The following is a 57,671-nucleotide window of genomic DNA, read 5'->3' as shown; positions in this document are numbered from 1 at the left end:
CTTTTCGGCGGATGAGAAAAATAAGTACGACATGGAGTTCGTTATTCTAGATCGAGCTGACTAAAGCAAGTAACGTCTGACAGAGCATCAATGATCTCTGTCAGATTTACTTTATTGAAGACGGTTATGCATGAACAGGGCAATGAACGGAGAATACTTTCTGATCTTCCCATCTCATCATGGTGAGACTTCCGCCCCAGACACACCCAGTGTCTAATCCGATAAGATTATTATCGATTACTCCACCTAATGCCGCCCAATGTCCGAAAACCAGTGCCTCTTTGATCTTCTTTTTCCGTTTAACGCTGAACCATGGTGTCAGCTTCAGCTCACGGACGCCATCATGCGAAGGCGGATATTTGCAAGCCATGTCCAGAGCGCCATCTGAATGGCAATAGCGCATTCGGGTAAAGGCGTTGATGATAAAGCGGTAGCGATCAATGCCCTCGAGTTTATCACTCCACAAATCGGGCTGATTCGAGTACATGTTTTTCAGCAGCCACGGCAACTTTTTACTTTGAAGAACGGCTTCAACTTCTGCCGCGCATTTTTTGGCGGTTGATAAATCCCACTGTGGAGCAATACCTGCATGAGTCATAACAAAGCCGGGAAATTGCCCTGAAGACTGTTGGTGATGGATAAGCAAGGGTTGCTGACTGAGCCAAGTTAACAGGCTATCACCGTCAGGCGCATCAAAGATTGGTGATGTTCTGTCTTGTTGCTTGACCTTGGAAAAACCTTGAGCGACGGCGAGCAAATGCAGATCGTGATTGCCCAAAACACAACGAGCACTGTCACCCATCTCTTTTACCATGCGTAGGACCTCTAATGACTCTGGTCCCCTTGCCACCAGATCGCCTGCTAGAAAAAGAGTGTCATGCTTGAGGTTAAATTTGGCGTCAGAAAGTAAATTACAAAGATCACCGTAACAGCCCTGTACATCGCCGACTAGGTAGGTTGCCATTGAACGCGTCCTATGTGTTCTAGTGAAGTATGTTGGGCAGCGCCAGCCTAAATGGTGAGATCTCCACATCGAAGTCTTCTTCATCGATGCTCTGCATCGAATAAAAGCCCTGCATCACACCGACCGGCGTTTCCAATACTGTCCCGCTGGTATAGGTATACTGGTCACCAGCAGCAATAAGGGGCTGCTCTCCAACAACACCTTCGCCTTCAATGACTAACTTTTTACCATTAGAGTCGGTTATCAGCCATTTCCTGTGGCGTAACTGAGCATCGATATCACCATTATTTTCAATGGTGATGGTATATGAAAAAACATACCTGTTCTTATCCGGTTCAGATTGCTCCTCAACATAGTGAGTGACAACCCGAACCGAAAAGTTAGCTTTTACCAATCCTTGCAAGCGCTGAATCCTTATTGACTGTTATGGTTTTCGTCCAGCCAGTTAGCCATAGCAACAAACTGTGCCAGAGTCAGGTTTTCTGGACGCATGGTAGGGTTAATACCTAATGATTCCAGTGTATCGCTGTCCATCAGAGCTTTATAACAGTTTCTTACGGTTTTGCGTCTTTGGTTGAACCCTTCCCGACAAACGCGATCCAGCCACTTTAAGCTGGTTGCAGGGTGCGGCAACGTCTTGTGTGGGACAAGGCGGACAACGGCAGAATCGACCTTAGGTGCGGGTTTGAACGCACTTGGCGGCACTTCGAGTACAGGCACGACTTTGCAATAATATTGCGCCATAACGGTCAGTCGGCCATAGGCTTTTGTTCCCGGACCTGCTGCAAGGCGATTCACCACCTCCTTTTGCAACATGAAGTGCATATCCAAAACTGCACCCGTAAACGTAAACAGGTGGAACATGAGAGGGGTGGATACGTTATAGGCAGATTACCGAAAATACGCAGTGGGTTAGTTTCTGACGCCAGTGCCGCGAAATCGAATTTCATCGCGTCACCTTCGTAAATGTTGAGCTTGTCTGCGAGTTGAGGATGATGACGAAGACGCTCAGCAAGATCGCGGTCCAGTTCGACAACATTCAGTTTATCGGTTTCACGCGCGACAGGTTCGGTTAATGCGCCGAGGCCTGGGCCGATTTCAACCAGATTCTCACCCGGTCTTGGGTTAATGGCAGACACGATTCCATCAATGATGTAAGGATCGTTCAGGAAGTTCTGACCAAAGCGTTTTCTGGCGCGGTGGCCTAAATGGACGTTATCGCTCATGCTTTATTATCTACTAACTCTATGGCGTGGGATAGCGCAGTCCGCAAGCTACCTGTATCCGCCGTTCCAGTACCTGCTAAATCCAGTGCGGTACCATGGTCTACTGAAGTTCGGATGAAAGGTAAGCCAAGTGTGATGTTGACTGATTTTCCGAATCCTTTGAATTTTAACACGGGTAAGCCCTGATCATGATACATGGCCAGTACGGCATCAGCATCATCAAGGTATTTATCTTGAAACAGAGTGTCTGCAGGCAATGGACCAACCAAGCTGATTCCCTGTTCTCTGAGCTCATCCATGGTTGGGATCATGATGTCGAGCTCTTCACGTCCGAGGCAACCATCTTCGCCGGCATGCGGGTTTAGTCCACAGACATAGATTTTGGGCTGTTTGATACCAAACTTGGTTTTTAAATCGTCATTCAGGATTTCAATGACTTGGATCAGACGTTCACGCGTTATCGCTTTAGCCACATAAGCCAGCGGTATGTGCGTGGTGACCAAGCTACCCTCAGGCCCTCTGTGGCCAGCATCATCACGACATGTTGCACGTTTGCCTGATGGGCAAAAAACTCAGTGTGTCCGCTGAAAGAAACACCGGCACGATTGATAACGCCTTTGTGAACAGGCCCTGTCACAACAGCAGCAAACTCACCCTTCATATTGCCTTCAGCCGCATGTGTCAGGGTATCAAGAACATAGCGGCTGTTAAGCTCGTTCAGTTCACCGGCAATGACTTCTTCTTCCAACTCTGCATTCGCCACCAATAAGGTGCCGGGCTTGTGAGGTGTTGGTGCAGTACTGGGATCGTAGTCGTCAAATGCCACAGACAGGCCGAGCTTTTTTGCCCGGTCAGCCAGCATGTCTTTGTTTGCGCAGACAACAACTTGATGTGGAAAGCTTTCCTTGGCTAATGCCAACACCAAATCAGGACCAATGCCTGCTGGTTCGCCCGGCGTGATTGCAATTCGCTGGACTTTTTTCTTATTAGCGTTCATCTGATTGCTCATTAATATTTTCTACATACGCGGCTGCGCGTAGCTCTTGCAGCCAAGTCTGAGCCTCATCATTAAATTTGCGGCGGAACAGCATACTATACGCACGATTTTTCGCTACATCTTCTGTACGGTCAGCAATGCGTTTATCCAAAAGCTTAATGACATGCCAACCATAAACAGATTTAAATGGCTGGCTGATTTCACCCACGTTCAGCTCTTCCAGCTGTTCTTTGAAATCAGGGGTGTAGGTATCAGACGTATTCCATTCGAGCAGACCACCGTTTGACGATGAGCCTGATCTTCGCTGTATTCCTGCGCTATGTCGGCAAAAGAACGTCTTCCATTGCGAACTTCTTCCATCAGTGACAGAAGCTGCTTTTTCGCTGCCATATCACTCAGTATGATTGATGGTTTGATAAGAATGTGTCTCGCTTTGTATTCTGTGACCGCAACAGTTTCCTGACCTTTGACATCATCGATTTTCAGTAAGTGGAAACCGACACCGCTTCTGAACGGTCCGATGATTGCACCCGATTTATTGTCAGCGATTTGATCAGCAAAGATGGTTGGCATTTCTTCAAGACGCAGCCAGCCCCAGTCTCCACGTTCAAGCGCGCGTCTGCCTTTTGAGTAGGCCATCGCCATGGCGCCGAAGTCAGCACCTTCAAGCAGCTTTTGCTTGATAGCTTGAGCCAATGACGCAACACGATTTTTTTTGTTCCTGGGTTGCTCCCTCTTCGAGAGGTAACTGGATATGCGAAATGCGGTACTGAGTATTTTGTTGCTGTTCGGCGCTCAAGGCTTTGCTGAGGGCGTCGACTTCCTGAGGCAAAATACTGACTCTGCGTCTTACCTGCGCATTACGCGCTTCGCTTGCTGCGATTTCTTGACGAATTTCTTCGCGATACGCCGCCCAACTGAGACGATAATCAATCAGTTTCTTGCGAAGTTGCTGAACTGTCATGCCTTTTTGTTTGGCAATACTGGCAATGGCTTGATCGAGCCTTATGTCACCGACTCGTATCCCAAGTCTCTCAGCCTGTTGCAGCTGAAGCTTTTCATCGATAAGGCCATTCAGGAGCTGGGCGTTAAGCTGTTCTTCAGGAGGAAGCTTGTCTGTTTGTCCATCAGCGTTGAATATCACCATCTTGCGCATGGTATCGATATCACTGCGGAGTATCACGTCAGAGTTCACTACGGTGATCACACGGTCTAACTCATTAGGGACGGCGAAGGCCGGTACAGCACTGAGCGTGAGCAAAAATCCTGCTGCAATTTTGGTCCATTTATTCATTGAGGGTTCCAGTTTCTCGTTGTAATCAGTTTTTCAGGCCGTATGGGTTGTAATAACCCAATGCACTTTTGCTGTTATCGCTGTAGCCAAAGCCAGCATTGGCTCCCAGCCCGATCAATTTGAATGACACAGATACACCACTGTCATACTCGGGGTTGTCTTTGATATTGTCTCTGCTGAGCAAATATTGGCTGTAGGTCAGCCCAAGCTGCCAGCAGGCGTCGGTATACACTAAGCCGACTTGGTTTTCCAAACGTATGTCTTGCGTGAGGTCATAGAAATATTGCCCTCTTAGGCTGACATTGTCAGTGATGGGGAAGCCAGTGACTAAACCAACCTGTGAGATGCCGTCATCGGTGATTTGGTCAATATAGGTGCTTCCTGAGGGGAGCGTCGACGAAATATAGTCTTTACTGACAAACCGATAGCTTGATTGGGCAAAGAAAGCCTCGGTTCTGTACTCGACAAGCGCATTACCGAATTGAATATCACTGACATTATTGTCGTACTCCATAGCGCCTTTAAAGAACCAGTGATCGGCAATGTTTATTTCACTCTCCAGTGCCCATGCCGAATAGTTGATACCCGCATCTTCAGAACCAAAAGGGCGATCAACATAGAATATCTGACCGACAGCAACGTTAAACCTTTCTTTGAAGCTGTCATCATAAAATCGCATAGAGGCACCCAGCGTAAACTGGTTCGCTGGGTTGATGTAATCGACGCTGCTGTATTGGTTTGGACGGAAAAGCCCGTAGTAATCTGTTTGTAACCTAACGGTATCGTAGCCGCCGCCGTTGTAGTCAAAGGGGTTATAAATATTACTCTGGTCTACGTCTTTGATATACAGATACTGAACCTGTGGCTCTAAGGTTTGTAGGTAATCGTAACCAAGCAGATTTAAGTTATTTTCCAGAATCACTGTCGTGTTGAGCTTGAGCGACGGGATTGTTCTTTCTGCATGAGACGCCAAAGTATGTTCGCTGTTTTCATTGAACCCGTCGGCGAAGTCTTGATCGTAATAGGTATACATCAGCTTGGCTTCAGCTGACGCCCGTAACCAAGGTTTGTTGTAAGGTACAGTGAGTGTGGGCTCGATATGAAAACGGGTGGCATCGGGCTTATTCACCGTGTCCGTTTCAAAGCGGCTGACGGAGAGGGGAAGGGTAAAACGGGTATTTCCAATAAGGTTGGGGCCGTAATAATTAAATCCGACCTGCGGCATCAGTCGGTAGACGGTGGACAACGTGGTTAAAGGTTGAAAATCTCTTACCCGCATAGAGACGTCCCAAAGGTTTTCACGATAAGAGATATCGGCAGTCTGGAGTAAGCTACTGTCCTCACGTTTACCGACTTCTGAATCGGTATGGCGGTCGAAGTAATCAATATCACTGACTCTGCTGTAATCAAGGTTGTAGGCCCAATGGTTTTGGACACCGCCGTGCGTCCAATTCACACCCCAGCTATTTTCAATTGTCGGATAGAGGCGATCGTCGGGCATGTATTCGGCAATGATTGCTCCCTGGCCTGGACTGACAAGGTAGCTGAATTCCGTCGTTAGCTGCGTGCCACGGTTGCTCATGTATTTCGGGGTCAACACCATGTCAGCCTGCGGATGAATATTCCAATAGAAGGGTGTCTGAACTGAAACCCCGTCTTTTTCATCCAAAAAACCAATCGTTGGGAATAAAAAGCCAGTCAATCGGCCTTCTTCAACAGGCACACGAAGGTAAGGCAAGTAAAAGATAGGTGTATTCAGAACCTGAAAACTGGTTCCATAAAGGTCAGCAAAAATGTCGCTATCTTTTTTCTCTATGCGCTCTGCACCGAATCGCCAACTCTTGTTTTCTTCCGGGCAAGTGGTGAATGTGCCATCATCGAGTTGGTAAAAGGTGGTGCCGTTTTTGAAAACTTTCTTCGCTTCGCCACGTCCTGATTGACAAAGCATTTTATACTTCGCATTTTCGACATAGGTGTCCTGATTTGTCAGATTTGACTGGATCCGGTCACTTTCAATGACCATTTCACCGTCATTGAAGATAACATTACCTTCTGCTGTAACTTGCCTGTCGCCGGGAGTCGTCAAGATCATGGAGTCAGACTGCAGGGTTCTGTGTCCTTGTTTGACAATAACATCGCCCTGATAAGTGACTTTTTCATTATTACCCGTCGTACTGTTAGCATTGATAGTGATGGGTAACTGATTCACATCATCCGCACTTTGGCTGCTGCTTGGTACGCAAGGGTATGACTGCATCTGACACTTTTCATCAGATGTGAGCAGACTCACATCTACAGTCGACGCATCGCTTGCTGCGAATGCCTGACTCTGAAGCATCACCAAAGACAGAGCAGAAAGAAAAATACGGGTGGTATGTGGCATTGAAAAGTACAATCCTGTGTTTATTCTACAGCGTTGGTATACTTTGAAGGCGCTGCTTTTGGCACGTTTGCGCTAAAAATGTTAGCTATGATAATGCAATTTACACTCAACGGCACCCGTAACCTACGATAACTCATGGTGTAACGGGTAAAACATTACAGGTAGAGAAAGATTTGATGTCAGTATGGGGAAAATTAGTTGGAGCGTCATTCGGTTTCCTTCTGGGTCATCTTCCTGGTCTGATTTTAGGCAGCTTTTTAGGGCATAAGTTCGATCAAAAAAGGCAAAATGAGTCAATGGGTGACGCCCGTTGGGGTTTTCAGAGTGCACAGCAGCGAGAGCACGGCTATTTTTATGCCACATTCGCTGTTATGGGACATATTGCCAAGGCCAAAGGACAGGTTACTCAAGACGAAATCCGTGTCGCCACACAATTGATGGATAAAATGGAGTTGCACGGCGAAGCAAGACGTCAGGCGCAGGATGCATTCCGTGAAGGCAAGGACAGTCAATTTCCTCTTGAGGAAGTATTGTGGAAAGTCAGGCGCGAACAATCTGGCCGTTTCGACCTCCTTCAGTTCTTTCTTGAAGTTCAGATTCAGGCTGCCTGCGCAGACAGCAATATTCACCCTAATGAGCTGCAAGTCTTGAACATAGTCGCAAGTCGGCTTGGTTTTTCGCGCAAACAATTAGAACAACGATTGGCAATGCAGCATGCCAGTTACCGTTTTCATGAGCACAGTTCGAAGTACGAAAAGCATGGTGCCCGCTGGCGTACTAAAGATTTGCGTGACAGGATTTCCGGCGCCTGTGAACTTCTTGGGGTCTCGCCGGATACGTCCGCGAAAGAGCTGAAAAAAGCGTATCGCAAGCTGATGAATGAACATCACCCGGACAAGCTGGTAGCTAAGGGGTTACCTGCATCTATGATGGAAATTGCTAAGCAAAAAGCGCAAGACATTCAGGCTGCGTACGATCTGATACGGAAGGAAAAAGGGTTCACCTAATTCTATTAAGCAGCTTTAATGCTGCTTGATGTCGTTTTTCTCAACCCATCACAAATCATGCAGACATGGCAGAGCCTCACGCTCTGCCTCTACTTCATACACGATTCCACGGAACCAATACATCAAGGTTTGTTGCTGAAGATGTTCTGGTGGTGCCTCACGTTAAGTTCATGAATACCTTATGCTTCAAATCGCATTAAGCCAGCAAGGTAAATGGTCTTTCTGAGTTGCCTAGTGAGTTAGAGTAAAGCGTTAGCTAAAGTAGATTGTTGGGCTTGCCCGCGAAGAATGCCTGAATATTGTCACTTACCTGATTCGCCAAAGTCTGAAGTGATGAATCCGACCCCCATGCAACATGCGGGGTGAGGATAAGATTGGGCATCCCCGCATTCGCGACAAGTGGGTTGCTATAGTCCGCGGGTTCTTCGGTAAACACATCCATACCAGCGCCCGCTATTTCACCTTTCTTCAATGCAAGAATCAGTGCCTTTTCATCCACCAATCCGCCGCGTCCGGCATTGATCAGAATGGATTCTGGCTTCATTAGTTTCAGCTCGTTGTCACTGATAAGGTTTTCCGTCTCGTCGGTGAGGGGACAGTGAAGGGTGACAGCATCGGCTTGAGATAACACAGTCTCAAACGGGGTGTAGCCTTCCCGACAAACCTTACTACCTTTGCGTTCCGCAAACAGTACTTTCATACCTATCGCTTTGGCGAGAGTCGCTACACCTTGCCCTAAGCTTCCGCTTCCAATAATGCCTATGGTTGAACCAGCAATATCACCAATAGGGTGTGTGAAGAAGCAAAATTGGTTCTTCTCCCGCCAGATATCGTTTTGAATGTCCCTTTGATAAGCGACAAGGTTTCTCCGCAGGCTAAACAGCATCGCGATAACGTGCTCCGGTACTGAGCGTGTGGCGTAGCCGCGAATATTACAGACAGGCAGCTGGTTTTCGTGGCACCAGTCGATATCGACATTGTTGTACCCGGTGGCTGCAACAACAATCAGCTTTAGCTCGGGTAATTGGGCAAGTATGTGTGCATTAAGCACGACTTTGTTGGTGATAACTACAGTTGCTTCTCTCAGTCTCTCGACGACTTCAGACGGCTCGGTCGCAGGATAACTTTGCCATTGGTGAGCGACATCCGGTGAAGGGATCGTGATGTGTGCAGGTATGGTATCGCGGTCGAGAAAAACAATATGTTCCATGGCAGGCCTGTCCTTTTTCCTGCCACTTTACTGTCATATTGCGTGGGATTACAACTCAAGGGGTTTGGCTTCAATCCCGCGTGTGATCAGCGTATCTTTTGGTGCACCCGCATAGAAGTCACAGGGCGCTGACAGGTGCATCGGTGTGTTTGTTGCCGGGTGAAGAAAGCAAAGCTCTGCCGCGTGTAATTGCAACCTCGGTGAGTATCGTAATGCCTGAGGGTGTGCGTAAAACTCATCGCCGACAATGGGGTGTTCGAGTGCCAGCATATGGACACGCAACTGGTGAGAGCGTCCCGTAATTGGCAATAAGCGCATCAGGCTGGTTTTCTTCTCACGCTTGATGACTTCAAAACCTGTTTGGGACGGTTTGCCTGTCTCGAAGCACACTTTTTGCCGTGGGCGGTTAGGCCAATCGCAGATCAGAGGTAAATCGACTTCACCGATATCTTGCTCTGGGTGGCCCCATACTCTGGCGTAATAGAGCTTGTGAGTGACTCGCTCGCGAAACTGTGCTTTGAGGTGGCGCTCTGCTTCTTTGTGCTTACCGAAGACAATTAGGCCTGAGGTCGACATGTCCAGTCGGTGGACCAGCTCGGCATCCGGAAAATCTGCTTTGATGCGAGACCAAGCGCTGTCGTAATGTGCGGGATCTCGACCGGGATTGGTCAGAAGGCCACTTGGCTTATTGATGGCGATTATATCGTCATCCTGATAAACCACGTCTAGCCATGGAGTTGTGGGGGGGTGGTAGATAAATTCGTTCTTCATAATGTTGCTCAGAAAACAGTCGGCGCAAGTGTAGCATGGCCAATACAACAAGGCACCGCTTTGAAGACGATTCAAAGCGGTGCCAGTTTCGTTAATCTTAAAGGTTACTGGTGGCTGACAATCACCACGCGAAGTGCGTCGAGACGAAGCTGAGCCTTAGCGATATAGTCACGCAGCTCTGCCATCTGGCTCTCAATGGCCTCCAGCTCTTCATCACGAATATTCGGGTTCACCGCTTTCAGGGCTTGCAGCCTGTCTAGCTCCGCACGAAGACTCTGCGTCATCTCTTCTGTGGCCGCTGATTTCACCACATCGAGTTCTTTCTCTGCTTGCGGACCCGCCACTTCAATCAGACCGTGGATTTGCGTCTGTACTGACGTTACCAGTTTGCTGCCGAGGTGGCGATTCACTGGCTCAATTGACGGTGGAAGCCTTCAAAGGCCACGTTTTCTGCCAAATTATTACCTTTGGCATCCAGCAGCACACGAACTGGTGTCGCTGGCAGGAAGCGATGAATACCCGATGACTTAGGCGCCTGTGCATCAATCACGTACAAAAGCTCAAGGAACAGCGTCCCGACAGGCATGGCTTTACTCTTGAGCAGAGAGACGGCGGTGGTACCGACATCCTCACTCAGCAGCAGGTCAATACCGCCCTGAATCATTGGGTGTTCCCAGCTTAGCAGGCTCAGATCTTCTCGAGAGAGTGCAGTGTCACGGTCAAAGGTGATTGTGCAGCCTTCCGCAGGCAGGCCCGGGTAGCTCGGCACCATCATGTGGTCAGAAGGCGTGACAACAATGGCATTTTCACCTTTGTCATCTTGATTCAGGCCAATAGTATCAAACAGCCCCAGCGCAAAGGTCACTAGGTTGGTGTCGCCGTCTTTACCCGAAATTTGTTCCACCAGATCTTGCGCATCGCTGCCGCCGTTAGAGTGCATTTCGAGCAGGCGGTCACGGCCTTGTTCCAGCGCAGTTTTCAACTCATGGTGCATCGCTGAACTGGTATCAATAAGGGTATCCAATGCATCGTTATCAACGGTACCGCTTGCCAGCATCTCAATCAGATCGCCACGCACATGTTCGAATACCGCACGGCCCGTCGGGCAGGTCTCTTCGAATGCATTCAGGCCGCTATTGTACCAGCGAGCAAGAAGGGCCTGCGAGGTGCCTTCCATGTATGGAACATGAATTTCGATATCGCGTTTCTGACCGATGCGGTCTAGGCGACCAATGCGCTGCTCTAGAAGGTCAGGTTGATTGGCAAATCAAACATGACCAGTTGGTTACTGAACTGGAAGTTACGGCCTTCAGAGCCTATTTCAGAACAAATCAGCACCTGTGCGCCACCTTCTTCCTGCGCGAAATACGCAGCGGCTTTGTCTCGCTCAAGAATTGACATGCTTCATGGAAGACAGTACCGCGAATGCCTTCACGTTCTCGCAGTGCCTGCTCAAGACTCAGGGCAGTCTGAGCGCGGGAACAAATGACCAGCACTTTCTCGCTACGGTGAGATTTGAGTAAATTCAGCAACCAGTCGATACGCGGGTCGAAGCCCCACCATGAGGCATCTTCACCTTCAAATTGCTGGTAAATATCTTCAGGGTAGAGCCACTGCAGTGCTTTCTCTTCTGAGGTTTTACCTCGGCTCATCATGCCCGCGACACGCATCGCCGTGGTGTATTGGCTCGGGATTGTTAATGGATAAAGATTTAGGTGGCGGCTTGGAAAACCCTGAATCGCAGAGCGCGTATTACGGAAAAGCACCCGCCCTGTACCGTGTCGGTCCATCAGGTTATCAATCAGTTCAAGCCGAGCTTCATGGCGTGGCTCTTCATCAAGGTCACGCGCTTCAATGATTCGAAGCAAAGGCTCAACATCCTGCTCAGACAGCAGTTCAGTAATACTGTTTTTGGCGTCATTGGTCAGCGGCGCATCGGCTAACAACTGGCTGACGGCTTCTGCGACAGGGGCATACTGGCGCTCTTCTTCAACAAAGGCATCGTAATCGTAGAAACGATCTGGGTCGAGCAAACGAAGACGGGCGAAGTGGCTCTCGTGGCCAAGCTGTTCAGGCGTTGCTGTCAGAAGCAAAACGGCAGGTGTATTTTCTGCAATAGCTTCAACCACCTGATACTCGCGGCTGGGGTTCTCCTGATTCCATTCAAGGTGGTGCGCTTCATCGACGACCACCAGATCCCAGTCACCTTCTGCTGCTTGTTCAGAGCGTTTCTTGCTTTTTCGTAAGAAATCGAGTGAACACAGCACGAGTTGTGCCGTTTCGAAAGGGTTATCTGAATCGGCGAATGCTTCAACGCAACGTTCTTCGTCGAAAATAGAAAAGTGGAGATTAAAGCGGCGCAGCATTTCAACCAGCCACTGGTGTTGGAGCGTTTCAGGCACGACGATCAATACCCGTTCAGCACGGCCAGATAAGACTTGCTGGTGGATGATCATCCCGGCTTCGATGGTTTTACCGAGGCCGACTTCATCGGCAAGCAACACTCGTGGAGCATGGCGTCGACCCACTTCGTGCGCCACAAACAGCTGGTGTGGAATAAGGCCAGCGCGCATACCGCAAAGCCCACGAAGCGGGCTGCGTAGCTGTTCGTACTGATTTTTCAGAGCACGGTAACGGAGTGCAAACCGATCCATGCGGTCGATTTGTCCGGCAAATAATTTGTCTTGTGGTTTGCTGAACCTAAGGTGGTGATTCAACATAATTTCGCGCAGGGTGGCGTTCTCTTCACCTGTATCCTGACGTTTACCCGTGTAGGTCAGGACGCCTTGCTCTTCGCTGACGTCTTCAACGGTCAGAGACCAGCCTTCATGGCTTTCAATCACGTCCCCTTTGTTGAACATTACCCGTGTAATCGGTGCATCACTGCGTGCGTAGAGACGGTTCTCTTCACACGCGGGGAACATCAGGGTAACAGTGCGTGCATCAAGTGCGACGACGGTACCCAATCCCAGGTCGCTTTCAGTATCACTGATCCAACGTTGTCCTAGAGCGTAAGGCATAATGTGGCGAAACCTCTGTTTAAAGCTGGCACTGACAATACATGGTGCCATGAATGCGTAGAAAAAAGTGCATGCCTGACTGCGTTATACAGTGTAGGTCATGACGGACACTCAGAAAAAGGTGGGTTATGGTACTTGAACTTGTGAATAGGGTCACGGTTAAAGTACGGAATCAACAAGTTGTCACAGGAGAGTAACAAAATTTGATGTGATTCATGTGTAAGCCGATAAATATGTCTTAGGATTAAGATAAGTGGCGTTAAGCCACTAGCCTTAGTAACCAAGGAGGTGCCTATGGGCGATGGTGACCGAAAATTCTTTGTGCTGGATACTAATATCCTGCTTCATGAACCCTTCGCAATTTATTCCTTTCAAGAACACGACGTGGTCATACCCATGACCGTACTAGAAGAACTGGACCGCATCAAAGACAGCAAGCGTGATATTGCACGTGATGCCCGTGTTGCGATCCGTGCTTTGGAGGACATATTTAAAGACGCGACGCCTGATCAGATCACCAAAGGGATCAAGGTCGGGAAAGAGGGCGGCACAGGAACGTTATCGATTCTGGCTGACTTCGAAATCAAAGAAACGGTACAGGCTTTCGCCGATAAGGCCGGTGATAACCGGATCCTCAATGCAGTGCTCTATCTGCAAACCAAGCGCTCTCCACGTAAAGTGGTGCTGGTGACCAAAGACATTAACATGCGTCTTCGGGCCAAGGGTGCGGGTGTGCGATATGTTGAGGACTATAGAACCGACCAGCTGATCGATGATGTCAGTCTGCTGACCAAAGGTTTTCAGGTGTTTAAAGGTGGTTTTTGGGAAACGGTGGGTGAATGTGAGACCGAAAACAGTGGTCGCACGACACTTCATTCGTTGCCACGGGAGCAAATCGACAATACCTACATCAACCAGTATATCCTTGACGAAACCGAGGACTTTGCTGGCAGGGTTGTGGCGATTGACGAAGCGCGACTGCAACTGAAAGACATCAGCCGTGAACGTTTGCTGCACCGGGAAGCGTGGGGGATCCGACCGAAAAACATTTATCAGGGAATGGCGTTGGATGCACTGCTCGATCCGGCGATTGATTTAGTGATCCTAACTGGCCCTGCGGGGTGTGGTAAAACAATCCTTGCGATGGCGGCAGCACTGGAGCAGGCGGTGGAAAAAGGGATGTATGACAAGATCATTGTCACCCGGAATACGCCTGAGATTGCTGAATCCATTGGTTTCCTGCCGGGTACGGAAGAAGAGAAGATGATGCCGTGGCTGGGAGCGGTAACTGATACGCTGGAAGCGTTACACAAAAATGATGAGTGTGCAGATGGCTCAATGCGCTACATCATGGAAAAAGCCAACATACAATTTAAATCAATCAACTTTATGCGTGGCCGCTCGATTCAAAATGCGTTCGTCATTTTGGATGAGTGCCAGAACCTCACAGCTTCACAACTTAAAACCATAATTACCCGCTGCGGAGAAGGGACTAAATTGGTCTGCTCCGGGAACCTTGCGCAAATTGATAGTCCGTACCTGACGCCCGTAACGTCTGGCCTCACGTACATCGTAGAAAGATTCAAGAACTTTGAAGGCAGCGCCAGCATCTACCTGAATGGCGTCGTTCGAAGTCGTCTGGCGGAGTTTGCAGAAGAAAACCTCTGACAGAACAGCGTCCACCGTGACATAACATAGGATTAATACAAAGGGCTGGAATACCAGCCCTTTTTCTTTCTCTCGTTGGCACTGTATTTATGTGCAAATACAGATTTACCAATGCAGCTCCGCATCTGAAGATGCCATGCGACTTTGCTCTGCAGAGGCGAACTCTTGTTTCGCTTTCTCGGCTTTCAACTGTCGCATCTTTTTCAGCGCACATGTCACCAACGCACTGCCCTCATCGCCGTCTACGGGATAATGGGCGAAACTGTAACAAAAACTCAATCGAATGATCTGTTGGTTTAGATGCAGCGGCGTTGAGGGCAAGGAGCGTCTCAACTTATCAATACGCTTTATCGCGAGCTCTTTGTCACAGTAATCAAACAGCACCGCGAACTCACCACCACTTAGGCGGGCGATCACAGCTTTGCTTGAGAGCTGACCACGAAGCAAAGAGATTAGGTGCTTGATCGCCATATCACCCGCTTGGTGTCCGCACTCTGCATTGAGGTCGCCAAGGTTATCCAGATCCAGCACGGCTACTGAATACGGTGAAGAGCTGAAGCGCTTGTCATTCAGGGCATTATAAAAGGCGTCTCGGTTGAGTGTGCCTGTCAGCCTATCTATCTGATTAACTTGTTCAAGCCTTTCCGAAGAGTTGGCTAACGCTTTGAGTGCTGACTTTAAATCTTCAGATTTACGTCTCAAAACAATAGGTACCGCAATAAAGGTAAGTACCAGCATTAGGCTCGTGATATAGGTTGACCAGTGCGGCCACATACTTGGTTTCTGGCTCTCTATACCTGGTATATCACTGAACCACTTGTCATAAATGGCATCAACTTCTTCTTGGCTTATTTTCTCAAGCCCTTTTTCAATTTCTGCCATTCTCTGGGTGTTCTGACGGCTCATCGCGAAATGAAGCGAAAAGCTGTACAGCTTTCTTCTTGGGACAAATGTTCCCTGCTGGTTATTTTTGTACAGGCTGTATTTGGTGGTATTGAGATCATCTATAAATACATCAATATCGCCACGATAAGCCGCCTGATTCATCGCACCAAAGGTGTCATAACGCCGAATAAACTCAGATGGTAGACGTGTGGTCAGAAATTCATCTTTTACACTCGCGGTGACTGACCCAACATTCAGATCGCTGATATGTGCAAGGTTAACATCTTTAATTTCACGCTTGGTAAACAGGTACACGTCGTACTCTTGTAAAGGCAGTTCTCGTGAAAAATAGAGATATTTTGCCCGGTTACTGGTGTAGCCAAGTCCACCGTGAATGACGCTTGTGTCGGTAGAAGCAAGTGCAATAGAAGCAGGCCAGTCCATTAACTGAAACTGGATATCAACATTATTTTTTTTGCCATACAGTCGCCAGAAATCCACCATGATTCCGTCTGGCTCACCGTTACTGTTGATAAACGAGAAAGGTTCCCATGTTGATGCTCCGGTTACAGTCAATTGCTTTGGGGCGGCGACAGATAACGTTGAGAACGTGAGAAGAGTCGCTGAAATCAGCGACAACAGGATTTTTCTATTAAGGCACATACATCGCAGTCAGTAATGAGGTAAAAAATGAGAACAAAGTCACATTATTATACTTGGCGTTTCACCCATCTGAAAAGCGAAATATGGATAAATTTTGTGCCGAAGCGATAAACTGTTGATTGGGTCAATCTAAAACAACTCTACGTCGTCTTCTGGGACCAATTCAACAATATCACCTGAAGCAAGCAGCTCGTCATAGAAGCAGATTTGGTTGCGGCCAAACTCTTTTGCTTTGTATAACGCCTGATCAGCAAAGCCTAGAACAGTAATAGCATTGAGCTCGCTCTCATTGATGGATGCCGCACCCATCGAAACAGTGACGTCTTTGACTGCGCCATAATCTCGCGCATTAACCAGCGAAAGGAATTCGCCGAGGAGTTTTCGGACGTCTTCTCTGGGTCTGGCGTGGAGAATAATGACGAATTCATCGCCGCCGTATCGGAACAGGATATCGTCATCACTAAAGTGACCTTTCATGATGGCGGTAATTAGCAGAATAACTTCATCACCGAACACGTGTCCGTACGAATCATTGATCGTTTTGAAGTGGTCTATGTCAAAAATACAGACCCAGTGGTCTCCATTGTTTGCCACGTCATCGCTTTGTATCAAGTATCTATCTAATAAGAGGTCGATCTTGCTGGTGAGCACCTTACGGTTATACAAGCCCGTTAAACCGTCTCGCTCACTGGCTGAAATGATTTTCTGATAGTTCTCATAAACTTTGGCCAATCCCTCTACCAGGTGGGTATCATCACCCTGAAGTTTGGCGCATTTACAGAAAATGACTGCCGAAATGGAATCTTCAGTTTCGCCTGCATGAATGGGGATTGCCACCATAGCGTGCATGTCTTTGGGGCTGTATTCAATGACGTTGTCGTTGCATTTAATGCAGTTGTGAAGCACTCGCTCGATGACATCTTTCTCATCTTCATAGAGAAAGATGTCCGAACTGGCGAGAACCATGAACTCGGGATTGGAGTCCTGATTGTAATCAAGAACCAACACTTGTTCAGCGGGAGTAAGCTGAAGAACCGTGGTGATAAGACTTTCGGTGATCGTATCAGTCTCTGTTTGAGCGGTTATGTCTACTACCGAATCAAGCACATCGATGTTGGTTACACTCACAATCGCATCTCTCTTTTGGGAAAAGTCCTAGCTCAAGTATAGATGCGACTATTCGATGTGCAACGTTGGTATTTGCATCAATTATTTGTGATTTAAGTAGAATTTCAGTTCTGGCGTAGGAGAATCCAACACAGATAAGTCACCCTTATAAATAACCTGGCCGTCATCAACGAAAAGTAAACGATCAGCAATCAATCTGGCGTCCTCCGGATGATGGGTGACCATCAGAACGGTAATATTCTGTTCCTCAGCCATGTTCTTTACCAATAGCAACATCTCTTTTCTCAAGGCCGGGTCTAGTGCAGAAAAAGGCTCATCAAGTAGCAGCAAAGGCTTCCTTCTGACAATGCACCGCGCCAATGCTACGCGTTGCTTCTGTCCACCGGAGAGTTCGTCAGGTAATCGGCCAAGGTATTCAGCCAGTCCCACAGACTTAGCTGCATCAAACACGCCCATCTTTTGGGTGTCGTTGAGTTTCAGTGACGGTGAAATACCAATCGCAATATTCTGCTCAACCTTTAAATGCGAGAACAGATTGTGCTCCTGAAAAAGAATCGATAGCGGACGTTCATGCGCAGCTTTGTTCGTGAAATCGACACCATCCATCTCGGCTTTGCCATCATCAGGATCCAATAGGCCACATAACAAGGTGAGCAGAGTGCTTTTACCTGCGCCACTGGCACCGAGTATCGCCGTGATAGAGCCCTGATCTGCTGAAAACGAAAAAGACAGGGTCGTTGAGTGATAGTGATGAGTGAGATTATTGACGTGTAACATGACCTGCCTTTCTGACAACAGTTTCAATGATTGTGTAGCAACCAAGACACAGTATAAAGAGTACAAGAGATGCAGCGGCGGCGGCATCCATTTGATAGCTGCCCATGAGTCGATACAGATACAGTGGCAAGGTTTCAAAATGCTGGCTTCCAACCAGTGCGATTGCGCCTAAATCACCTGTCGATAAGGCAAAACCGATAGCCAGCGCACGTGCAATGGGTGCTCTCAGTACTTGCCATTCAAGCAGCTTCAAGCGGTTTAGCCCCTTGATGCCGAGTGAGCTACAAAGCGCATTGTATTGCTGTGAGAGTTGCAAGGCAGGCTGACTGAGCACTTTGACGACATAGGGCAATGCCATCAGTGTATTCGCGATGATCACTAGCCAGATGGCCATCCCAAACACATCGGTGACTGAGCGCAAAAGCAAAAAGAGCCCGGTGCTGAGAACAACGCTGGGGACCACTAGAATCATAGCGGCAACAATTTCTATCGAATCAGCTTTCTTCTCCATGCTATGGAGTCGCCAGAATCGACTGGCAAGCACGATGCGCAGCCAAGCACAAACGCTAACAGGCACGATGTGGTCGCTATCTGGATAGTGTTAAAGGTCGCTTTCCACAGAGAAGGCGACGAGAAAACGTGGAGCGAGGAAGGATTAATACCTTGTATCAAAACCATCGCTAAGGGGGATAAAACGAAGAGTGACGCCATGCCAATCCAAAGGCTGTCCCAAGCCAAAGCCAATCCTGACTCTTTTTGCTTGTGTAGAGTCAGGTTGTCTCCGCCTGTGGCGACAGGAAGGGGGCGGTTGGCTTTTTGCACGCACCAATGAAAGATACCACACAGAAACAATTGCCAAAGCGCCAGCAGGGCACCTGTTTGCAAGTCAAAATCGAAACGAATGGCCTGATAGATGGCTAACTCTATGGTGGTTGCACTGGGCCCGCCACCCAACGCCATCACGGTGGCAAAGCTCGTGAAGCAGAGCATAAACACCAAGCCCGCAATATGAGGTATCTGCTGGCGGATAAAGGGCCACTCTAAATGGCGAAAGCGTTGCCAGCGTGTAAACCCAAGCTGAAGTGCCAGTCTTTGCTCGGGGTTAGGGATCCGTTCCAGCGTCTGAACCAGTAACTGCGCGGCAAACGGCAGATTGAAAAAAACATGCGCAAGCAAGATGCCATTTAAGCCATAAATATTGGTTTCTGTTTCGATGCCGATTTCAGTGAGCCATACCTTAATGACACCGTGGTTGCCGTACACCGCCAGAATACCAAATACTCCGACCAATACAGGGAGCACCAGCGTCATCGAGAACAATCGCAGTAATAGCGCTTTACCGGGAAAATCACGCCGCGAAAGCGCATGGGCAACAGGTATGGCAAGCCCGACGCTGAGCACAGTGGATAGCGTGGCTTGTTTGATGCTGAACCAAGTGACGTGACGCAGATAAGCATCGTTTATTAGCTGGCTGATTTCAATCGATGGTGCCTGCATGAGAAGTGACAGCAGGGCGGCGAAAATAATGACAGAAATAAAACTGGCCGCGGCGACGCCGGGCCAGGTTCTTGATGGGTTTAGCACAGAGTTATTTCACCAGAGCTGATTGCCATTCGCGAATCCAATTACGGCGCTCACTAGCAACTTCTGATGGGGTAAACAGCAGGCTTTGTGATGGAACGGCCAGCGTATTAAAGCCTTCTGGCAGATTGACCGCCGTGACCGGATACATCCAGTTACCCGTCGGGATCACTTCTTGGAACTTATCACTCAGCACAAATTGAAGGAACTTGTCTGCAAGCTCAGGCTGGGCGGCGCTTTTCACTTTTGCAGCCACTTCTACCTGCATGTAGTGCCCCTCAGAAAAGTCAGCCGTTGCATAGTTGGCATTTTCTTCTGCAATCAGGTGGTAGGCAGGAGAGGTGGTGTAAGAGAGCACCATGTCTGCTTCGCCTTTCAGGAACATGCTGTAGGCTTCTGACCAGCCTTTGGTGACAGTGACGGTTTTCTTCGCTAGCTGTTGCCACGCATCAGCGGCTTTTTCACCGTACACCGATTTGATCCACAGCATCAGGCCCTGACCGGGAGTCGATGTGCGTGGATCTTGATAAAGCACTTTGATGTCATCGCGGCTTTCCACCAATTCTTTTAAGCTCTTTGGCGGATTTTTCAGTTTGGTTTTGTCGTAGACAAAGGCGAAATAGCCATAGTCAAAAGGCACAAACGTTTGGTTGTCCCAACCCTGAGGAAGCGTCACTTTACTGATGTCGGTGCTGTGCTTGGCCAGCAGACCTGTTTTTTCGGCTTCTTCAATCAGGTTGGTATCAAGACCCAGAATAACATCTGCTTTGCTGTTTTTTCCTTCCAGACGCAGGCGGTTTAGGATGCTGACACCATCGTCCAGCGCCACAAAATCCAGCGTACAGTTACATTCTGCCTCAAAGGCTTTTTTCACCGCAGGGCCCGGGCCCCAGTCAGAGGAAAAAGAATCATAGGTATAAACAGTCAGGGTGTCTTGTGCGTATGCATTGCCAGCCATGGCTGCAGCGAAGACGAGTGGATAAAGGGTTTTCTTCATGTGTGCCTCACGTCACTGTTAGGCGGCACAGGTTTGAGGAGCCTCAAATGCAGGATCTGGGATGTCTCATTCCTACGCCAGTATTATCTGGATCAGGTGGTATGGGTTCAGCTGTTGCTATCTCAACCTGCATCATGCTGTGCGTTTTACAGCATCAGGCTCCCCATGAGAGTCATCACATTGTATACAAAGCTTCGACGAACACCAAGAATGTCACTGCGAAATCACAGGTGTTACCGTCGTTCGTTGAGTGACCAGTCGTAATCGTATTTTATTTTTCCTGACCAATCAGTAAGTTGTCCGCCTGTACGATATTTCTGAATATGACGCAGAATCTCTTGCTCGGATTGTCCGAAATCAACGGCAAACCAGTCATAAATCGACGACAGTTGAAGTTTTTTTCCTTTAAGAGATACGCCTTTCTCACTGTTTATAAAGGCTTTTGCTGCTGACTCAAGCGAAACTTCTGTGTTTGCACTGGTCAGTGCTTGCGGTAACAGATTGGGGCAACCAAGACTCGCGCAATTGACCACATAGTGTGTGCGAGGGTCTTGCCAGATAGGGCGCAGGATCCGGTGTTCAATGTCGTTCAGGGTTAACTTTTTGCCTGCTATGGACACCACATCCTGATCCCAAGGCCCGAAACTGAATAAGCCACCGAGCTTAGTGATCGATTTCACTGGGTAGTCTTCGAGAATGATCTCGACAGTGGCTGCGTTATAAAGGTTCACCCAGTAGGCATACTGCTCGGCTTTACTGTAGGTACGCGGATCCAGCTTGCTAAGGGTGTCGATGTAGTTTTGCAGTTTTTTCCTGCTGGCGTCACTGACGTTACGGTATTGGAAGAGGGTATACTCACCGTCTTGCACCAGATAAGTATCGAGCAGCGTCTGCCAATTCGTATGACTGATTTGTGATGTATTCGCTTCATCACTGCTGTTCCAAAAAGGCCATAGGTCGCTTTTTGGCGCTGCGTGTGCAACTGAAGCAAAGACTAAAATCAGCAGGCCACCAAAATAGCGTAGCGTTCTTGAGTTTTTCATACTTAACGTGTTCAAAATCGTGTCCATTGTTTATTGATTTTTTTTATAAGACCTGAAAATCCACAAGCTATTTCATGGTTTGCGAAGTTTTCTTGCTGTCTCTGTGGCGCGCTCCCAGTTGCGGCTTTTCGATTCATATTCGTATTGGCAATGTCCTTCTCTGTCATTTTCTTTTTGTTGCTCACCCATTAAATATTCATATTTATCAGGATCACTGCCGTAAACTAGGCAAACAACGCTGGTAGCTCGTTGCGCATCCAAGCTGTGTTCGCCCCAGAAGTGCGCTTCACTAAATTCCTCTACCTCTAGGTCAAATAATGCGAAAAGCTCTGCGGAGGCCAGCGTTTCTTCAGCGCCTTGGTGCCAGAGCATTACTAAGGTCGCAAAGTTATCAACTGCATCTTCCTCTTTGCCCAATATTGGAATGTCATGGTCGTAAACCAGAGCATGGCCTAATTCGTGCAGTAATACATGCATCACAGCGTGTCGTGTCGCCTCCTTTGCTGTCATGTATCCTTCAATTTCTGCGTCAGGAGACCGAAAACGTTGTAAGACCTGAGTCACGAAGGTAAATGGAACCGCGATTTCCATTTTTTCTGGGTCGAAGTGTGGTCCCTCTCCACCACCGAGGCGAACTATCATCGGTTTGTAGAGCGGAAATTCTTTGTTAATAAGCGCAATAAATTCGTCTGCAATGGGTTTAGTAAATTTCAGTACAGCTTTTTCTTCTGCCGATTTAGCTGGGGTTACCTCGAGTTTAGTAGCTGCATTAACCGTTGAACTGATAAGCAGCAAGGTGGCTGAAATCACTGTTATGAACGCACGCATCCTAGGCTCTCCTTGAAGTGTTAAGCATAAAAAATGGAAACCTGATGGTTTCCATTTTGTTCTGTTTCGTTGTTTTTATCAGAGACTATTTACAACTTTAGCCTCATGCGAGAAAAGAAGGGATCTTCTGTTCGTACTCGCTGATCTTGTCGCTGTGTTGCAACGTCAGGCCAATAGAGTCCAGACCTTCCAGCAAGCAGTGGCGACGGAAATCGTCAATCTCGAAGGTGTAAGTCTTCTCGCCTGCTGAGACCGTCTTTGCCTCAAGATCCAGTGTGATTTCAGCGCCTTCATTTTGCTCGACGTATTTGAACAGTTCGTCCACTTCTTTATCTGACAACACCACTGGCACCATCTGATTGTTGATGGAGTTACCGTAGAAGATGTCGGCAAAGCTTGGCGCAATCATCACGCTGAAGCCATAATCGGCCAGCGCCCAAGGGGCGTGTTCGCGTGATGAACCACAACCAAAGTTTTCCCGCGCCAATAATACACTTGCGCCTTTAAAGCGTGGCTGGTTAAGCACAAATTCAGGGTTGTCTTCTTTTCCTGCATCATCAAGAAAACGCCAGTCATGAAAAAGGTGCTGACCAAAGCCGAGCCGTGTCACCTTCTGTAAAAATTGCTTTGGAATGATGGCATCGGTATCGACGTTTGCTGCATCTAACGGCGCCACTAATCCGGTATGTTGTTTGATTCCTGACATGGTGACTCCTTACAACTGGTTAACGTCAACGAAGTGGCCTGCAATAGCGGCAGCCGCTGCCATCGCTGGGCTGACAAGGTGTGTGCGACCCTCGCGTCCCTGACGACCTTCAAAGTTACGGTTACTGGTCGAAGCGCAACGCTCCTTGGGACCGAGACGGTCGTTGTTCATCGCCAGACACATCGAGCAGCCGGGTAAACGCCATTCAAAACCCGCGTCAATGAATACCTGATCCAAGCCTTCTTGCTCGGCTTGTGCTTTCACCTGCTCAGAGCCGGGTACGACCAGCGCCTGAACACCTGAGGCCACTTTTCTGCCTTTGGCAATCGCTGCTGCGGCACGCATATCTTCAATGCGTGAGTTGGTACAAGAGCCGATAAAGACTTTATCGATAGTGATGTCAGTAATTTTCTGACCTGCTTCAATACCCATGTAGCGAAGCGCACGCTCGGCAGAGTGACGCTCAATAGGATCAGCAAAGCTCTCAGGTGCAGGAACCACATCGTTCACGCCCACAACCTGACCCGGGTTAGTACCCCAAGTGACCTGATTAGAAATATCTTTGGCTTCAAGGGTAACCACGGTATCGAAGTGAGCACCTGAATCTGTTCTTAGGGCTTGCCAATATTCTACTGCGGCATCCCAGTCTTCACCGGTTGGTGAGAACTTACGGCCTTGAAGGTATTCAAAAGTCGTTTGATCAGGGGCAACGAGACCTGCTTTTGCACCCAGTTCTATTGCCATGTTACAGACCGTCATACGGCCTTCCATGGTCAAATCTTCAATGGCTTCACCGCAGAACTCAACAACATGACCTGTACCGCCAGCGTGACCAACTTTGCCGATGATCGCCAACACGATGTCTTTGGCGGTAACGCCCTCAGCGACTTTGCCTTTGACCTCAATCTTCATGGTCTTGGCGCTGCCTTGCTTCAGTGTCTGTGTTGCCAGCACGTGCTCAACTTCTGACGTTCCGATACCGAATGCCAGCGCACCGAATGCACCGTGTGTTGCGGTATGTGAATCGCCACAAACAATCGTGGTACCGGGCAGCGTAATACCCAATTCAGGACCCATTACGTGCACAATGCCCTGATATGGGTGATTGAGGTCGTAGAGGGTGACGCCAAATTCCTCACAGTTCTTGGCCAGAGTCTCCATCTGGATACGGGCCATTTCGCCGGATGCTTTTATGTCCTTGGTTTCCGTGGATACGTTATGATCCATGGTTGCGAAGGTTTTACTTACCTGACGAACTGGACGCCCTTTTTCACGCAGGCCATCAAATGCCTGCGGTGAGGTAACTTCATGCACCAAGTGGCGGTCTATGTACAGCAACGGGGTTTCCCCTTCTGCTGCGACCACCACGTGGGCATCGTAGATTTTCTCGTATAACGTTTTAGCTGACATGCTTACTTCCTTGATTTCTTATAATCCCGCTTATGCTTCGCGGATATATCCAGCGATAACGTCACCCATTTCAGAGGTGGACAGCGGTGGTTGATCTCCGGCCAGATCGGCAGTCAGTTGACCGGCTTCCAGTGCTTGAGACACAGCGACTTCTATAGCTTGAGCGGCTGCTTCTTCACCCAAGCTGTAACGCAGCATCAGTGCAGCAGACAGGATCTGCGCAACCGGGTTGGCGATGTTCTTGCCTGCGATATCAGGTGCAGACCCACCCGCAGGCTCATAAAGACCAAACTTGCTGTCGTTGAGACTGGCTGATGGCAGCATGCCCATTGATCCGGTGATCATCGCGCATTCGTCAGAGATAATGTCGCCAAAGATGTTAGAGCACAGCATCACGTCAAACTGCGATGGGTCTTTAATCAGCTGCATGGTCGCATTGTCGATGTACATATGTGACAGCTCAACATCGGTATAGTCTTTTGCAATTTCTTCGACCACTTCGCGCCACAGAATGGAGCTTTGCAGAACGTTCGCTTTGTCGATTGAGCACACTTTTTTACGGCGTAATCTCGCTGATTCAAAGGCGATACGCGCAATACGTTCAATTTCGTACCTGTGGTAAACCTCAGTATCAAAGGCTTTCTCTTCAGGGCCAGAGCCTTCACGGCCTTTAGGCTGACCGAAGTAGATACCGCCAGTCAGCTCACGTACCACAACAATATCGAAGCCGCGCTCTGAAATATCAGCTCGTAGTGGCGAGAACGCCTCCAGACCATTGTGAATCTGCGCTGGACGCAGGTTACAGAAAAGCTGGAAGTGCTTACGCAGTGGCAACAGTGCGCCACGCTCAGGCTGCTCGTTGGGTGGCAGGTTTTCCCACTTAGGACCGCCAACAGAGCCGAAAAGAACGGCGTCAGCGTCTTCACAGCCTTTCAATGTGTGGTCAGGAAGTGGAGAACCATGGTTATCTATGGCAATGCCGCCGACATCATATTCCTTTTTGTCGAACATCAATCCGAACTTGTCCTGTACTGCATCAAGCACCTTGTGCGCTTGCTGCATGACTTCTGGTCCAATGCCGTCGCCGGGTAACACTGCGATTTTATACTGTCCTGCCATGGTTAAACTGTCTCCGTCTTTAACGTTGCCTGTTCTTTAATTTCTGCAATTTTGTCTGCGCGATAAATGCTGTTGATAACATGCAAAAGCGCTTGTCCTGATGCTTCAATGATGTCGGTCGATGCACCGGTACCGTGATACTTGCGGCCTTTATAATTGGCAATAATGTCTGCCTGTCCAAGGCCATCCTCACCTTCGCCTTTGGCGGTAAGGTCAAATTTATCGAGTACGATATCGTAGCCGGTTACGCGGTAGATCACCTGATACAGAGCATCTACTGGACCATTACCGATAGCCGCTTCTGATACTTCTTCTTCGCCGCATTGAAGCGTCACGGTTGTTGTCGCCATTACACTGCCAGATTGCACGCTTAGGTACTTCAGTTTGTAATAATCGTCTTCAGCCTGAACATTGTTGAAGAACATCAGGGCTTCGAGGTCATAATCGAAAACCTGTCCTTTTCTGTCAGCCAATTTCAGAAAAGATTCATAAAGAGTGTCGAGGTTGTAGTCCGCTTCGGTGTAACCCAACGTGTCCATGTGGCTTTTCACTGCGGCACGGCCAGAGCGGCTGGTCAGATTCAGCGCTTTGTTATTCAGGCCTATCGACTCAGGGGTCATAATTTCATAGGTTTTCTTGTTCTTCAGTACACCGTCCTGGTGAATCCCTGAGCTGTGACTGAAGGCATTGGCACCAACGACAGCTTTGTTTGACTGAATCGGCATGTTACACAGTTGGCTCACCACTTTACTGGTGCGGCTGATTTCGGTGTGATTGATGCCAGTATTCACGCCAAGCAGGTCACCTCGGGTCTTGATGATCATCGCGATTTCTTCCAGCGCACAGTTACCAGCGCGCTCGCCGATGCCGTTGATTGTCCCCTCTACCTGCCTTGCACCAGCCTGAACGGCTGCGATTGAGTTGGCGACAGACATGCCCAAATCGTCATGGCAGTGTACTGAGATAATCGCTTTGTCTATGTTAGGTACGCGGTTGAAAAGGGTTTCAATGATGCCACCAAATTCTCCCGGCACCGTATAGCCGACTGTGTCAGGAATGTTGACCGTGGTCGCTCCTGCTTTGATGGCTTCTTCAACCATGCGGCAAAGGTTATCGATTGGGGTACGGCCTGCATCTTCACACGAAAACTCCACGTCATCTGTATAGCGGCGTGCACGCTTGACAGCAGCGACACCCATATCGACCACCTGATCGTAGCTACGGCGCAGCTTGTCTTGAACGTGAATAGTCGAAGTAGAGAGGAACGTATGAATACGGAATGCGTCAGCGACTTTCAATGATTCAGCCGCGACATCGATATCTTTATCGACCGCACGTGACAGCGCACAGATACGGCTGTTTTTGACCTCTTTGGCAATCGTTTTGACTGACTCAAAATCACCAGGCTTGAGATAGGGAAACCTGCCTCGATAACATCAACACCCAGTCGTTCTAGTGCCAGTGCGATCTGAAGTTTCTCTTTTACAGTCAAACTTGCCGACAGCGCCTGTTCACCATCACGTAATGTGGTGTCGAAAATTATCACTCGGTCATTCATGGTCGTTCCCTCTCACTACTCCGGCAGTTTTCCGGAGTGCCATACAAAAAAACCCGCGCTGTTTGCGCGGGTTTTAGACATTCTTTCGTTTCCGTCTGTTGTCCATTACCTACCCGCGCGGTGGATTCGCGATAAGGAGAAGTAGGTCTAGGAGCAGAACTGGAAACGTCATCGTTGCATCACTCTTAATAAGTATGCACAAACAAATATCAAACCGCTTACCCAGCCGTCAACACGAAAAGAAAAAATAATGAGAAAGCGTTATCCAAAGTCTCAAAACTGGTTCATTTCGTTATCAACTGATTATCTGACAGAATAATTATCTGCGCGAGCTTTTGGGGTTTCACAAGCCACTTAAATAGAAATTCGCGATAAGTGTCAGTTCAAGAGTCAGTATTTTGTCAGTGGCACGCTCCCTGTGTTCTTGCTTCGATGGGACAGAGTGAAGTTTTTACGTCTAGGCCCGAGGGGAAAACACAAAGCATTCTCTGATTTTCATGGTGTTACGTGATACTTGCCAGTTTTTTACTATAGAAAAGGCACCCGGAGCGGACACTAAGCCCAATAAACTGGTGGAACATTGGCTAATTTCACTTATTAGCAAGGTACTACTCCCAAAAAAAAGTAGAAAAACAGACCTAAAATGCCTTTTCCGTATCGCAAATACGCATATTCATAAGTTTGTCGAAAAACCGTCACCTGACCGTCATGAGTGATTACTAGTCTTCTTTTTATGTAAAGAAAGGAGATATTCACTATGAGGGGTCTGGTAGCAATAAAGCGGGTTGATACTGCTGTGTCCACCCTTTGCTTGTGTAATCGGTTCAGCCCAGTTATTGCAAGGTTTAGCCGCTGGGTATCAAAAACGGGTGATGGCCCTTTATATTTGATTTTGGGCGTTCTGGTGGCGTTAACTGATGGTGTACGCGGGCAATCATTCCTGATTGCAGGTTTAATGGCGTTTGCTCTGGAGCTACCGATTTATGTGGCGCTAAAACGCTCATTCAGACGTGCAAGGCCGCAGGATCTCCCTTCATTTATCACACCGTCTGACCTCTACAGTATGCCTTCCGGGCATACGGCGGCGGCATTTCTTATGGCTTCCTTGCTCAGTCACTTTTATCCCGCTTGGGAACCCCTTTACTGGAGCTGGGCAGCATGATTGGCATTTCACGTGTTTTGCTGGGCGTGCATTTTATCACCGATATTCTTGCAGGCATGGTTCTTGGGCTGACGTGTGCTGGCATCGTGTTGTCACTGTTACTGTGACGTAGAGAGCAGAGGAACAAAATGAAAATACTTTATGGTGTACAGGGCACAGGCAACGGCCATATATCAAGAGCCAGAGCAATGGCAAAGGCCTTCAAGGACATGCCAGAAGTCGATGTCGATTTTCTGTTTTCTGGCCGCCCTCCTGAAAAGTATTTTGATATGGACGTTTTCGGTGATTACCAGACCCGAACCGGACTGAGCTTTGTCAGTCATGCGGGCAAAGTAAGTATCGCCAGAACGGCTATTTACAACAAACCGTGGAAACTGTTGAAAGAAATCCGCGAGCTGGATGTCAGTAGCTACGATTTGGTCATTTCGGACTTTGAACCTGTCACTGCATGGGCGGCAAAAAAACAAAATGTCCCGTCTCTGGCTGTCAGTCATCAGGCCGCATTTTCGTTTGATGTGCCCAAGCGCGGTGAAGGCTTCCTAGATACTCAAATCATGCGATTTTTTGCGCCGACAGAACATAAAATCGGCCTGCATTGGTACCACTTCGATCATCCTATTTTACCGCCGATCGTTGACCTCTCTCACGACGCCATACCTCAGGAAGAAGACTTCATTCTGGTTTATCTTCCGTTTGAGGATTTGAATGAGGTGGTTAAGCTACTGAAGCAGTTCGATACCGAGTTCATCTGTTTCCACCCTGACGCTAAAACGCAGGCAGTGCATAATAACGTGACGGTTCGACCTCAGTGTAAAGAGGGTTTCCACGATGCTCTGCTTCGTTGTAAAGGTGTGATGGCTAACGGCGGTTTTGAACTGCCTTCTGAGGCGCTGACAATTGGTAAGAAACTATTGCTTAAGCCGCTGACAGGACAATTTGAACAACAGAGTAATGTTGCGACGCTCGAAATGCTGGGCATGGCTACCTGCATGGAAGAACTCAACGCAAACACCATTCATCAATGGTTGGATGCACCCAAGGCGCAAGCTATTGATTACCCTGACGTCGCGCCCGCGATTGCCAAGTGGCTGGTGAGTGGCGATCTTAATGAATTGCCTGCGTTGCAAAAGGAGCTTTGGCAACAAGTGGTTTTCCCTGAACATGTCACTGATTTACTGTCAGACTTTCGTGATTGGTCTCAGGTGCGTTCATCGTCGTTTCTGACGTCTCGTCGTGAGAGAAAATCAACGTCAGACGCTCAGCCAGATAAAGCAACGCAATAAGCTGCGATCAAGACTTCAAGTCAGCGTCTGGCTCAGGCAACTGAGCCAGACGCTGTTTCTCTTAGCTTGGCAGGTATTCTTGTCCCCAGGCTTCCTTAACCACACCATTGTTGATGAGCGTCCGTATTTCCTCCCTTGTCATGCCAAGCTCGCTAAGAATTTGCTGACTTGAATGGCCGAATGCCTCTGTGGGAGAAAGCGCCCAAATCTTGCTATTCGAAGGTCTGATTGAGTAATGGTCGACAATAGTAATAGGGTGACCACTTGGGTGATCCGGGTAGTGTGAAAACGCATAGCTGCCCAAATGTATACCCACTTTTCCATCCGCATCGCGGGTGTATTGTTCTCGGAGCCACTCAATACTTTTGGGTTCAGCGGCCGCAATGCCGACTTCTGCCATTAGATGAAGCCAGTAAGCGGTTTCAGCGCTTTTAAGCCGCTCAGCAATATATTCTTGCTGCAGGTTACTGGGCAGGCGTGACAGCAAAGAAAAGTCTGACAGGCTTGCCAGCAAATCAAATTGCTCATCCTCTGCATCGAGAAATAACCACCCATCCTCGGTTTTATAGAAATGCGACAGCGGGTGATAACCTAAGGCTTCTCGGCCAGACGGCTCAGCAAAGGGCGCTCTGTTAGGATAATCGTAAGCATATTTTATTTGCGCGAGATTGGTGATGGCAGACAGTGATGTTCTGCAACGTGCAGCCTGACCCGTCCGCTCTCTGTGGTAGAGCGCCAATGCCATACTCAGACCCGCAGCAAAGCCACAGTTAACGTCTAACGTGCCAAGGTGGGCATGCTCTTCCGGTGTATCAGGGCCTCCGAACCGACTCATGATCCCGCTGTTTGCCTGAATAATATCGTCATAGCCAATGAAGTCGGCTTTCTCTGCGGGCTTGGGCCCACCGAAACAATCGAGTCGACAAAAAATCACATCAGGGTTTATGGCCTTGAGCGTTTCATCATCCAAACCAAGAGGTTTAACCTGTCTTTCCGGCGCGTTGATCACCACGATGTCGCAGCTTTTCACTAGCTCTGAAAAAATACGTTTCCCTTCATGCGTGAGCATGTCCATTAACAGGCTTTTTTTGCAATATTGGACTGAATGCTGAACAACACACCAATCAAGGGATCATACATCGGCTTGGTCGGGTCTAGCTTAATCACCTCGGCGCCGAATCGGGCAAGGAACGCGGCGGAGTGAGGACCTGCAATGACGTTAGTCAGGTCGAGAATTCTCACCCCAGATAACCAGCCAAGGTTTGGGTCTCTGGCCGCTGGTATAGAGACGTCAGATTGCGGTCTGTTTTTTTGCTGATTGTTGAGACAAAAAGAGGCAATGGCATCTGTATAAGAGACGTGTTGTCTCGCTCTCACCTCAGTGGTTTTTTCTGCCTGATGTTCGAACCATACCAGCGGTCCGGGCACACGCATTTCGCCAAACTCTGGATCATTGATACCAACAACCAACCCACTGTCATTGCAATGCTCGCTGTTTACCCATTCTTTCGTTGTTCTGTGTGGTGCGCCGGGTATCCCGTTGATGCCAAAAAGTTGCCCCCATTCATCAGAGGTTCTTTTTACAAACTCTCGTTTCATTTTTTCAGAAATGACCCCTGCCCACTTCTCGGGCAATGGATAAACACCGATAGAGGTTTCGCCGTTCCACTCTTGGATAGGCAAATACAGATCATCAACGTCTGGCAAACCTTCAGCCAACAGCTCATCATAAATACCCATGAGGCGAAGGCACCGTTTTGCATGATTGCGGTGCGACGGACAGACGACATAAAAGTAGCGTCCGTCTTTACATTGATAAGTGCGATAAAAAGGATCGAGATACTCCTGAAGTGCATCGTAGCTAACATCCATTGGCTGATTAGTGCTACGGCGGTGGATAATCTCTTTTTCACGCATGGTCAGGTAGCGTTCAGGCAACCCCTCAACAACGACCGAGTTGTAAGAAAGCCCCTCCATCAGTGCCGCAGCAACAGGTACCTCGATATGATCCCCCAGTCCGGTTTTCTCGCGTGAAAACATTGCTAACGCCACCGAACTTGCCGCTAGTGTCGTCGCGTAGGCGGAACCCAGTGAGAGAGGTGAAAAGCTGGGGTTGAGTCCCATCAAAACACGGTTGAAGCCCATATCGGTGAACGCACCGGATGTTGCCGCAATGATGGATTCCGTCGCTTTCCACTCCCTACGGAGTGTATCGTTGGAGGCAAAGCCCGGGATTGAGAGGGTGATCAGGCGCGGATCGTTTTTCCTGAGTGAAGCGAAATCTATTCCTAGACTTTGAAGCTTACCGGGACGAAAATTTTCGATAATGATATCCGCTTCGGCACACAGCAAGAGAGCTCTTTCTCTGCCAGTATCACTTTTCAAATCCAAGGTAAGGCAGAGTTTGTTCCGATTGAGCGTGGCATTCGCCGGATCTTTCCAAAGAGGCCCGGAGGGCGGGTCGATATGAACGACAGTTGCACCCATATCAGCCAGAATCATGGCAACAGCAGGGCCAGCAATATATTGACCAAAGTCAACGACATTGACTCCGGCGAGCGGCAGTTCGTTGTTCATCAATTCTTATTCCTTTATCCGTGTCTAAATAAAGACTAAAAATGCGTAGGTTCAGCAATGTTTGCTCAGCAATAGTTGCCGTGTCATTTAACGGTTAAAGAGTAATTTCAATTTATTTCCACGACTATTAATAAAAATTAACTCAAAGGAATAAGAATTTTTATATCTTGGTTTAATAATTAAATATAGAGAGGTTTATTTAAGATATTGTTATTATCGTTTTCTACTTCGTTCATGATCCAATCAATAAATAAAGATGCCTGAGGGTGAAGTATCTTCGTTTTAGAATTAACTAAATAAAAAGCTTCACAGGTAATTACATTTTCATCAAATAGCCGTATTAATCTTTTTTCATTGATATACCGTTCAGCGAGGCTACTGCGCCCAAGTGCGATGCCACCGTGGTTCGCAGCAACTTCCAGAGCATTCACTAAGGTATCGAACTGACATCCTTGATCAAATTCGGCGTTGATGACTTGCATCCGGTTGAACCAATGTCCCCATCCATCTTCATAGCCAATCACGTGCAAAAGCCGCTGTTTGAGCATTTTTTCTGGTGTGAGCTCATCGGGCAGAGAGCCGTAAATATCTGGACTACAGACGGGGAAAAGGGTATCCCAGGTTAATCGCCTGGCCTCAAGGTCACTCCAACGCCCGTTACCATAAACAACCTCTAAGTCGGCCTCGTGTTTCCTGTCTGCTCCGTCAAACCAGATGTTACTGGTTATCTTGAGATTGACGTCTGGGTGAAGATCTCTGAATAACTGCAATCTTGGTGATAACCAGTTGATAAAAAACACTAAATTCACCCTGATGGTCAGGAGTTTATTGCGCCCCTGGCCAAACAATTCTTCGGTGATTTCAGACAGTTTAGAGATAGCTTCATGCACTACTGGGAGATACGCGCTGCCGGCTTCTGTAAGCCTCAGGCCCCGTGGCAGGCGGATGAAAAGCGTGGTACCTAGTTGACTTTCCAAGCCTTTTATTTGCTGGCTAATAGCAGCTTGAGTAATGTGTAATTCTTCGGATGCGTGAGTAAAACTCAAATGACGAGCAGCGGCTTCAAAGGAGCGAAGCCAGTTCAAAGGCGGTAATCTTTTCTTCATGTTGAGACGTCCTATCCACGATGAATCATGCTTTCCCTTTCAAAGTAGTTCAAAAACTTCGCGGATCAATACCGAGCCCCTAATCCATCTATAAAATAACTTATATCTATGGGGCAAATTTTCTTGATTGTCTGACCGATATAAATTGTGACTAACTATCTCCATGCTTCGTATTACCGTTTTTGTTCGATTGAAACGGTTTATCAGTACAAGCTTATCAATTTCAGATTTTATTCTGAGGCTTTACTTCGTCTGGAAATATTTAGGAATTAAATAAAGGGAGAGATGAATGAGTAATACAGATATTCAATCGGACAATAAAGAAGGGATCTTTGCCGGAGTCAATCCGGTAATGGCAATTGGTTCATCAATACTGGTTATATTATTCGTCTTATATACCGTTATCGATCCTGAAAATGCTAATAAGGTTTATTCAGCGGCAAAAAAATATATTGCCTCTGACTTAAGTTGGTATTACGTGGGGTTGATGAGTGCGTTCCTCTTTATTGCTTTCTATTTTGTCTTCAGTCGCTACGGCAGTATTCGGCTGGGTAAAGATGATGAAAAGCCGCAGTTTGGTTTTTTCTCATGGTTTTCAATGCTATTCGGTGCAGGGATAGGTATCGGGATACTGTTCTGGAGTATCGCTGAGCCGATGTATCACATGCAGAGTAACCCTTTCATTACAGAAGATAAGGCGCTGTCACTTGAAGCTGCGCAGGTTGCAATGCGGATCAGTATTTTTCACTGGGGTCTTCATGGCTGGGGGCTTTTCGCGATTTGCGGCATGTCGCTGGCTTACTTTGCCTACCGGAAAGGGCTTCCACTCTCTGTTCGTTCAGGTCTTCACCCTGTTTTTGGCGACAAAATCTATGGACCGCTTGGGCATGCTGCTGATCTGCTGGCAGTGTTTGGTACGGTTTTCGGCATCGCAACGTCTCTCGGCTTGGTGCTCAGCAAATGAATGCGGGTCTCGAATACCTGTTTGGTATTCCTATCAGCACACAAACCCAGATTGGCCTGATCGTCGTGATCTCAATGATCGCCACATTCTCTGTCCTGACGGGCGTAGATAAAGGGATCCGGATCCTGAGCGAGCTCAATATGCGTTTGACGGTCGTCATGCTGTTGTTCTTCATCATCCTTGGCCCGACGGCCTACGTTATTGGCTCATTCTTCACCAACCTTGGCGACTACATGTTGAATGCGACCACGCTGGGTTTGTGGGTCGATCCGAATCCTGAAAATACCTGGCAAGGTGCGTGGACAATCTTCTACTGGGGCTGGTGGATTGCCTGGGCACCGTTTTGCGGCATGTTCATTGCGCGAATCTCTCGCGGTCGCACAATCCGTGAGTTTATTCTCGGCGTCTTGATCGCACCCACCACGCTGGCGGCTTTCTGGATCACCATCTTTGGTAATACAGCAGTCTACATTGAGCTGTTTGGGCAAGGTGGTGTGGTAGAAGCGGTGAACAACGATCTCACTCTTGCATTGTTCAAAACCATTGAGTTAATGGACATTGGCACCGTACTGACAACCATCGGCGCATCAATCTGTACCATTATGCTGGTGACCTATTTCGTGACATCGGCTGATTCCGCCACCTTGGTGATTTGTACGCTACTGTCGATGGGTAACGAAAATCCCCCTGCGCGCTACAGAATTTTCTGGGGCATGTCGATTGGTTTCGTTGCTGCCGTTCTGTTGCTGGCTGGCGGGCTCTCCGCACTACAAACCGCATCCATTGTCGCCGCATTGCCTTTCTCCGTTGTCATTGTGCTTACCACCTTCGGCCTCTATAAATCGCTGCGTCGGGAACCGCTACCCGGCAAGCCTGATCAAAATATGGCAGGAGTGACAAAATGATTGCATCAGTAACCTTACCAAGAACCATTGAAATGGGGGGCGGCGCAGTTAAGCAGCTTCCTCAAATGGTCAATAACCTCTCAGCATCAAGGGTACTGGTTGTGACCGACCCGACCATGGCGCAACTGGGATATGTCGATACCGTTCAATCGATTCTGCATAGCGCAGACATTCACTCGGATGTGTATGCCGACACCATTCCCGAGCCCACGGCTTCATCGGTTGATGCCCTGGTCGCGATGGCGAAGAGCAATGACTTCGACTGTCTTGTCGCGCTTGGCGGCGGCAGCGCCATCGACAGCGCCAAGGCGGCGAGTATTTTGCTGGCCTTTGGCGGCAAGATGCGTGATTACAAAGTGCCGAGGATCGTCAATGAAGCAGGGATCCCTTTAATTGCGATCCCGACGACGGCAGGTACAGGATCGGAAGTCACCCGGTTCACTGTGATCACCGATGATGACAGCGACGAAAAGATGCTCTGTGTGGGGCTGGGCTTTGCGCCGATTGCAGCTGTTGTTGATTACGAGCTGACATTGTCAGTGCCTGCAAGGATCACCGCCGACACAGGTATTGATGCGCTGACGCATGCGATCGAATCGTATGTCAGCAAAAAAGCCTCGCCGTTTAGTGACTATCAAGCACTCGAAGCCATGCGTTTGATTGCGCCCAACTTACGGCGTGTGTATCACGATGGCGGCGATTTACAGGCACGAGAAGCATGATGCAGGGCGCAACGCTGGCGGGTCTGGCTTTCTCCAATGCGTCGGTTGCTTTGGTGCATGGCATGAGTCGCCCGATCGGCGCTTTCTTTCACGTTCCCCACGGATTGTCCAACGCCATGTTGTTACCGAGCGTGACCGCGTTTTCTATCGAAGCCGCGGAAGGTCGATACGCTGAGTGCGCGCGCGCAATGGGAGTCGCAGGACGAAATGACCCTGACAGCCTCGCATGTCAAAAACTGGTGGACGAACTGACGAATATTAATCAGGAGTTGAAAGTGCCGTCATTGGCTGAGTTTGGTGTGTCTGCGGATCAATTTGATGAAGTGCTGAATACCATGATTGAACAGGCAATCGCGTCGGGCTCACCAGCCAATAATCCAAAAGTGCCGTCACCCGATGAGATGGCAGCGCTTTATCAACAACTTTGGACTTAAGGAAGGACAAGCAGGAATGGAAAAAGTCGGACACCTGATAAACGGCGACGTTTTGTTTGATCAATCAGGCACACAACCTATTTATAATCCGGCAACGGGAGACGTGATCCGTGAGCTGATGCTTGCACCGCGCGATACTGTGAATGAGGCGGTTTCCGTTGCAAAAGCGGCGTTTCCACAATGGAGAAATCAGCCAGCAATCAAGCGGGCGAGAGTCATGTTTGAATATAAACGCTTGCTAGAGGCCAACAGAGAGACGATTTGTCAGCTGATTGGTCAAGAGCATGGCAAAATCTACCATGATGCGATGGGAGAGCTACAACGCGGTATCGAAAACGTCGAATATGCCTGCTCCGCGGCTGAGCTTCTTAAAGGGGAATACAGCAAAAATGTTGGCCAATCTATCGATTCATGGTCTGAACATCAGCCACTTGGCGTCGTGGCGGGTATAACGCCTTTCAACTTTCCAGCGATGGTGCCACTTTGGATGTTTCCGATGGCGCTGGTGTGCGGAAACTGTTTTATCCTCAAACCCTCAGAGCGTGACCCAAGTGCCTCGCTGTATATCGCGCAATTGCTCAAAGAGGCAGGGTTACCTGATGGTGTGATGCAGGTCGTACAGGGCGGAAAAGAGGTGGTCGATACCCTGCTAGAGCATGACGACATTGAAGCGTTCAGCTTTGTCGGCTCAACGCCAATCGCTCGGTATATCTACGGTAAAGCAACCGAGCATGGAAAACGCTGTCAGGCGTTGGGAGGCGCTAAAAACCACGCCATTGTGATGCCAGATGCTGATATTGATAATGCGACCAGTCAGCTACTTGGTGCTGCATTTGGTTCGTCAGGTGAGCGGTGTATGGCGCTGTCAGTGGCAGTCACTGTTGGTGATGATGCAGCCGATGCGTTGATTTCCAGCCTTACTGATAAAGTGGCCTCGTTAAATGTCGGTGCTTTCGATGATGACAGCAATGACTTCGGTCCGCTGATAAGTCGTGAACATCAGCTGAAGGTGAAAGGGTACATAGATTCAGCAGAGAACGATGGTGCAGAGGTTGTGGTGGATGGCCGTCAGGTCAGTGTTGACGGATATCCCGAGGGTTTTTTCGTGGGCGCGACCCTTATCGATAAGGTGACAACGACAATGCAAAGCTATCAGGAGGAAATTTTCGGTCCTGTGTTGCAGATTGTTCGGGCGAAATCGATGGACGAAGCAATGGCCATCATCGACGCACATCAATACGGAAATGGCACCTGCATTTTTACCCGAGATGGCGAGGCGGCGCGGTATTTCTCTGACCACATTCGCGTCGGTATGGTGGGAATCAATGTACCGCTTCCAGTGCCTGTTGCTTACCACAGCTTTGGTGGCTGGAAGCAATCCCTGTTCGGTGATTTACATGCTTACGGACCTGATGCTATGAAGTTCTATACCCGACGTAAGACTATTACACAGCGCTGGCCATCGGCTGGTGTGCGGGAAGGAACCAGCTTCTCGATGCCAACATTGTGATGGCCTGAAAGCTATCAACATATTGCTGGTCACTTTTGATGCGGTGCCATTGGCGTCGCATCGTCTTCTTTTAACGTTTTCCCTACCAAAAGATCTGCTTCTAATTTTGCCGACTTTTGTTCATCAAACCATTCCTCACTATTGTGTCGCGCCTTTTGTGGTCGATGATTGCTGATGAAAGTGTGATCAATTCCGATTTGTACATGTGTTAATCATGTTATGTATCTACAAAATTTGTGCACTTTCGCTTGTATTTCGCCGTATGGTGATTACACTTCCTCCTCCTAAATTGAGCTAACAAGTGTTAGCTCAAAGTGGGTTTTGACCAAATAGCAGTATTTGGGTGCAAGCAAGCCTGCTGCCTTGATGCGTTGAGAGAGAAAACAATGTCACTGAATTTCCATCTTGTTAACCGAATTCGCCAGCAAATCCAGACTCACGGCGACCGTGTTGCCGTTCGCTTTCAACAGGCTGAAGGGTGGGGAGAAACCAGCTGGACGGAATTTGGCAAAAATATTGATGCTGTGTCTCGCGCTCTCTTAGTCGCAGGGCTTGCTGTGCAAGACCGCATTGCTATCTTCGCTAATAACTCAGCAGAGTGGACAACGACCGATATTGGCGCGTTACAGATACGCTGTGTGCCCGTACCTATTTATCCGACCAATACGCCTGCTCAGGCGGCTTATATCATTAACGATGCCAACGCCAGAGTGTTGTTTGTCGGCGATCAAGCGCAGGCTGATAGTGCGTTGTCGATTGCCGATACCTGTCCATCATTGGAAAAAATCATCAGCTTCGCGGATGGCGTTGATTTTGGCGACAGCCACTCGGTTGTCAGTGGTATGAATTCATCGCATCAGGCCACGCCAATGTCGATCAGGAGCTTTCGCAGCGACTCGACAACAAAGCCATGGATGATCTGATGACCCTGATTTACACCTCAGGCACAACGGGTGAGCCAAAAGGCGTGATGCTCGACTACCGTAACATCGCAGCACAAATTCGTACCCACGATCAGGCGCTGGGCCTTACAGATAAAGATATATCACTGGCCTTCCTGCCTCTTTCTCATGTGTTTGAGCGCTGTTGGAGCTTGTATGTGCTGATGTGTGGCGGGACGAATTGTTACCTGACTAATACAGGTGACATCCGTCAGGCACTGACAGAAATCAGGCCAACCACCATGTGTGCAGTGCCGCGCTTCTTCGAGAAGATTTACTCAGCTATTCATGAAAAAGTGGCGGTATCGAGTCTGACCAAACGTGCGATGTTCAGCTGGGCGGTGTCTGTCGGAGCGAAAGTTGCTGATCTCGAACGTCAGGGTAAAAAGCCGAATGCAGCGCTCAAAGTGGCCTATCGCTCGGCCAACAAATTGGTACTGTCGAAGCTTCGCACTTTGCTAGGCGGCAGAGTGAACATGATGCCTTGTGGCGGCGCTAAGCTGGATCCTGAAATTGGCCGCTTTTTCCATGCCATTGGCGTTAACGTCAAACTCGGTTACGGGATGACAGAAACCACAGCAACGATATCTTGCTGGGACAGCGATCGATTCAACGCAGATTCTGTTGGTAAGCCGATGCCAGGTGTTGACGTCAAGATTGGTAAAGACAATGAAATCTTAGTACGCGGCGATATGGTGATGCGCGGCTACTTCAACAAACCGAAAGAAACGTCGGAAACATTCACCGACGATGGCTTTTTGAAAACTGGTGATGCGGGACACCTTGATGACGCGGGGAATCTTTTCATCACCGATCGTATCAAAGAGCTGATGAAAACTTCGGGCGGAAAATATATTGCCCCTCAGGTGATCGAGGGCAAGCTGGGTAAAGACCACTTTATCGAACAGATAGCGGTTGTCGCTGATGCGCGTAACTTTGTTTCAGCTTTGGTAGTACCGTGTTTTGAATCACTGGAATCGTGGGCTAAAGAGCTGAATATTAAGTATCACGACAGGCTTGAATTGATTCGTCACAGTCAGGTTGTTGAGATGTTCGACAAGCGTATCGCTAATATGCAAAAAGAGCTGGCACGTTTTGAGCAGGTGAAAAAATTCACCCTGTTACCTGCTGAGTTTTCGATGGCGCAGGGGGAGCTGACACCGACACTGAAACTTCGTCGCAAAGTGATCCTTGAGCGATACAAGAAGCAAATCGAAGCCATGTATAAAAAGCATAAATAACACCAGTTACATAATGACGCTGACAATATTGTCAGCGTCATTATGCTAATTTAGCCAAACCCCTGTCTGTTCTGGACTCTTCACCACACCAACAAATACCACTCGTCATAAAATCACGATTTTGAGACGTAGAAACACGCAAAATTAACCTTTTGACAACAAAAAGATCATCTGACATTCAAAATAAGGTATTTCATACTGATTATCATGAGTGTTTTTGTCATTGAATGTTCTGCATACTTTTATTTTATTGGTTATATATATCGATATCTCGTGTCAATATCAGGGGTATCGACAGGTAATGGCGCTAAATTAAGACAATGCAATTGAAAGCTGTTTACTGAATAGACATTTATCATAACGAAAGGTTAGAGTTATAAGGCTATTTCAGCTCTTGTTACGACCGGAGTTGAAGGCATAGCGGGAAAGACAGACACAGATCAGTCTAACCCCTTCTCCAGGCTATAAATAAGTCCTGACTATGCAGACATGGAGGCTCAAGTGGAAATGTTATCCGGTGCCGATATGATCGTTCGTTCATTGATCGATCAAGGCGTAAAACACATCTTTGGTTATCCCGGCGGTTCTGTCCTGGATATTTACGATGCTCTTCACCAGAAAAGCGATATTGAACACGTTCTTGTTCGTCATGAACAAGCGGCTGTACATATGGCTGACGGTTATGCCCGTGCAACGGGTGAAGTGGGTGTCGTACTCGTCACTTCTGGTCCCGGCGCGACGAATGCGATCACAGGTATCGCGACCGCGTACATGGACTCAGCACCTATGGTTGTGCTTTCTGGTCAGGTGCCAAGCAGCCTGATTGGTAATGACGCATTCCAAGAATGTGACATGGTGGGTATCTCACGTCCCGTCGTGAAACACAGCTTCTTGGTGAAAGATCCAAAAGATATCCCGAGTATAATCAAGAAAGCCTTCTATCTGGCTGCAAGCGGTCGACCCGGTCCCGTGGTTGTTGACCTGCCAAAAGATATGCTGAACCCTGCGATAACGCATGAGTATCAGTATCCGGAAAGCATTGCGATGCGTTCTTATAATCCGACAACAACCGGACACAAAGGACAAATCAAACGTGGCCTGAAAGCGTTGCTGGCGGCGAAACGCCCAGCACTTTATATCGGTGGCGGTGCCATCATCGCAGATTGCGGTGAGCAGATAAAAGCACTGGCCGATGCGCTGAATATTCCTGTCGTCAGCACCTTGATGGGGCTTGGCGCATATCCGGGAACAGGTGATAAATCAGTAGGTATGCTGGGCATGCATGGCACCTATGAGGCCAACATGACAATGCATAATGCCGACCTTATTTTTGGTATTGGTGTGCGTTTTGATGACCGTACCACCAATAACCTTGAGAAATACTGTCCGAATGCAACCATCATGCATATCGACATCGACCCATCCAGCATCTCGAAGACGGTTGCCGCTGACATTCCAATCGTTGGCTCGGCAGATACCGTTCTCGATGGTATGTTGAAGATACTGGTAGAGCAGGGTGGCACTAACGATGAAGCGGCGATGGCTTCATGGTGGGAGTCGATCAATGAATGGCGTGGACGCCAGTGCCTCAAGTACGAAAAAGATCCTGAGCGCATTAAACCACAGCAAGTCATTGAAGCAATTCACAAGCTGACTAATGGTGACGCTTATGTGTCGTCAGATGTTGGTCAACACCAGATGTTCGCTGCACTGTATTACCCGTTTGATAAGCCTCGTCGCTGGATCAACTCCGGTGGTCTGGGCACCATGGGCTTTGGTTTACCAGCCGCGATGGGTGTTAAGTTTGCGTTGCCAGATGCAGAAGTACTTTGTGTGACTGGCGATGGCAGTATTCAGATGAACATTCAAGAGCTGTCTACCGCACTTCAATACGATATTCCTGTGAAAATCATCAACCTGAACAACCGCTTCCTCGGTATGGTGAAGCAGTGGCAGGATATGATTTATCAGGGTCGTCACTCTCATTCTTACATGGATTCCGTGCCTGACTTTGCTGCGATCACCGAAGCATATGGACACGTTGGTATCCGAATCAATCACCCGTCAGAGTTGGAAAGCGAGCTCAAGCGCGGCCTTGCTATGAAAAACAAGCTGGTTTTCTTCGACATTAATGTTGATGAAACCGAGCACGTTTATCCTATGCAGGTTCGTGGTGGCGCGATGAATGAAATGTGGTTGAGTAAGACGGAGAGAACCTAATGCGCAGTATTGTTTCAATTTTAATGGAAAACGAACCGGGTGCATTGTCACGTGTTGTCGGTTTGTTCTCTCAACGTGGCTACAACATCGAGTCGCTGACGGTATCGCCAACGGATGATCCGACACTGTCTCGTCTCAACATCACCACCACAGTGGTGCGTGACTCTGAGCGTGAGCAGATTGAAAAACAACTTCACAAGTTGGTAGACGTGCTGAAAGTCAGCAACGTGACCGAGACTGATCATATCGAGCGTGAGCTTGCGATGGTCAAAGTGAAAGCAAGTGGCTTTGCCCGTGCGGAAGTAAAGCGAACTGCCGATATTTTCCGTGGTCAGATTGTTGATGTGACTAACTCGCTGTATACCGTTCAGATAACGGGTACGACTGAGAAGATTGAAGCCTTCATCTCAGCGATGGCTGAGGTGACGGATATCATCGAAGTTGCACGAAGTGGTGTTGTTGGAATCGCGCGAGGTGAACGAGCGCTTCGCCAATAAACATGTTTCTACGTCAAAAAAAAGAGCCGGTATGACCGGCTCTTTTTTTGTCTGTACAGCAGGGTTGTCAGTCGACGACGCAGGAATGCCTGATAAAGACTTGCATCCTGCTGGTTAAAATGTAGACTGTGCCCCTCGTCACATTTTGCTTGTTTTTTAATCATTATCGAGGTTTGTGTGTTTAGTACTATTAATAAATGTCTGGTGAGAGCCACCACCGTCACTCTGCCTTGATGGCATTGAAAATCAGCATGATTTATCTGGTACCTATGGCCGTGTTATTTGGTACTCACCGTGATGAGCTGACTCGCTGGTAAATACACAAACATGGATATGCCTTGTGCACATCAGGAAAAACAAGAAATAAAAAAGGAGCCGATTGGCTCCTTTTTTCATTCTGTTGTCTCGACCTTACAGGACGTGAACAGAAGAGGTGTTGGTGGTGCCTGAAGGTACCAGCGCACCTGAAACCATGATGACTACGTCGCCACGGTCAGCAAGGCCTGATGCCAGTGCGATTTCTTTACCGTGAATGTAGAATTGATCAGTGCTTTCAAAACCTTCAACAAGCACAGGTGTTACACCTTTGGTCAGGCAAAGCTGTGCAGCGGTTTTCTCTTCAGTGGTCACAGCAACAATGTGCGCGCGTGGGAAGTACTTACGTACTGAGCGTGCAGATTTACCAGCTTGAGTTGCAACAACAATCAATGGTGCACTCAGCTTCTCTGCTGCATCAACAGCACCTTTACACACAGCTTCAGTGATGCGCAGGCGAGAGCTGTCAAGACGCGAGCTCATTTCTGCCTTCATTGCGCTGTCAGTGCGTGCACAGATTTGTGCCATGATGCTCACTGCTTCGATTGGGTATTTACCCTTCGCAGATTCACCAGACAGCATAACTGCATCTGTGCCATCCATGATGGCATTAGCAACGTCGCCCGCTTCAGCGCGAGTAGGACGTGGGTTTTTGATCATTGAGTCCAGCATCTGCGTTGCAGTAATAACTGTCTTACGTGCGCGGTTACATTTCTCAATCATCATCTTCTGAGCGAAGATAACTTCTTCAACGGGAATTTCAACACCCAGATCGCCACGTGCAACCATGATGCCGTCAGAGACTTCAAGGATCTCATCGAAGTTATCAACGCCTTCCTGATTTTCAATTTTAGAGATGATCTTTATGTCTGCACCGCCATTTGCTTCAAGCAGCTCACGGATTTCAAGCACGTCTTCTTTCTTACGGATGAAAGAAGCAGCGACAAAGTCAACGCCCTGCTCACAACCAAATTTCAGGTCAGCTTTGTCTTTTTCAGCCAGTGCTGGCAGCTTCACAGAAACGCCCGGCAGGTTAACACCTTTGTTTTCGCCAAGGTCGCCGTTGTTAAGTACTTTACAGATAACTTCTGTTGAGGTGGTTTCAACCACTTCCATTTCAATCAGGCCGTCATCAACCAAAATGATGTTGCCTTGTTTCAGGTCGTCAGCAAAACCAGGGTAGGTGACTGCAACGCGCTCAGCGTTACCGACTACTGATGCATCAGTAGTGAAAGTGAAGCGTTGACCTGCAACCAAAGAGACATCGTTACCGCCATCCAGCTTGATAGTACGGATTTCAGGACCTTTGGTGTCGAGAAGAATCGCGAGTTGCTTACCTGTTTCTTTCATGACTTCACGCAGGTTTGCAATGCGCTGACCATGCTCGTCGAAGTCGCCGTGCGAGAAGTTGAGGCGCATAACGTTCATGCCAGCTTCAGCCAGTTTGGTCAGCATCTCTTTAGATTCAGTTTTTGGTCCAATCGTACAAACGATTTTGGTCTTTTTCATGCGGGATGGTCTCCGGTGTGAATGTTACCCAGAAAAATATTTCTACGTTTACTCATCATGTCTGTAAAAAAACAACAAATACCGGTTTCGTCTGCTCCGATATTACGATGAACAAGCGCAGGGTTAATTCAGAAAATTCAAAGTTTAATTGTGTTATTGAAGCGTTCGTTTCGCTTGAAAAACACAACTTGTCGCACTTCTGACGCCAGTATACCTGCTAAATAAGAAGGATTTTTGATCTTAAACCTATGAAGATGATCAAACGTTTCTGGCTGGTCGATTTTGAGTAGTCAGAATGAATACTCATTCTTAAAATTTTCGACGGTAAATTTACCACACTATGTTATGCAGATCACTATTGAGTAACGATAAGACGAGGAAATGTGAAGAGAGCCTTTGCACAATATTAACCACTTGTTGAGCTAATGTAGCCTCAATAGTTGTAATCAGTCACAAAAATTTGTAAATCAATGTTCTTGGAAGTTGGGAGGTCTGAGGTAGCGCAACTTGTGGCCGAATAACTCATCTTAAGATCGTAAAAGTAAATTTCATCACTGGCTCTGAAAAATAAAGCTCAGGATGAAAAAGAGCAAAAAGAGTGGGTCCCGATATAGAAAAAGGCCAGTATTACTGGCCTCGGATTGTGCAATAAATGTTGGCTTGCCTGTTTATTTTGCTACTTGGCAGGCGCCGAGGTTTTCCCATACGCCCCATTGTCCCGTTGACGATGGGTCTTCGCCTTGGGTCCACCATTTAGCGCGATAGCGATTACCTTTATGAGAGACTTCATCGCCACTGTTATAGACCTTGCTTGAAGACCAAGCCTCAACGCTGCATGAGCCATTATCAGTATCACCTTTCACACTGATGGTTTTGCTGATCTCGCTGTTCAAACCTTCCTTATCGGTCACACTCAGCGTCACCGTGTAATCACCGTCTTCGGTATATTGGTGGGTCGGTGATGCCACACTGCTAACTGTGCCATCCCCAAAATCCCATTGACGAGAGACGACGCCTTTGTCATCCGTTGACTGATCGGTAAAGGTCGCTGTGAGCTTATTCGTCGTTACCGTGAACTTTGCCACAGGAGCGGTGTTATCTTTACAGTCATCGCCACCGCCATTGTCACTACCGAGGTTTTTCCATACGTTGCTATAGATATCAGGGCGGGCGCCAACAGACCACCAGGTTGCCTCATAAATACTGCTGCGATAGCTCACCTTATCACCGGGTGAATACGTCTCGCTTTCAGACCAAGACGGTACGACTTCACCAAACAGACATGAGTTTCCCTGAACGTTGACTAATGACGTCGCCGTTTCAGTATGCCCACTGCTGTCAGTCAGTCTTACTGAAACGTTATAGGAGCCCGATTGAGCATAAGTGTGCGTCGGTGACGCCAATGACGAAGCATTACCATCCCCGAACGACCAAGACTGAGACGTAAAACGATTGGACCGGAAGTGTTGTAATTAAAGCTCACCTCCAAACCGTTAACGGTGAATTCAATGTAGGGCTCAGGCTCACTTTCAAGATTTGTCATATCAGCGGCATAGGTCAGCGCTAACTTGGCAAATTTGTAAGCATGCGCTGCTGCGTGACCACTTTTGTCGAGAGTATCTCCGGCGGTGTGAATTGCTTTGTTATGCTCTCCGAACTTTGATTCTGAGGGCATGGACGCGGGAAAACCATTGCGGTGCCATGATGCATGGTCAGAACATGCATATCCGCAGGCGGTATCATTGGCGCGATATTCTGGCAGGTACTCTTTTACCAGATCTTTAAGATACTGAGTCTGGGTAGCGTTGGTATAATCAGAGACAAAATAGAAATCATCCATTGAGCCGTGATAGTTGGTCATATCCAGCTGCAAGACACCTTTTACATCTTTGTTTGAGCGTTTGTAATCAGCAGCAATCTCCGCAGAGCCTAAAAGGCCTACTTCTTCTGCTGCGTAGCCCATAAACTGCAACGTACGGTCTGGCTTAAAGTCTGGTTGCTTGCTAAAACACGAATCACTTCTGTGAATGTAGCTATGCCAGATGCATTGTCATCAGCACCCGGTGCACGGGTATTTTCTCCGGTGCTTCTTCCAACCGTTGAATCAAGGTGACCGCCAATCACCACAATTTCTTCTGGTTTGGTGTGGCCTTTAAAGGTCAGGATCACTGAGTCTTGAGGCCAGTCTCTGTGATTATATTTTTCGACCGTCATGTCAGAGCGTGTGCTCGCAATGGCCTGCCATTCATCGTGAATATAGTTACTGGCATTCACACCGTGAGACGTGGTGTAGAAACGGTTAGTAAAGTCAGACAGCTTTCGGATCATATCGGTGATCCGCGATTCCTGAACCTGACCCAGCCAGTTAGGGATATTTCCTCTCGCAATGATCTCGGGTGCAGTAAACGAGGTAGAGAGTTGTGAAGCTATAATCGCTTGCTCGGCTTCTTCTTGCGATTGGTGGACCATATAGCCCGGGCAGCATGATACGTGTCATGCATCACTGCGGTCAGAATATCCTGCTGGCTGCTATCAACACGCACAACTGCGGCGGGTGACGATGATGCTGCCACCTGAATGTTGGGTACGACTGCAAAGCCTTGAAGCTCTGCGATTGCTGGTAATGTATCTTTGTCCACCGTTAGCCATAGTTGCTCTGCGCTGACTGTTGTAGGCAGAATCAATGACAAGGCGAGTAGAGACTTGTACATAGTGAAATGTCCTTATAAAAGATGGGGATTGGCTTTTGTAGGACAAACCACTCAGTAAATGGCTGACAGGAATACAGCGAACTTCCGGACGCTTCGGGGCCAGATATCAGGCTAACAGGTTACTGCACTGTCCAGACAAGCCCTCTCAGACTATTTCAAAGGCAGCAACAGATAGATAACAAAAAATAGTTTCACTTGAAGCTTGGGAGTTGAACCTATGAACAGAATGCGTGTTAATGAATTGTTAATTAGTGATTAGTGAAGGTGATCAGTAATTACTGAACAAGAAGATAACGTGTTAGCACCTTAAAGGAAGAGTTCGTGCTGAGCTTTTCTGACTGTTAGCAGGCTACGTTTTCAGCAGGCAAAGTTTGAAAAAGCGCGCCTGCCTTGAAGACAGGTGCGCGACAAACTCACTCTTGTTTCAAACCGCTTACAACGCCAAATTTTTGAGTCGATTCGCTTGCTGCCTATAAAGTGTCACTGGGTTGTTGTCACCACCGGCATGTAACCCAAGTACCCCGTTTACCATGTCGATATGGTTCATTTTATAGTCATCCCGCAATACCAGCCCCAGGTGGGAACTACAACGCGGAATCGCTCCGTCGTTTTCCTCAGATGTCAGCAGGCTTAAACCAAACAACGCGATATCTGACGGGTCAAAAATATTGGTAAATACCTTGTTACCGCCCCATGAAAAGTAGTGAACCCCGTTCTCAGCGAGCGATGAGGCAAAATGCCACAGTCTGTGGGCAAACCTTGGGGATGTCGTTGATTAAAGTCAGCGAAACCCTCTTTGGTTGCACCATCAACTAGCGCGACTAAATCGGATGGAAGAAACCCACCGTCATTGAGCAAGGTCACAAGAGGTGCGAGTGAGTTAACGGTCAGTGCCGAGACACCTTCGATGAGCCCAGCCTGTTTTGCTATCGCCCGAAACGCATCTGCAATGGGGATATTGATGTTTGCGCCCCCTATACTGGTGACAGATGCAACGAGCTCAGGCCTGACAGAAGCCACATACCTTGCTGTGGGGGAACCGTAACTGTGGCCGAAAAGATGCACCTTTTCTTTACCCGTCGCTGCAATAATATCTTCAACCTGAGCAAGGAGCTGCTCGCCACGTACTTCCATATTGTGAATGGGAGAGAGCTTGGTAACGTGTACATCGGCACCATCACGGGTGAGCGCTTCAGGAATAGCGTGGAAATAGTCGAATAAAAACATCTGGCTGAACCCAAACGCACTGTGTACCAACACAATGGGGTATTTTGTTTGCGTATACCCAGTGCTTTCAGTTGGAGTCTCTCCTGCGTGCACCTTCGAGGTCATTGCACTGACAATTATCCCCACACAAATCAGCCATTTTTTCATTCAACCACTCTCCTGATTTATCGATGTACGATTTTTCAACGAAAGCCCCCTGAGGCTCCTGTGCGAAAAGATTCATGAATAAACACTAACTAAGGCAGAGTTTGGCAAAAATAAACTGAATACACTTGTATCTAAATTGAAAATAAAGGTATTACACAAACTTCATATTACATAAGTTTGGGCGAGTTTGTTATCGAGTAAAAAAGGGATAGATACTTATATATTCAGTTAACTTAATGGCGTTTGAATATAAAAAAGACTAATTAAATAGTTGGTCTAAAAAGCCGTTACTATAAATATTATTAGGGTCATAATCTCTCATTATACTTGCTGTTTGTTGGAAACTTCTTTGGAGGTTATTCATCGATTCTGGGACTTTTTCATTCAAAATAGATTCATTGTCCCAGGCTCCACGATTATTTGTGTATCCCCAACCTTTTGACCACTCAACCCGAGTTTCTGATGCATTAAAGGTGTTATATAGCCATTGTTCAAACTCGGTATAAAATTGATTGCTATCAGGTTGTCCCGGTAACGTAAGGGCATCTATCCATATCGCGGTATCTACTTCGCCGCCAATATCGCTATTTGTTAACGCCGATAGGGCTGGTGGCTTGGGTACAGAGCCGTCTCGGGTTTTCAGCCCTCTAGGGTCTTCAAGCCCAGTCACTCTAATTTCTAACGGGCCGGCAACGGGGTACTGATTCCTTTGCTTATATTCCTCCAACATTCCCTCATATTTCATGACCATTTGATTCAATATTTTTTGCACCTCACCACGCCTCACGTGAATCGCATAGCCGTTTGCTGTTACCCGGAGTGTTGTCTTTCTGACGTATAACAAGGTATGCCAGGCTGGGCCCCATATATCATTGATTTTCTTATTAAGTATACGTTTATCATCGTTAGATATCTTGTTACTGACCTGATGAGCTGCTCTGGTTTTACTGAGGTTATGTTCGTTGAACAAGCCATTAAGTGATAATGACGAGATCTCATAATTTAGCTTACAAAAGCTGGGGACGAGTTCAGGTTTTCCATTCAAAATATCTTTGATGATATTACTGGCAAACTTTGGAATGAGGTCGGAGAAAGGATAATTATAAGGCCCTTTCGTGGGTGTGGAAGACGGAGGCTTTTCACTGATATTTTGCCAAATCTTTAACCAAGGTTTCTCTGTAAAGGGGAACCAGATAACTTCCATTCTGCCGTACTTATCTAATATTCGTGATACAGTAAACGCATTATTTTCCGCGTTTTTATGGAATATCTTCTTCCAGCTTATATCGGTATAACTCAAACAACGCAGGTAATAGTTTGGCACGACTTGCATTGTCACCTCTGTGACCAGAAGACGGCCAAGACTTGTGAGGTAAATATCCCCGTCTTCATCATCCCGATGAAATGTTTTGGCCTTGTAGGCGCTGGCCGCTTCATCCCATACGATCCCTCTTACGGAAAGCACGTTATTACTCATGCTGCCATTAAAGTGAGGCGACTCACTGGAGCCATCGTAAGTCACGCCCGTACCATGGCCATTTATTGCCAGCACACCCGCAATCGTAAGATCGCCCGGCGCCGGCGTATTCTGAAAAGCATATCCATTGTCTGATGCACCAGCTGCACGGTAGTCAGATAAATATTGGTAAAGCTTTTCAACGTGTGTACCGCCCCCGACTTTCACAATACCGTAGCTTTTTTTCGCCTCGATCATCGAGATTTGATTCAGCGCAGAAGAATCAATTAATAGCACTTTATCGTCACTTGTTGTGCCTTTAGTAATGACCAATGGAGACCAATTATGCATTGCACCCATTGGCCTGACTTTATAGCCATTTTCGACCGCCCACTCGATAGACTTCTCAGCAGATTGTTCATCATATATCTTCACAGCAATCATATTTTTAGCGGTAATGTTTTGAGACCAATTCTGGAATTTCATTCGATACCAGGTAGCATTACACCCCGATAAAATAAAAGATGCAGGAAGAATACTGGCACAAAATTGGGTAAATATAACAGCAGAAGATCCTTTTAAAAAACGTCTTCTAGAAAACCCATTTTCTATTTTTTTGTCATGATTATTCATAAAGTAAACCTATGTCATAAATAAAAAATAAAAGCTCGCCTATTCCTCTACAAGAATATGGAGAAATAAGTATTCTGATTACGATATCTTTGAAATTTTATTGTTGCATTAAGTTTTATAATTATTTAGTTAAGGTTTAATCTGATTTATTTAATAAAAAGATAGGAGATTTAATGGGTATTTCAATAGTTTTTACTTTAGTAAAATAAAGATGTTTCTAAAAAAAAACATAACGATCATTTTTGATCATTGACTTAATTATGAATACTATTTGCATAGTATTTTGTATTAATTTGAATGCATATAAAATCTAGCGTGCCCAAAAAAACGATCCAACGCTTAGTTGTCAGAGTGATAAATTTTTAAGTTAATGTTTTATATGATTAAAATAACTCGTGAGACTTTATTTGTATTTCGAGACATAGAATCAAAAACACACATGATTTGGTTTGTCCAATATTACCGACGTATTGAGATTGAAGGGCAAAACTGTCTCAAAAAATTGACATTTTTTTTTACCTGTCAACGAAAAGGTGGAGGAAAAAACAGCTGGTCAGAAGTTATCTATCTTCATTTGGTAAAGAAATAGTCGCCCAATTTTGAACTTAAGACCATTCGATTATGAGTCGTAATTCATCAGAATTTCAGTAAACCACAATGAACAGAGATGAATATTAAGTTATTATAAATCAATAATTTATAAATTTTATTTGTTTATACTTGTTTACTGGGATCTATGGAAATATCATGGATTTGCTACATATATGCTACACAGGATTTCGTTTTTTCGACAGGTAAGTCAACGATATGGCGATAAAGAAGAAAATAACTGCTACATCAATCAAGCAACTTGTTCCCGAAGATAAGCGGCTGAATGATACTGAGATACCCGGCTTCCATGCACGTATTCAGGCCACAGGCCGTGTCATCTATTATCTCTACTACCGAATTGATGGTAAGCAAGTGAACTTTAAGATTGGGCCAGCCAGTGATCTAACTCCTGCACAGGCCCGAGACTTAGCCCGCGAAAAAATTGGTGAGGTCGCCAAAGGTAATGATGTTCATGAAGTAAAGAAGGCCACCAAGCAAGAAACCTTGAGACGTAAACACCTCAAGTTCTCTGTCTTTTTAGAAGATCGCTATTTGCCATACCTGAAAACACGAAATCCAAAAACCGCAATGAGGACGGTGAACCATCTACGTTCGCGCTTCTCTTTTCTGATGGAAAAAGACCTAGACCAAATCACGGCGTGGGAAATTGAAAAGTGGCGGAGTGACGAGCGCAAGCTAGGGAAAGCGCCAGCAACCATTAACTATACAGTAAATACATTGAAAGGTGCGCTGTCTCGCGCGGTTGAGTGGGGGCTGATCGCCTCGCATGAGCTTTCAAAAGTGAAGACGATAAAAAGTGACAACACGCGAGTCCGGTATCTCAACGAACAAGAAGAAAAGCGCTTACGTCACGCACTCAAGCAACGTGATATCAATATCCGCCACGCACGCCAATCAGCAAATGAGCATAGAGAAAAACGCCGCTATGAGACCTTGCCCGATTTAACCGATATTACTTTTGTCGATTACTTTGAGCCTTTGGTGATTCTGGCGATGAACACAGGGTTAAGAAGAGGGGAGCTTTTACAACTGGCATGGTCAGATATTTCACTAACTCAAAAGTACCTCACCGTTCGGGCGGGTAACGCTAAGTCAAAATCAGGCCGAACCGTACCGCTCAACAATGAGGCTTTTGAAACCTTGAGCGAGTGGCGGAAGCAAAACCCAGACAATAGTTATGTGTTTCAGGGCAAAACAGGCGTTCCACTCACAGACGTTAAAAAACCATGGGCAACAGTGCTCGATATTGCGCTGATTGATAGCTTTAACTTTCACGACTTACGCCACCATTTCGCGAGCAAGCTAGTCATGGCTGGGGTAGATTTAAATACAGTGCGGGAGTTGCTCGGTCATTCAGATTTGAAGATGACACTAAGGTATGCACACTTAGCGCCAGAGCATAAGGCGGCGGCTGTAAATTTGATTGGCTGATTCGATATTTTTAATGCTAAAACGTTCTCGTGAAATGCACTGAAGCACAGAAAGTTAGTCGATTTGTCGAAAGTTAGAACAAATAACCTAAACAATCGTCGAGAAATACAACTACTGTTTTTAAGTGCGTTACTTGCTATTTATAATCTTGAGAAAACAATAATGGCGTATTTTGATGCGCTGAGTTAAACGGGTTAGGATTGAAAATGGCTAAGTTTTTGAACACAAGTGCGACAAACTACTATCTTGAAGAACTGATTAAGAATGCTTCGGAGCGTTTGATTCTGATCAGTCCTTTCCTCAAGCTTAACGATCGCATCAAAGAGCTTTTGGAAGATAAAGACCGCTTGAAAATCGACGTTCGGATTGTCTATGGGAAAAGCGAACTTCAACCAGAAGAAATCAACTGGCTAAAAGAGTTACAGTTCGTTCGGACCAGCTTCTGTAAAAACCTGCATGCTAAATGCTATATAAACGAACAAGGATGTATTATTAGCAGCTTGAACCTTTATGAGTTTAGTCAGGTTAATAACAACGAAATGGGGGTCTACATCTCGCGAGATGATGACTCAGAGGTTTACCGCGACACCTATGATGAAGCCAAGCGTATTATCCGTATTAGTGATGAAGTACGGATTACGCTGGAAAAGGTTGCGCCTGAAGCCCCTTCTAAAGAGCAAGAAAAAAGTGAATCCAATACCAAGCTTTCGAGTTCAAAAGTCGCAAAAAAGCTAGGTATGAAAACTCAGGAGTTTCTTAATAAATTGAGAGAACTAGGTTATTTGGAGGTTATGGGCGAAGGGTATGCGCTTACCGATAAAGGAAGAGCGATAGGTGGTGAGTTTAAGACAAATAAAAGGTTTGGTGACTATTTCATTTGGCCCGAGTCTACTGAGTTAGACAAATAGGTTGCTACCACAGTTTAACTAACTTACACGAATGAATATTTGTAATTATTCGTGTAAGTAGCTAATCGATTAAGATACTCTGAAGTGCAACTCTCAGAGTATACGCATTAATAGTAGAGCGATTATGCGCAGACTTCGGTATATCTCGTCCCTGCTAGCTCTATATTTGTTTCATATCCATCTAAGTTGCTTTTTTTTATGAACCCCACGAGTATTGCTTGCTGCCCCTCTTTAATGTGTTTGAATAAAATCCTTATTGCCCCACCTGCGTATGCGCTGAATCTTACTTCTCTAATGCCATCTGTGAGTGTTTTAAATAGAGGCTCTCCGCCTGAAAAGCTCCTTTTACACGCAAGTAGTAACTTATCTGAAACTCTGTGCTTGTTTTCCGATGAGAGAGAGTCATACCATTCAATGAATGAAGTATGTAAAATATGGTTAGAACATACATCCTGTAATGAAAAGCTATTAATTTTACTATATATCTCTTCACCATGTTTATATTCTGATATATTAAATATGGAAACATCTTCATTTATATACTCACCATCTTTGGTACGATTGAGTTGTATCTCACTACTACTCCATTTACTTTCAGTTGGTAAGCTAAGTAGTATCCCTGATAAGCTCCAAGTTATACTATATATATCACAATTATCATCAACTGCTTCATCTTTAATATAAAAGCTGTATTCAGATATCTCTTCTAGCATATCGCTATCAATATGATCAAGAACTGGACTCTTATCTTCAGCTTCTAAAAGGAAGAGTGCTAAATCTGCATCGACACTAATCATTTCGTCACAGAAATTTTCAAATGTGAAATTATCTGATAACTCGAAATCTTTTAATCCTTCATCATTAGAGTCTAGGTGAAATATAAATTTATCATTACCTGAGTTTAAATCTAAAACTCCATGCAAAGCATCGGAAAATAGTTCGGTTGCCATCTCTTTATTTTCTGCAGGAAAGCTATTTCCGTTAATGCATATACTATGCTCCATGACTATTTCTTCCTAGCCAAAATAGCTCTATTTTTTAGAGTTTGATCAAAGAATCCTTCTGGCCAATAATCTAGCTTACCATCTTCTAATAGTGATGGTGAGCTAAATATTGTTTCTCCATCCTGCTTCTTTAAGTAATGAAAAATAACATCATTAGAATTGCACTTTCCTTCTTTAGTTGCAATTCTAATACCGTCCATTAGATGATCACTATGAGTTTCTAATAGTATTTGTACCCCACAACTAGCTGCCATCGCTATCATTTTGCCCATTGCCGTTTGTCCTTGAGGATGCAAATGGGCCTCAGGGTTTTCTAATACTACTATCAGATCAGTGTTTTCTTTTTGGTGAATCCAGTTATTCGCAAACTCAGAACCTGAGCTTTCTTTAGTGTTAACCGCGGCACTAAGAAGTGCAGCAATGATAGGTAAGGTGTAACTGAGACCAAAACCAACGTTTGTTGGCCTGAAGCCATCGAATTCATTCTGCGATATATCCGCTTTTCGGTTTGTTTCAAATTTAAAGTCAACCCCTGGAGATATTTCATTCAACCAACCTTTTAGCTCATAAGTCATAGTTTCACCCTGAGAGTTTGGATGATGAAGTCGCTTATCAATTACTATGTCAGATAGCTTTTCTATGAAATCAATGACAAAGTCCCCTTTATCACCGATTTGAGGCAAATTATCTAAACCTTGGTGAAGTGAGAGAAAGGTCCTCGGTCCCCAGCGGTCTGCACCCACGTATATTAGACTTATTTTAGAACTTGGTTGACTGATTGCGGTTTCAGAAATGACAAGAGAGTCATTAGACTCATTACCTTTAATTCCTATTTCAATATCTTGATCTTTTCTTACTAGGTTGGATCTTATTTCTTGAAAGGTTCCATGGCCATCAAGGAACGGTGACTTACCATTAGCAGCGTCTGAAAACATTCTCAGAGCCTGTATAACAGTACTCTTTCCACTATTATTTAGCCCTGCTAGCAGGGTTAAATTTTTTAGTGTTATATCTTTTTCAGGTATAGACTTTAAAGATTTTATTTTTAAATTAGTTATCATTTTAATTTTCTACTGTCTCATTAACGATTCTTAAAATTTCGTTATATCTTAGCAATGTACTATTCTGTTGAGAAGCGTGTCTACTTATAGCACTGGTAAACTCGTTATTTTCTAAAAGAGTTCTATATTTTGTAAATAAAACTTCCTTTTCTTCAAGCAGCTTATCAAAACTATTGTCATCTATTTTATATAAAATAGATGACCATGACTCAAATAATGACTTATTAATTGGCGTTTTTCTTGAATCATTTGGAAGTGATTTTCTAAATGCATGATCCCCAAAAACAAGCTTGCATCTTGTCATTGATAGTTCAAAGTTTTCTTTTATTTCATCAATGGTGATAATATTTATTTTTGGAGCTTCATTTGTATTTGTGAATATTTTTATTATATCTTTATCAGTTATATTTGGCATGGCGTTTATAACGCGCATAGTATTACTTAACCAAGTATCTAAGCTTGGTTTATATGAGTGGCGATCAAAAACCATAAACGAAATGAATCGGAGTATTAGTTCTCTAGCAGCCATTCTTGTATCATTAACTTTTTGTCCTATCGCACTTCTAAAAGACTCATTTTCAACAAGGTCAATTAGAAGATTAGAGGAGTGCCCTTGATAAAGCGCATGCCTGATCTCTTGAGAAGTTAACGGCATTCCTCCTGTGTTAATACGTTTAAATATATTTCGTTTTACTGCTTCTGGCGTGCCAGGATTAATTATAGTAAAGCGCATCTCCGTCTCGAAAATGCTATTAACTACGCGTTGTTGTAATGGATCTCGCTCAATTGCTTTGAACGTTTTTTTATCAAATTTCTCACCTAGAAACTCTAAGTTCTTTAGAGAGAGGAAGTTGCCATGTTTATCACCGATTATAAAATCTCTGATTGTTGACAGTCGTTGAAGACCATCTACCACCTCCCATCGCCCTTTTTCGTCTGAAGCGACGTAAAACATTGGGAGTGGAATTTTGAGAAGAAGTGATTCAATTAACCTACTTCTTCGAGTTATATCCCAAACTTCTGTCCTTTGAAAGTCCGGAGATAAATGGATAGTTCCTTGTTCAAGGCGCCTAATTAAGGTATCCATCGGAACAACTTTTTGTTCTATCGAGATTGCTTCGGGATCAAAGGGCTCAAGAATCAATTCTTCATCCGAATCGGCTTCAATGCCTACGGCTTGACCGCTCTCGGATAACTCTTCCAATAATGTGTTAATATCTTTATCTTTCATTGTCTTAGGCCGTATTTTTTTTCGATTATATCATTAATGCTTTGGCCATCCAATTGAAGACATTGTGTGACGATTAGTGAAATCCCACTAGGAAACGGAGTATGTGAAGGCTTATTTGGCATTTGATAATTTAATGAAAATTCAGGTTGATAAGTCTATATCAGACCTATTTCCAAAATATTAATGACAGATTTTTTCTTTTTCTTTTCTTGAGTTACTAAAGAAAATAACTGTCGCTCTGTGACGAAGATAGGCTTCCTATATCCAGTTACTCATACTCAAAATGAAGGAATATCATGGATAAAAGACGCTTCTTTAGACTTGATGAAATCTCAGACGTTGCCCCTGTGACCAAAGGTGATTTATTAAACGCGGTCGATAGTGGGCGGTTATCGCTTTGTGCTTGGGTTGATGCTAGGGCTTTAGGTACCCAACTGCGTAGTGATGAGCCTAATAGGCCTGCACTGGCCAATCTGTTTGATTATTCTGGGGTAGTGGGTATCTCATCGAAGCAATCAATTGAATGCGTAAATACCCTAAAGACCTCGGTTACTAGGGCTCTGGTTCTTCAGCCTGTAGTGGTCAACTCATTCCGGACAGTAAATTAGGCCGATTTTCAGCCTTCGCAG

General features: G+C 46.7%; 36 protein-coding genes, 11 pseudogenes and 1 riboswitch (1 of these 48 running past the window's edge). Of the genes and pseudogenes, 14 read left to right on the top strand and 33 right to left on the bottom strand.

The features are described 5' to 3' along the window. Window positions 1–64, top strand: partial view of a type 3 dihydrofolate reductase gene (folA, locus tag CS022_RS09990; RefSeq protein ID WP_129122159.1) — the 3' portion only. Its footprint begins 422 nt before the window's first position; the window shows 64 of its 486 coding nt (coding positions 423–486); its start codon lies off the left edge, out of view; the stop codon is at window positions 62–64. Window positions 65–124: 60 nt separating this feature from the next. On the opposite strand, the gene CS022_RS09985 is transcribed toward folA, so the two are convergent. The 6 genes and pseudogenes from CS022_RS09985 to lptD all read right to left on the bottom strand — a co-directional run bounded on the left by CS022_RS09985 (window position 125) and on the right by lptD (window position 6,864). Beyond that, window positions 125–964, bottom strand: a complete 840-nt coding sequence (locus CS022_RS09985; protein ID WP_129122158.1) for a symmetrical bis(5'-nucleosyl)-tetraphosphatase — start codon at window positions 962–964, stop codon at window positions 125–127. A gap of 19 nt (window positions 965–983) precedes the next feature. Further along, window positions 984–1,358 (bottom strand): Co2+/Mg2+ efflux protein ApaG, encoded by a 375-nt coding sequence (gene apaG, locus CS022_RS09980; RefSeq protein WP_129122220.1) that lies wholly within the window; start codon window positions 1,356–1,358, stop codon window positions 984–986. Between the two features lie 20 nt (window positions 1,359–1,378). After that, window positions 1,379–2,190 (bottom strand): annotated as a pseudogene (rsmA, locus tag CS022_RS09975) (16S rRNA (adenine(1518)-N(6)/adenine(1519)-N(6))-dimethyltransferase RsmA). After that, window positions 2,187–3,187, bottom strand: a pseudogene (pdxA, locus tag CS022_RS09970) (4-hydroxythreonine-4-phosphate dehydrogenase PdxA). The pseudogenes rsmA and pdxA overlap by 4 nt, the downstream one beginning before the upstream one ends. Beyond that, window positions 3,177–4,481: pseudogene (gene surA, locus CS022_RS09965) on the bottom strand (peptidylprolyl isomerase SurA). The pseudogenes pdxA and surA overlap by 11 nt, the downstream one beginning before the upstream one ends. A gap of 25 nt (window positions 4,482–4,506) precedes the next feature. Continuing rightward, window positions 4,507–6,864, bottom strand: a complete 2,358-nt coding sequence (gene lptD, locus CS022_RS09960) for an LPS assembly protein LptD (RefSeq protein ID WP_129122157.1) — start codon at window positions 6,862–6,864, stop codon at window positions 4,507–4,509. Between the two features lie 176 nt (window positions 6,865–7,040). On the opposite strand from lptD, the gene djlA reads away from it, so the two are divergent. Continuing rightward, complete coding sequence (djlA, locus tag CS022_RS09955; RefSeq protein ID WP_129122156.1) at window positions 7,041–7,871, top strand: co-chaperone DjlA; 831 nt, start codon at window positions 7,041–7,043, stop codon at window positions 7,869–7,871. 256 nt (window positions 7,872–8,127) lie between these two features. Here the strand turns inward: djlA and CS022_RS09950 are convergent, their stop codons facing one another. From CS022_RS09950 to rapA, 3 genes and pseudogenes are all read right to left on the bottom strand, one after another. Further along, window positions 8,128–9,081, bottom strand: coding sequence for a D-2-hydroxyacid dehydrogenase (locus CS022_RS09950; RefSeq protein ID WP_129122155.1), 954 nt, complete (start codon window positions 9,079–9,081; stop codon window positions 8,128–8,130). Window positions 9,082–9,129: 48 nt separating this feature from the next. Continuing rightward, on the bottom strand, window positions 9,130–9,852 hold the full coding sequence (gene rluA / locus CS022_RS09945) for a bifunctional tRNA pseudouridine(32) synthase/23S rRNA pseudouridine(746) synthase RluA (RefSeq protein ID WP_129122154.1): 723 nt from the start codon (window positions 9,850–9,852) through the stop codon (window positions 9,130–9,132). Window positions 9,853–9,956: 104 nt separating this feature from the next. Next, window positions 9,957–12,872, bottom strand: a pseudogene (rapA, locus tag CS022_RS28060) (RNA polymerase-associated protein RapA). A gap of 294 nt (window positions 12,873–13,166) precedes the next feature. Between rapA and CS022_RS09935 the strand changes: the two are divergent. Further along, window positions 13,167–14,540: a PhoH family protein gene (locus tag CS022_RS09935; protein ID WP_129122153.1), complete on the top strand. Its 1,374-nt coding sequence runs from the start codon at window positions 13,167–13,169 to the stop codon at window positions 14,538–14,540. Window positions 14,541–14,645: 105 nt separating this feature from the next. Here the strand turns inward: CS022_RS09935 and CS022_RS09930 are convergent, their stop codons facing one another. The 11 genes and pseudogenes from CS022_RS09930 to leuA form a co-directional block, all read right to left on the bottom strand. Next, complete coding sequence (locus tag CS022_RS09930) at window positions 14,646–16,064, bottom strand: transporter substrate-binding domain-containing diguanylate cyclase (RefSeq protein ID WP_161569604.1); 1,419 nt, start codon at window positions 16,062–16,064, stop codon at window positions 14,646–14,648. A 153-nt stretch (window positions 16,065–16,217) separates the two neighbouring features. After that, a complete protein-coding gene (locus CS022_RS09925) occupies window positions 16,218–17,216 on the bottom strand; it encodes a GGDEF domain-containing protein (protein ID WP_129122151.1) in 999 nt (332 codons plus the stop codon). 81 nt (window positions 17,217–17,297) lie between these two features. Beyond that, window positions 17,298–17,993, bottom strand: coding sequence for a thiamine ABC transporter ATP-binding protein (gene thiQ / locus CS022_RS09920; RefSeq protein ID WP_129122150.1), 696 nt, complete (start codon window positions 17,991–17,993; stop codon window positions 17,298–17,300). Continuing rightward, a pseudogene (gene thiP, locus CS022_RS09915) lies at window positions 17,977–19,577 on the bottom strand (thiamine/thiamine pyrophosphate ABC transporter permease). The gene thiQ and the pseudogene thiP overlap by 17 nt, the downstream one beginning before the upstream one ends. A 4-nt stretch (window positions 19,578–19,581) precedes the next feature. Continuing rightward, window positions 19,582–20,571: a thiamine ABC transporter substrate binding subunit gene (gene thiB, locus CS022_RS09910; RefSeq protein ID WP_129122149.1), complete on the bottom strand. Its 990-nt coding sequence runs from the start codon at window positions 20,569–20,571 to the stop codon at window positions 19,582–19,584. A gap of 52 nt (window positions 20,572–20,623) precedes the next feature. Then, window positions 20,624–20,747: riboswitch (TPP riboswitch) on the bottom strand. A 57-nt stretch (window positions 20,748–20,804) separates the two neighbouring features. Continuing rightward, window positions 20,805–21,614, bottom strand: coding sequence for a DUF547 domain-containing protein (locus CS022_RS09905; RefSeq protein WP_129122219.1), 810 nt, complete (start codon window positions 21,612–21,614; stop codon window positions 20,805–20,807). A 72-nt stretch (window positions 21,615–21,686) separates the two neighbouring features. Continuing rightward, window positions 21,687–22,442 carry a DUF4344 domain-containing metallopeptidase gene (locus CS022_RS09900; RefSeq protein WP_129122148.1) on the bottom strand — a complete coding sequence of 252 codons (756 nt, stop codon included), beginning with the start codon at window positions 22,440–22,442 and terminating at the stop codon, window positions 21,687–21,689. Window positions 22,443–22,545: 103 nt separating this feature from the next. Then, the gene (leuD, locus tag CS022_RS09895) at window positions 22,546–23,148 is read right to left on the bottom strand and encodes a 3-isopropylmalate dehydratase small subunit (RefSeq protein WP_129122147.1); all 603 of its coding nucleotides are present in this window, start codon (window positions 23,146–23,148) and stop codon (window positions 22,546–22,548) included. Between the two features lie 9 nt (window positions 23,149–23,157). Next, window positions 23,158–24,558, bottom strand: coding sequence for a 3-isopropylmalate dehydratase large subunit (gene leuC / locus CS022_RS09890; protein ID WP_129122146.1), 1,401 nt, complete (start codon window positions 24,556–24,558; stop codon window positions 23,158–23,160). 30 nt (window positions 24,559–24,588) lie between these two features. After that, on the bottom strand, window positions 24,589–25,677 hold the full coding sequence (gene leuB, locus CS022_RS09885; protein WP_129122145.1) for a 3-isopropylmalate dehydrogenase: 1,089 nt from the start codon (window positions 25,675–25,677) through the stop codon (window positions 24,589–24,591). Between the two features lie 2 nt (window positions 25,678–25,679). Beyond that, a pseudogene (gene leuA, locus CS022_RS09880) lies at window positions 25,680–27,235 on the bottom strand (2-isopropylmalate synthase). Window positions 27,236–27,992: 757 nt separating this feature from the next. On the opposite strand from leuA, the pseudogene CS022_RS09875 reads away from it, so the two are divergent. Both CS022_RS09875 and CS022_RS09870 read left to right on the top strand, forming a co-directional pair. Further along, a pseudogene (locus tag CS022_RS09875) lies at window positions 27,993–28,504 on the top strand (phosphatase PAP2 family protein). 21 nt (window positions 28,505–28,525) lie between these two features. Beyond that, entirely contained in the window at window positions 28,526–29,680 is a 1,155-nt protein-coding gene (locus CS022_RS09870; RefSeq protein ID WP_129122144.1) for an MJ1255/VC2487 family glycosyltransferase, read from the top strand. A gap of 61 nt (window positions 29,681–29,741) precedes the next feature. On the opposite strand, the pseudogene CS022_RS28055 reads toward CS022_RS09870, so the two are convergent. Continuing rightward, window positions 29,742–32,257, bottom strand: a pseudogene (locus tag CS022_RS28055) (CoA transferase). A 179-nt stretch (window positions 32,258–32,436) separates the two neighbouring features. After that, window positions 32,437–33,363 carry a LysR substrate-binding domain-containing protein gene (locus tag CS022_RS09860; protein WP_129122143.1) on the bottom strand — a complete coding sequence of 309 codons (927 nt, stop codon included), beginning with the start codon at window positions 33,361–33,363 and terminating at the stop codon, window positions 32,437–32,439. A gap of 289 nt (window positions 33,364–33,652) precedes the next feature. On the opposite strand from CS022_RS09860, the pseudogene CS022_RS28050 reads away from it, so the two are divergent. From CS022_RS28050 to ilvN, 6 genes and pseudogenes are all read left to right on the top strand, one after another. Beyond that, window positions 33,653–35,232 (top strand): annotated as a pseudogene (locus CS022_RS28050) (BCCT family transporter). Then, window positions 35,229–36,388: pseudogene (locus tag CS022_RS09850) on the top strand (iron-containing alcohol dehydrogenase). The pseudogenes CS022_RS28050 and CS022_RS09850 overlap by 4 nt, the downstream one beginning before the upstream one ends. Before the next feature lie 16 nt (window positions 36,389–36,404). After that, window positions 36,405–37,898 (top strand): CoA-acylating methylmalonate-semialdehyde dehydrogenase, encoded by a 1,494-nt coding sequence (locus CS022_RS09845; protein WP_129122142.1) that lies wholly within the window; start codon window positions 36,405–36,407, stop codon window positions 37,896–37,898. Window positions 37,899–38,284: 386 nt separating this feature from the next. After that, window positions 38,285–40,080 (top strand): annotated as a pseudogene (locus CS022_RS09840) (AMP-dependent synthetase/ligase). A 489-nt stretch (window positions 40,081–40,569) separates the two neighbouring features. Continuing rightward, window positions 40,570–42,300 (top strand): acetolactate synthase 3 large subunit, encoded by a 1,731-nt coding sequence (locus CS022_RS09835; RefSeq protein WP_201746247.1) that lies wholly within the window; start codon window positions 40,570–40,572, stop codon window positions 42,298–42,300. Next, window positions 42,300–42,797 (top strand): acetolactate synthase small subunit, encoded by a 498-nt coding sequence (gene ilvN, locus CS022_RS09830; RefSeq protein ID WP_129122140.1) that lies wholly within the window; start codon window positions 42,300–42,302, stop codon window positions 42,795–42,797. The genes CS022_RS09835 and ilvN overlap by 1 nt, the downstream gene beginning before the upstream one ends. Window positions 42,798–43,208: 411 nt before the next feature. On the opposite strand, the gene pykF is transcribed toward ilvN, so the two are convergent. From pykF to CS022_RS09795, 8 genes are all read right to left on the bottom strand, one after another. Continuing rightward, window positions 43,209–44,621, bottom strand: coding sequence for a pyruvate kinase PykF (gene pykF / locus CS022_RS09825; protein WP_129122139.1), 1,413 nt, complete (start codon window positions 44,619–44,621; stop codon window positions 43,209–43,211). Between the two features lie 668 nt (window positions 44,622–45,289). Next, window positions 45,290–46,024, bottom strand: coding sequence for a PKD domain-containing protein (locus tag CS022_RS09820; protein ID WP_129122138.1), 735 nt, complete (start codon window positions 46,022–46,024; stop codon window positions 45,290–45,292). Continuing rightward, entirely contained in the window at window positions 45,970–46,584 is a 615-nt protein-coding gene (locus tag CS022_RS09815) for a M28 family peptidase (protein WP_129122137.1), read from the bottom strand. The genes CS022_RS09820 and CS022_RS09815 overlap by 55 nt, the downstream gene beginning before the upstream one ends. Next, window positions 46,560–47,090, bottom strand: coding sequence for a M28 family peptidase (locus CS022_RS27265; RefSeq protein ID WP_129122136.1), 531 nt, complete (start codon window positions 47,088–47,090; stop codon window positions 46,560–46,562). The genes CS022_RS09815 and CS022_RS27265 overlap by 25 nt, the downstream gene beginning before the upstream one ends. After that, window positions 47,048–47,332, bottom strand: a complete 285-nt coding sequence (locus tag CS022_RS09805; protein WP_129122135.1) for a hypothetical protein — start codon at window positions 47,330–47,332, stop codon at window positions 47,048–47,050. The genes CS022_RS27265 and CS022_RS09805 overlap by 43 nt, the downstream gene beginning before the upstream one ends. Window positions 47,333–47,765: 433 nt before the next feature. Next, window positions 47,766–47,975 carry a hypothetical protein gene (locus CS022_RS28405; protein WP_235869377.1) on the bottom strand — a complete coding sequence of 70 codons (210 nt, stop codon included), beginning with the start codon at window positions 47,973–47,975 and terminating at the stop codon, window positions 47,766–47,768. Further along, complete coding sequence (locus CS022_RS09800; protein ID WP_235869374.1) at window positions 47,963–48,706, bottom strand: esterase/lipase family protein; 744 nt, start codon at window positions 48,704–48,706, stop codon at window positions 47,963–47,965. Before CS022_RS09800 ends, CS022_RS28405 begins: the two co-directional genes overlap by 13 nt. A 259-nt stretch (window positions 48,707–48,965) precedes the next feature. Continuing rightward, the gene (locus tag CS022_RS09795) at window positions 48,966–50,648 is read right to left on the bottom strand and encodes a cholesterol oxidase substrate-binding domain-containing protein (protein WP_161569603.1); all 1,683 of its coding nucleotides are present in this window, start codon (window positions 50,646–50,648) and stop codon (window positions 48,966–48,968) included. 954 nt (window positions 50,649–51,602) lie between these two features. Between CS022_RS09795 and CS022_RS09790 the strand changes: the two genes are divergently transcribed. Together CS022_RS09790 and CS022_RS09785 are read left to right on the top strand one after the other, a co-directional pair. Continuing rightward, window positions 51,603–52,838, top strand: a complete 1,236-nt coding sequence (locus tag CS022_RS09790; protein ID WP_129122133.1) for a site-specific integrase — start codon at window positions 51,603–51,605, stop codon at window positions 52,836–52,838. Between the two features lie 206 nt (window positions 52,839–53,044). Next, the gene (locus CS022_RS09785; RefSeq protein WP_129122132.1) at window positions 53,045–53,746 is read left to right on the top strand and encodes a phospholipase D family protein; all 702 of its coding nucleotides are present in this window, start codon (window positions 53,045–53,047) and stop codon (window positions 53,744–53,746) included. A 122-nt stretch (window positions 53,747–53,868) separates the two neighbouring features. On the opposite strand, the gene CS022_RS09780 is transcribed toward CS022_RS09785, so the two are convergent. The 3 genes from CS022_RS09780 to CS022_RS09770 are packed head-to-tail and all read right to left on the bottom strand — an operon-like array spanning window position 53,869 to window position 57,042. Next, window positions 53,869–54,750, bottom strand: coding sequence for a type II toxin-antitoxin system RelE/ParE family toxin (locus CS022_RS09780; RefSeq protein WP_129122131.1), 882 nt, complete (start codon window positions 54,748–54,750; stop codon window positions 53,869–53,871). 2 nt (window positions 54,751–54,752) lie between these two features. Continuing rightward, a complete protein-coding gene (locus tag CS022_RS09775; RefSeq protein ID WP_129122130.1) occupies window positions 54,753–55,811 on the bottom strand; it encodes a DUF3696 domain-containing protein in 1,059 nt (352 codons plus the stop codon). Window position 55,812: 1 nt separating this feature from the next. Further along, window positions 55,813–57,042 carry a DUF262 domain-containing protein gene (locus CS022_RS09770; protein WP_129122129.1) on the bottom strand — a complete coding sequence of 410 codons (1,230 nt, stop codon included), beginning with the start codon at window positions 57,040–57,042 and terminating at the stop codon, window positions 55,813–55,815. A gap of 296 nt (window positions 57,043–57,338) precedes the next feature. Here CS022_RS09770 and CS022_RS09765 point away from each other — a divergent pair, with 296 nt between their 5' ends. Further along, window positions 57,339–57,650 carry a hypothetical protein gene (locus CS022_RS09765; RefSeq protein WP_129122128.1) on the top strand — a complete coding sequence of 104 codons (312 nt, stop codon included), beginning with the start codon at window positions 57,339–57,341 and terminating at the stop codon, window positions 57,648–57,650. The last annotated feature ends 21 nt before the right edge of the window (window positions 57,651–57,671 follow it).

Origin of the sequence: Veronia nyctiphanis, assembly GCF_004116385.1 — a bacterium.
Classification (GTDB): Bacteria; Pseudomonadota; Gammaproteobacteria; order Enterobacterales; family Vibrionaceae; genus Veronia; species Veronia nyctiphanis.
Note: the sequence above shows the minus strand (reverse complement) of the source record. Positions and strands in the feature narration are given on the sequence as shown.

Coding starts and splice junctions, on each gene's coding strand:
- CS022_RS09860 (WP_129122143.1), bottom strand. CDS start 33,363: ATGAAGAAAAGATTACCGCCTTTGAACTGGCTTCGCTCCTTTGAAGCC.
- CS022_RS09790 (WP_129122133.1), top strand. CDS start 51,603: ATGGCGATAAAGAAGAAAATAACTGCTACATCAATCAAGCAACTTGTT.
- CS022_RS09905 (WP_129122219.1), bottom strand. CDS start 21,614: ATGAAAAACTCAAGAACGCTACGCTATTTTGGTGGCCTGCTGATTTTA.
- CS022_RS09805 (WP_129122135.1), bottom strand. CDS start 47,332: ATGTACAAGTCTCTACTCGCCTTGTCATTGATTCTGCCTACAACAGTC.
- pykF (WP_129122139.1), bottom strand. CDS start 44,621: ATGAAAAAGACCAAAATCGTTTGTACGATTGGACCAAAAACTGAATCT.
- CS022_RS09815 (WP_129122137.1), bottom strand. CDS start 46,584: ATGGGCTACGCAGCAGAAGAAGTAGGCCTTTTAGGCTCTGCGGAGATT.
- CS022_RS09785 (WP_129122132.1), top strand. CDS start 53,045: ATGGCTAAGTTTTTGAACACAAGTGCGACAAACTACTATCTTGAAGAA.
- CS022_RS09775 (WP_129122130.1), bottom strand. CDS start 55,811: ATGATAACTAATTTAAAAATAAAATCTTTAAAGTCTATACCTGAAAAA.
- CS022_RS09835 (WP_201746247.1), top strand. CDS start 40,570: ATGGAGGCTCAAGTGGAAATGTTATCCGGTGCCGATATGATCGTTCGT.
- thiQ (WP_129122150.1), bottom strand. CDS start 17,993: ATGTTACACGTCAATAATCTCACTCATCACTATCACTCAACGACCCTG.
- rluA (WP_129122154.1), bottom strand. CDS start 9,852: ATGAAGAACGAATTTATCTACCACCCCCCCACAACTCCATGGCTAGAC.
- CS022_RS09950 (WP_129122155.1), bottom strand. CDS start 9,081: ATGGAACATATTGTTTTTCTCGACCGCGATACCATACCTGCACACATC.
- ilvN (WP_129122140.1), top strand. CDS start 42,300: ATGCGCAGTATTGTTTCAATTTTAATGGAAAACGAACCGGGTGCATTG.
- CS022_RS09870 (WP_129122144.1), top strand. CDS start 28,526: ATGAAAATACTTTATGGTGTACAGGGCACAGGCAACGGCCATATATCA.
- CS022_RS09780 (WP_129122131.1), bottom strand. CDS start 54,750: ATGGAGCATAGTATATGCATTAACGGAAATAGCTTTCCTGCAGAAAAT.
- CS022_RS09800 (WP_235869374.1), bottom strand. CDS start 48,706: ATGAAAAAATGGCTGATTTGTGTGGGGATAATTGTCAGTGCAATGACC.
- CS022_RS09795 (WP_161569603.1), bottom strand. CDS start 50,648: ATGAAATTCCAGAATTGGTCTCAAAACATTACCGCTAAAAATATGATT.
- CS022_RS27265 (WP_129122136.1), bottom strand. CDS start 47,090: ATGGTCCACCAATCGCAAGAAGAAGCCGAGCAAGCGATTATAGCTTCA.
- leuC (WP_129122146.1), bottom strand. CDS start 24,558: ATGTCAGCTAAAACGTTATACGAGAAAATCTACGATGCCCACGTGGTG.
- thiB (WP_129122149.1), bottom strand. CDS start 20,571: ATGAAGAAAACCCTTTATCCACTCGTCTTCGCTGCAGCCATGGCTGGC.
- CS022_RS09770 (WP_129122129.1), bottom strand. CDS start 57,042: ATGAAAGATAAAGATATTAACACATTATTGGAAGAGTTATCCGAGAGC.
- leuB (WP_129122145.1), bottom strand. CDS start 25,677: ATGGCAGGACAGTATAAAATCGCAGTGTTACCCGGCGACGGCATTGGA.
- CS022_RS09985 (WP_129122158.1), bottom strand. CDS start 964: ATGGCAACCTACCTAGTCGGCGATGTACAGGGCTGTTACGGTGATCTT.
- CS022_RS09765 (WP_129122128.1), top strand. CDS start 57,339: ATGGATAAAAGACGCTTCTTTAGACTTGATGAAATCTCAGACGTTGCC.
- CS022_RS09900 (WP_129122148.1), bottom strand. CDS start 22,442: ATGCGTGCGTTCATAACAGTGATTTCAGCCACCTTGCTGCTTATCAGT.
- djlA (WP_129122156.1), top strand. CDS start 7,041: ATGTCAGTATGGGGAAAATTAGTTGGAGCGTCATTCGGTTTCCTTCTG.
- lptD (WP_129122157.1), bottom strand. CDS start 6,864: ATGCCACATACCACCCGTATTTTTCTTTCTGCTCTGTCTTTGGTGATG.
- CS022_RS09935 (WP_129122153.1), top strand. CDS start 13,167: ATGGGCGATGGTGACCGAAAATTCTTTGTGCTGGATACTAATATCCTG.
- leuD (WP_129122147.1), bottom strand. CDS start 23,148: ATGTCAGGAATCAAACAACATACCGGATTAGTGGCGCCGTTAGATGCA.
- CS022_RS09845 (WP_129122142.1), top strand. CDS start 36,405: ATGGAAAAAGTCGGACACCTGATAAACGGCGACGTTTTGTTTGATCAA.